The organism is Burkholderia sp. Bp8998 (assembly GCF_003854235.1).
Classification (GTDB): domain Bacteria; phylum Pseudomonadota; class Gammaproteobacteria; order Burkholderiales; family Burkholderiaceae; genus Burkholderia.
The window spans coordinates 110117-151088 of record NZ_QTQF01000017.1 but is presented as its reverse complement, the minus strand read 5'-3'; the positions used below and the strand labels follow the sequence as shown (position 1 = coordinate 151088).

Sequence of the window (40972 nt, the reverse complement as noted above, 5' to 3'; positions counted from 1 at the left end):
AGCGGGCGGACAACACCGCGCGCATCATCGACGTGAAATACCACCTGCTGCTGCCGTCGGTGTCGCACGTCGGCACGATCCTCGACAACTACCAGTGGGAGACGATCCTGCGCTGCGTGGCCGCACACCGGTCGTATCGCTGGGTGTACGACGTGCAGTACAAACCGATGAACATCGCGGACTACCTGATCCTGAACGGCCGCATGCCGCGCTCGCTGCGCTATTGCTACGGGCGCGTGGTGTCGAGCCTGAACCTGCTCGCGAAGGATTACGGCGTGACACACCCGTGTCACGACACGGCCACGAAGATTCTGCAGATGCTGTCCGATACCTCGGTCGAGCGGATCTTCAAGAGCGGCCTGCACGAGTTCCTGACCGACTTCATCGGCCGCAACAACAGCCTCGGGATCGATATCGCCCAGGCCTACAACTTCGACTGAGAGACTTGCCATGCGCCTCGCCATCCGACACATCTCGCGTTATCAGTTCGACGATCAAGCCACCCATGCGCTGCAACGGCTGCGGCTGCGCCCGCAATCGGGGCCCGGGCAGACGGTGCGTGCGTGGCAGGTCACGATCGACGGCGTCGAGCCGACGCTCTCCTATGCGGACGGGTTCGGCAACCGGATCGACCTCGTGCGCCACGACCGCGGCGCGAAGAACGAGGTCGTCGTGGTCGCGGCCGGCGTCGTCGAGACGCAGGACCGCGCCGGCATTCTCGGCAACCCGGAGGGCTATGCGCCGCCGTGGATCTTCGAACGCGAGACCGCGCTCACGAAGGCCGGCGACACCGTGCGCGAGCTCACGCAGGCGATGCCGATCGAGCCGCACAGCCTCGATGCGCTGCACTGGCTGATGACGGAAGTGCACGGCCGCATCGCGTACGCGCCGAACCTGGCCGACGCGCCGGTCGATGCCGAAACCGCGCTGCAAAGCGGCGAGGGCACGAGCCGCGACCACGCGCATGCGTTCATCGCGGCCGCGCGTGCGCTGAAGGTGCCCGCGCGCTACATCTCGGGCTACGTGCTCGCCGACAGCGCGATGCAGCGCATCGCCGACGCGAAGCAGAGCGCGAGCGACGACGAAGTCGAGGAAGCGCTCGCGCTGCAGACGGGCGAGGGCATGCAGCAGGTGCTCGGCGCATCGCATGCCGCGCAGTCGCAGGGCTTGCCGCAGGCGGCACTCGGCGCGCAGCCGCAGGCTGTCACGCTGATGCAGCAGCCGGCCGGGCATGCATGGGCCGAGGCCTATGTCGAAGGGCTCGGCTGGGTCGGCTTCGATCCGTTCATGAACCGGTGCCCGGACGAGCGCTACGTGCGCATCGCCGTCGGCCTCGACTATCGCGACGCGCAGCCCGTGACGGGGCTCGGCGCGAGCGCCGTCGGCATCGAGATCAGCGTCGTTCAGTCGCCGGAACTGGTCTGACGCATCCCTTCGCCGAATCCGCCGTGCCGTGCCGCCGCAGCGACGGCGACGCGGCGCGCGCGGCCGGCCCAACCCGAACCGAGCGGCTTTCCCATGCCCATCCACGTCGCGCTGCATCACACCACCCGCTACCGCTACGACCGGCCCGTCAATCTCGGCCCGCAGATCGTGCGGCTGCGGCCCGCGCCGCACTGCCGGACGCCGATCCTCGCGTATTCGATGACCGTCGAGCCCGCGCAGCACTTCATCAACTGGCAGCAGGACCCGTTCTCGAACTATCTCGGGCGGCTCGTGTTTCCGGAACGCACCGAACACTTCGAGATCACGATCGACCTGGTTGCCGAGATGTCGGTGTACAACCCGTTCGACTTCTTTCTGGAAGCCAGCGCGGAGCAATACCCGTTCAGCTATGACGATGCACTGAAGACCGAACTCGCGCCGTACCTCGCGTGCGATCCGCAGACGACCGCGGCGCCGCTGTTCCGCGCGTATCTCGACGGCGTCGACCGCACGCCGGCCGGCACCGTGAACTTCCTCGTCGCGCTGAACCAGCAACTGCAGCACGACATCGGCTATCTCGTGCGGATGGAGCCGGGCGTGCAGACGCCCGAGCAGACGCTCGAGCTCGCGTCCGGGTCGTGCCGCGACAGCGCGTGGCTGCTCGTGCAGCTGTGCCGGCATCTCGGCATCGCCGCGCGCTTCGTGTCCGGCTACCTGATCCAGCTCACGCCCGACGTGAAGGCGCTCGACGGCCCGAGCGGCACGTCGGTCGACTTCACCGACCTGCACGCATGGTGCGAGGTCTACCTGCCGGGCGCGGGCTGGATCGGCTTCGATCCGACCTCGGGCCTGCTCGCCGGCGAAGGGCACATCCCGCTCGCATGCACGCCGCAGCCGACCAGCGCCGCGCCGGTCGAAGGGCTGATCGACGAATGCGAGGTGTCGTTCGAGCACGAGATGGTGGTGACGCGCGTGTACGAATCGCCGCGCGTGACAAAACCGTATAGCGAGTCGCAATGGGATGCCGTGCGCACGCTCGGCACGCAGGTCGACGGCGCGCTGGCGGCCGGCGACGTGCGGCTGACGCAGGGCGGCGAGCCGACCTTCGTGTCGATCGACGATCGCGACGGCGCCGAGTGGAACACCGATGCGCTCGGCCCGACCAAGCGCGGCTATGCGACCGAACTCGTGCAGCGGCTGCGCGCCGAATACGGCGAAGGCGGCTTCCTGCATTTCGGGCAGGGCAAGTGGTATCCGGGCGAGCAGTTGCCGCGCTGGGCGCTATCGATCTTCTGGCGCGCCGATGGCCAGCCCGTGTGGCACGATCCGTCGCTGTTCGCCGACGAGCGCGAGCCGTCCGCGTGCACGACCGAAGACGCGAAGCGCTTCATCGACGCGCTGGCCGCGCGCCTCGGCCTGACCGACGAATTCGTGCGGCCCGGCTACGAGGATGTCTGGTACTACCTGTGGCGCGAGCGCCGGCTGCCCGTCAACGTCGATCCGTTCGATTCGCGTCTCGACGACGAGCTCGAACGCGCGCGGCTGCGCAAGGTGTTCGACCAGCAGCTCGACAGCGTGGTCGGCTACGTGCTGCCGATCAAGCGCGCGGATGATGCGTCGGGCCGCGATCGGCCGGGCCTCGACGGTCCGCGATGGCAGACCGGCCCGTGGTTCTTCCGCGACGAGCGGATGTACCTCGTGCCCGGCGATTCGCCGATGGGCTATCGGCTGCCGCTGGATTCCCTGCCGTGGGTCTCCGGCGCCGACTATCCGTTTCTGGTCGAACGCGATCCGTTCGCGCCGCGCGACGCGCTGCCGGACGCGGTCACGCTCCGTGCGCGTCATGCGGGCACGGCCGACGCGCCGCGTTATCTGGCCGGCGCGCATCGCGAAGCACCCGTGCAAACGCTCATGCAGTGGCGCAGCGACGGCACCGCCGCGGGCGGGCGGCACGCGCATCCGACGGGCGAGCAGGACCCGCAGCGTCGCCCCGAGCGCTTCGAATCGGCTGCGTGGATCACGCGTACCGCGCTGTGCGCCGAAGTGCGCAACGGCGTCCTGTACCTGTTCATGCCGCCGCTCGCCGCGCTCGAGGATTATCTCGACCTGCTCGCCGCGATCGAGCTGACCGCGCACGCGCTCGGGGTAAAGCTCGTGCTCGAGGGCTATCCGCCGCCGCGCGACGCACGGCTCAAGCTGCTGCAGGTCACGCCCGACCCCGGCGTGATCGAGGTGAACATCCACCCGGCCCGGAGCTTCGACGAACTCGTCGGCCAGACCGAATTCCTGTACGACGCGGCGTGGCAGTCGCGGCTGTCCAGCGAGAAGTTCATGGTCGACGGCCGGCACGTCGGCACGGGCGGCGGCAACCACTTCGTGCTTGGCGGCGCGACGCCGGCGGACAGCCCGTTCCTGCGCCGCCCGGACCTGCTCGCGAGCCTGATCGCGTACTGGCACAACCATCCGTCGCTGTCGTACCTGTTCTCTGGCCTGTTCATCGGTCCGACGAGCCAGGCGCCGCGCGTCGACGAGGCGCGCAACGACCAGGTCTACGAGCTCGACATCGCATTCGCGGAAATCCAGCGCAACAAGTTGCTGTACGGGCAGGACATGCCGCCGTGGCTCGTCGACCGCGTGCTGCGCAACCTGCTGATCGACGTGACCGGCAACACGCACCGCAGCGAATTCTGCATCGACAAGCTGTATTCGCCGGATTCGTCGACCGGGCGGCTCGGCCTGCTCGAACTGCGCGCGTTCGAGATGCCGCCGCATGCGCGGATGAGCATCGTGCAGCAACTGCTGCTGCGCGCGCTGGTCGCCCGCTTCTGGGCCGCGCCGTACACGACGCCGCTCACGCGCTGGGGCACCGCGCTGCACGATCGCTTCATGCTGCCCGCGTTCCTGAAGATGGATTTCGACGACGTGCTGGCCGAGCTGCGCGACGCCGGTTTCGCGTTCGATTCCGCGTGGTTCGCGCCGCACTTCGAATTCCGCTTCCCGCTGTTCGGCCAGATCGCGGTGAACGGGATGCAGCTGTCGCTGCGCAGTGCGCTCGAGCCGTGGCACGTGATGGGCGAGGAGGGCGCGCCCGGCGGCACGGTGCGCTACGTCGATTCGTCGGTCGAACGGCTCGAAGTGCGCGTAACCGGGCTGAACGACAACCGCTACGTCGTGACCGTCAATGGCCGCGCGCTGCCGCTGCAGCCGACCGGCACCGTCGGCGAGTACGTCGCGGGCGTGCGCTACAAGGCGTGGGCGCCGCCGTCGGCGCTGCATCCGACCATCGGCGTGCATGCGCCGCTCACGTTCGACATCGTCGATACGTGGCTGCAGCGCTCGCTCGGCGGCTGCCGGTATCACGTCGCGCATCCGGGCGGGCGCAACTATGCGACGTTCCCGGTGAACGCGTACGAGGCCGAGAGCCGCCGGCTCGCACGCTTCGTTGCGATGGGGCACACGCCGGGGCAGATGACGGTGGCAGCCGCCGCGCCGAGCCGTGAATTCCCGTTCACGCTCGACCTGCGACGGCCCTGATCGTCGGATGAAAGGACGGACGACGATGCGCGGTTCGCGACCTCCCGGCACGCCGCCCGGAGTGCTAGGATGCGGGCAGACTGCGGCCACCCGCCGCGACCGCCGTGCCGGGCCGCCGGTGCGGCGGCGCGCGGGCGTGGCCGCCCCCTGACGACGGACCGATACTGACCGTGCCGCCCATTCACCCCGACGATCTCGCCGACGCCGACGCGATGCCCACGCTCTTCGATACCGGCGCGCAGCCGGATGCCGCGGAACTGGCCGCCGCGCTCGCGGCGCCGGCCGCGGCAGGCCGCTACGACGAACTGCGCGGCAGCGCCGCCGGCCTCACCGCGCCGCTGCTCGCACCCGCATGGCGCAGCTTCTTCACGTCGATCGGCAGCGACGGCGTGGCCGACCTCGATCGCCGCGCCGACGCGCTGCAGCGACGCATGCGCGAGAACGGCCTGTTCTACCAGCTCCATGAACAACGCGCGGGCGACGGCGCGGCCGGCCCGTGGTCGCTCGACCTGCTGCCGCTGATCGTCACGCCCGAGGACTGGGTCGCGATCGAGCGCGGCGTGCTGCAGCGCGTGCGGCTGCTGAACGCGACGATGGCCGACCTGTACGGCCCGCAGACGATCCTGCAGCGCGGGCTGCTGCCGCCCGCGCTCGTGACCGGCCACCCGGGCTACCTGCGCGCGATGCGCGGCGCACGCGTGCCGGGCGACACGTGGCTGCACGTCGTCGCGTTCGACCTCGCGCGCGGCCCCGACGGCCAATGGCGGATCGTTGCGCAGCACACGCAGGGCGCGGCCGGCCTCGGCTATCTGCTCGAGAACCGGCTGATCGTGTCGCGGCTCTTTCCGCGCGGCTTCCGCGGGCTGCGTGTGCAGCGGCTCGCATCCGCGTACCGGTCGCTGCTGCAGAGCATGCAGGCGCTCAGCCCCGCCCGCAAGAATTCGCGGATCGTGCTGCTGACGCCGGGGCCGCACAGCGCGACGTATTTCGAGCATGCATACCTCGCGCGCTACCTCGGCCTCACGCTCGTCGAGGGCGGCGACCTGACCGCGCGCGACAACCGCGTGTTCCTCAAGACGCTGCGCGGGCTCGAACCCGTGCACGGGATCCTGCGGCGCGTCGACGACGCGTGGCTCGATCCGCTCGAACTGCGGCCCGATTCGATGCTCGGCGTGCCGGGGCTGCTGCAGGCCGTGCGCGCGGGCAACGTGCTGCTCGCGAATGCACCGGGCTCGGGCTTCCTCGAATCGCCGGGCGTGCTCGGGTTCATGCCGCGGCTCGCGGAGGAACTGCTCGGCGAAACGCTGACGCTGCCCGCCGTGCATTCGTGGTGGTGCGGCGAGGCGGCCGCGTGCGACGACGCGCTGCCGCAGCTTGCACGCTGCATCGTGAAGCCGTCGTATCCGCCCGACGTGCAGGCGGACGGCGCGGCCGACCCGGTGATCGGCGCGCGGCTCACGCCGGCGCAGCTGGCCGAGTGGCGCGCGCGGATCCTGGCCCGGCCCGAGCATTACACGGTGCAGGCCGACCTGCCGCTGTCGCAGGCGCCCACCTGGCCGGGGCACGACGCGCCCGACGGGTCCGGCGGCGCGCGCATCGTGCCGAAGCCGCTGCTGCTGCGCGTGTTCGCGCTCGCCGACGGCGCGCAACGCTGGCGGCTCCTGCCGGGCGGCCTGTCGCGGGTCGGCACGCGCGACACGCTGTTCAACGCGCCGATGCCGCGCGGCGGCAGCACCGTCGATACGTGGGTGATGACCGAAGGCATCGTCGATTCGACGACGCTGCTGCAGACCCGTCTCGGCCCTGACGATCTGGTCGAGCGCCCGCGCGCGATCGCGAGCCGCGCGGCCGAGAACCTGTTCTGGCTCGGCCGCTATACCGAGCGCGCGACCAACCTGATGCGTCTCGCGCGCGCCGCGCTGGAGCGGCTGCGCGGCGAGGACGACGTCGACAGTCCCGCGCATCTGGAGCTGATCGACACGCTGTGCCGCGACACGGGGCTGATCGCGCCCGACGGGCCGAACGCCGTCGATGCGCCGCGCGCGTTCCAGCACGCGCTCGCGACCTCGCTGACGCGCGGCGCGGACCGCACGTCGGGCATCGCGTCCTGCCTGTTCGGGATGCGCGGCGCCGCCGCCGCGATCCGCGAGCGGCTGTCGAGCGATCAGTGGCGGCTGATCGACGACGCGACGCAGCTGTTCGCCGATAGCGCGGACCATCCCGAAGCCGAGGAGCAGATCGGCAACGAGGCGCTGCAGTTGCTCGAGCGGCTGGGGCTGTTGCTCGGCGCGATCACCGGCGCGCAGACCGACAACATGACGCGCGACGACGGCTGGCGGCTGCTGTCGATCGGCCGGCAGATCGACCGGCTCGACTTCCTGTGCAGCGTGCTGAAGTTCGCGTTCGACGAGGGCGCCGTGCACCGGCAGGACGGCTTCGAACTCGTGCTGGAGCTGTTCGACAGCACGATCACGTTCCGCTCGCGGTTCCAGCGCGGCTTCGACGTCGCGCCGCTGCTGTCTCTCGTGCTGCTCGACACCGACAACCCGCGCTCGCTCGGCTGGGTCGTGCAGGCGCTGCGCGGCCGGCTGACGAAGGTCGAGCGCGGCGAAGGCTATGCGCTGTCCGAACTGGCCGAGACGGTTCCGGACGTGCCCGCCTGGTCGCTGCACGAACTGTGCGAAACCGGCGACGACGGCCGGCACGACAAGCTGCTCGATGCGCTCGACACGACCGTGAAGGCAGTGTGGGAACTGTCGAACCGGATCGGCGAGCGCTATTTCAGTCACGTTCGCGAGGCGGGCAGGACGCTATGGTGACGACGAAACACGCGGCGAAGACGCCGCCCGCGCCCGGTTCCGGCAGCGTGAAGGAGGCGCCGGCCACGGCTGCAACACCACGCGCCGCGCCGACGGCTGTCGCGGCCGGCCGCGTGCTGCGCGTCACGCACGACACCGAATATCGCTACGCGGCACGCGTCGAATCCGCACAGCACCAGGCGCGGCTGCAGCCGCTCGCGACGCCGCGCCAGCAGGTGCTGTCGTTCGCGCTCGACATCGAGCCTTCACCGGAAGCGGTCTGCACCGAGATCGACGCATTCGGCAACGCGCGCGCATCGTTCGCGCTGAACCAGCCTCACGATGCGCTGCTCGTGCGCAGCCGCAGCACGGTGCGCGTGAGCCCGCCCGTCTGGTCGCAGGGGGCACGCGGCGCGCCGCCGCCCGCGATCGCGCATCCCGACGCCGAACACGCGACGGCATGGGAAGCCGTGCGCGACCGCCTGCGGTTTCGCGCGGGGCAGCCGTACGACGCGGCAAGCGAATTCGTGTTCGCGTCCCCGCATGTGGCGTGCGATCCCGAACTGGCCGCGTATGCGGCCGCCAGCTTCACGCCGCAGCGGCCGCTCGTGCAGGCCGCGTGGGAGCTGATGCGGCGGATACACGCCGACTTCGCGTATACGCCGAACAGCACCGACATCACGACGACCGCGCTCGATGCATTGCGATTGCGCAAGGGCGTCTGCCAGGATTTCGCGCACGTGATGATCGGCGCGCTGCGCTCGCTCGGGCTCGCCGCGCGCTACGTGAGCGGGTATCTGCTGACGCAGCCGCCGCCCGGGCAGCCGCGGCTGATCGGCGCGGATGCATCGCATGCATGGGTCGACGTGTACGACCCGGCATGGCCCGAAGACGGCGGCTGGCTGCAGCTCGATCCGACCAACGACCGCGCGCCGGGCGACGACTACGTGATGCTGTCGATCGGCCGCGACTATGCGGACGTGACGCCGCTGCGCGGCGTGATCCGCGGCGGCGGCGCGGATCAGGAACTGAAGGTCGGCGTGACGGTCGAGCCGCTGGACGATGCGTCGCGTCATCCGGCGTGATGGGCCTTGCGCACCGTTCGCCCGCCATTTAAGTCTTCGTTAATACTGCCCGCCTAGCATGGTGATGCCGGCGACCGGATCGGCCCCTGGTCCGGCGCCGGCGGCACGCACGGGTGCGTCGACGTCACGGCGCCGCGCCGTCGCGCGTCGCCATTTCCTTGCAACGGCGGCACACATGATCAAGACCTTCGACTACACGCTCGGCAACGAGACGATCGCGCTCTGCGCGAGCTTCGGCGCGGGCCCGGCATTCCGGCGCGTGCTCGTGAGTCGTGCGGATTCGATGGAGACGCTCGTGGTGCTCGATGCGCGCGGCCTGTCGGGCCTGCTGAAGGTCGTGACCGAGCAGCCGGAAGGATTGCTCGACGATGCGATTCGCAAGGTCGGCGACGAACAGCTCGTCGAGCGCGCGATCAGCGGCCGGACGATCGTCGAAGCCGCGCTTTGAGCGGGCGGCGCGTGCAGGCCGGCATGGCCGGCTGCAGCTCGCCGTGTGGGGTTGCGCAGTGTCGTACTGCTTACGCGGCGAACCGGTCCGTCGCGGCGAGCAGCGCCTTCAGGATGCCCGGTTCGTTGTACGCATGTCCGGCATCCGGCACGATCTCGAACGTCGCGTCGGGCCATGCCTTCGCGAGATCCCACGCGGTGCGTGCGGGCGTCGCGATGTCGTAGCGGCCTTGCACGATCACGCCCGGAATGCCGGCGAGGCGATGCGCGTCGCGCAGCAACTGGCCTTCGTCGACGAACCCGCGATTCACGAAGTAGTGGTTTTCGATTCGTGCGAACGCGAGCGCGTAGTGGCCGTCCGCGAAGTGCGCGGCCAGCGCCGGATCGGGCAGCAGCGTGATCGTGCGGCCTTCCCAGAGGCTCCATGCGCGCGCGGCTTCGAGCTTCGCGGCTTCGTCGTCGCCCGTCAGCCGGCGATGGTAGGCGGCCATCAGGTCGCCGCGCTCGGCTTCCGGAATCGGCGCGAGGAATTCCTCCCACAGGTCGGGGAAGAGCCACGATGCGCCTTCCTGGTAGTACCACAGCAACTCCGCGCGACGCATCGTGAAGATGCCGCGCACGACGAGCGCGCTCACGCGTTGCGGGTGCGTCTCCGCGTAGGCGAGGGCGAGCGCGCTGCCCCACGAGCCGCCGAACACGAGCCACTGTTGCGCGCCCACCATCTCGCGCAGCCGCTCGATGTCGGCCACCAGGTCCCAGGTCGTGTTGTGGTCGAGGCTCGCGTGCGGCGTCGAGCGCCCGCAGCCGCGCTGGTCGAACAGCAGGATGTCGTAACGCGCGGGATCGAACAGGCGGCGATGGTCGGGGCTGCAGCCCGCGCCCGGGCCGCCGTGCAGGAACACCGCGGGCTTGCCGGACGGGTTGCCGCAGCGCTCCCAGTAGATGCGGTGGCCGTCGCCGGTGTCGAGGTGGCCGTGGGCGTAGGGTTCGATCGGTGGGTACACAGGCAGGCTCCGGGTGAGGGTCGACGGGAGGGCGGACGACGCAGGGGCCGGTGTGCGGACGCAGTATCGGTAGCGCCGATATTGCGGTGCCGCAAAATTCGTTGTGTCTGCATCGGACCGGCCGCCGCCGGGCAAGGCTTGTCATTATGCCCATTCAATTCGCTCATTGCGTGCCGATCGGCACAGGCGGCGCAGGCCGGTGGTCCGGCGCCGCATGGGCACCGGAATTTTTTGAGCAATTTCATTCCGATATTTTTCAGACAAAATCCCGGCGGCATATCGGCGTACCGATCGCGGGCGCCGGCCTTCATACCGTTCCTCCACCGTGCCAACGGGAAACGAGCCGATGAACCATCGCGTCACGCAGTTGACCGGGTTGCGCGCCGTCGCGGTCACGATGGTCGTCGTCGGCCATGCGGAGCACGTGCTGCCGGGCGGCTATAACGGCTGGTTCGCGCCGCTGCGGCTGATCGCCGACGGCCGGCTCGGCGTGCTGATCTTCTTCGTCCTCAGCGGCTTCCTGATCACCAACGTGCTGCGCGCGGAACTCACGCGCACCGGCGGGATCGCGCTGACGTCGTTCTACGTGCGCCGTGCGCTGCGAATCTGGCCGGCCTGCTACGTGTATCTCGCGACCATCGGCGTGCTCGCCGTCGCCGGCTGGCTCGACGTCGATCGCCGTCAGTGGCTGTATGCGGCGCTGCATCTGTGGAACTACTCGGCGTGGTTCGGGCTGGCCGGCGACAACGCGCTGCATCCGGACGGCGCGTGGTATCTCGGCCATTTCTGGTCGCTCGCGCTCGAGGAGCAGTTTTACTGGTTCTGGCCGCTGCTGTTCGTGTACGGCGCGCGCCGTCGCGGCACGCGCTGGCTGGGCGCGTTGATCCTGGCCGTGCCGCTGGTGCGCGCGCTCACGTACTTCGTCGCGCCGGCGCTGCGCGGGCAGCTCGGGATGATGCTGCACACGGGCGTCGATCCGATCCTGATCGGCAGCTACGCGGCGCTCAACCGCGAACGGCTCGAAGCATGGATTCGCTCGTGGCGCGGCGAGACGCGCATCGTGACGGTGATCGTCTTCGTCGTGCTGTTCGGGATGCCGCTTGCCGAACATCGGCTCGGCGGGTTCTGGAATGCCACCTACGGCGTGACGCTCGAGGCCGCGCTGATCGCGATCGTGATCGTCGTGCTGAATTTTCGCGGCGAGTTCTGGTGTGCGCGGTGGCTGCGGGCGCGGCCGGTCGTGTTCGTCGGGACGATCTCGTTCAGCCTGTATCTGTGGCAGCAGCCGTTCGCGAATCCGGGTCTGGCGGTGCCGCACGCGTTTCCGCTCGGGATCGTGTGGGCGCTGATCGCCGCGACGGCGAGCTATTTCCTCGTCGAGAAGCCGTTCCTGCGGTTGAAGGATCGCTACACCGCGCGCGAGGCGCGACGCGTGTGCGACGACGCGCGGCGGATGCCGGTGCCGGGCGATGCGATCGGGGCGAAGGTGATGGAGTAGGCGAGGTGTGGCGTGATCCGTCCGCTACTTCACTTGAGCCGCTTCAGCGCCTCGGGCGAATACCAGAAGGTCCGGAACATATCAATCCCGTACGACTTGCCGTCGTATTTGACGACGGTGCGTGCGGTTCGCTGGCCCGTATCCGAGTAGTCGCCGTCCTTGCGTTGCGTCTTCGTGACGTGTGCCGTGATCGACAGGTCGGCGAAGCCGTGGCTCGATGATTTCTCGACCGCGATCGTCATCTTTGCGTCTTCGCTGCGGGCATCGCCGACGCCGGGGTCGCAGGCTTCGCCTTCGACGCTGACCCAGCCGTACAGGTTGGTGCCGAACACCGGTCGGATGCGATTGCCTTCGCGAACCCACAGCGTCAGCTCGTCGCTTGCGTTCGCGTCAGGGCAGCTTGGACCGCGCGCGCTGCTCGTGAACACGACGCCGAACGCGCGCGCCTCGGGCGACAGTTGGTATCGCGCGGTATCGATGCGATAGCTGTTCTCGCCGAACTCCGTCACCGCGTCCTCCTGGACCACCGACCGGTCGGCGGCCACGACCTTGCCGCCTTCGACGAGCGCGATGACCTGCAGCTTGTCACTTTCGTCCGGGTTCTTGCTCTTCGGCAGCGAATCGAACGCGACGGCCGCGATCGCCGTGCCCGGCGCGTCGGGCATGACCTTGCATGCCGACGCAACGACGAGCCGGTCCGCGTCGCGCGTGGCGATGCGTGCGCTCGCGATGCCGGCCCAGCGGGCGACGGCCGTGATGGTTGCGTCGTCGCAGGGCTGATTGTCGGCGGCCTGAACCGCCGGGGCGGCGGCGAGTATCAGCAGCGGGGCGAAGCGAAGGATTCTTATGGTCACGCTGGAAGGGGGGCGCAGGTTTCCGTGGAGGTCGCTTATCGAGCCGTGTGAGACACTCAGTCAGGATTTTCGAATGTCCGGTCGCGCGCCGACATGAGACGATCGCCGATTAAGCTTCGAGCTTGCCACCGACCATCGCCGAGCGCGAGCGATTTAGAGCCTTCGCGGCGGCTCACCTTGTGTACCTGGTCCGAGCGGCCGAGCAGTTCGAGTTCGTCGGCGGTCAGGCCGATGTGGATGCGCCCGCCGATCAGCGCGATAGTCGCGGGTTCCGCTCCCAAATCGCGGATCAAGGCCTCCACTTCGCGCGCAGTGTTGACGTTCTCCGGGTATGGCATGCCGTGGGCAATGATGGTCGACGATTCCAGCGCCACGAGTGGGCGGCCGGCGGCCCGTGCGGCGGCCACAGGCGCGCTGAAGTTCAACCAGAATTGGGCGAGGTCGGCAGCCATTTGGATCCTTTCAACGCTGCGATTCGATTCGAATGGTCACCAGACAATTCGAGTGTTAGGCAGGGCCGCCTTGAGCTCATCGACGTTCTTGGCCCTGGTGCCGTAGAGAACCAGCTCTCGGAGTCCTGTCAGGCCCTTCAGTACTTCGATGTCCTGGACCGGCGTGTTTGCGAGATAGAGCTCTTGCAGACCGGTCAAGTCCTTCAGCGCATCGATGTTTTGAACGTCGGTGCGAAAGAGATTCAGCGTTCGAAGGCCCGTCAGGTCTTTCAGCGCATCGATGTTCTCGACCCTGGTGTCGGCGAGATTGAGCCTTCGCAGGTCCGTCAGGCCCTTCAGCGCATCGATGCTCCTGACTTGCGTGCGCGCAAGCACGAGTGTTTCCAACTGGCGCAATCCCTTCATCGCATCGATGTTCTCGACGTTGGAGCCGTCGAGCACGAGCGTTTTCAGGGTGTGCATTCCCGTTAGCAAATCGAGGTTCCGAACTGGAGTATTGGCGAGATAGAGCGCCTGCAGATCGCCCAGCTTCTTCAACGCATCGAGGCGCTCGACTTGCGTCTCGTTGAGATCGAGCGTTTTCAACGCGGTCAGCTGGCTGAGCGGCTTGATGTTCCGGACATTCCTCGCGCCACCCAGCTTGAGTGTTTCCAGGTGAGGCAATTTCTCCAACGCGTCGAGGTCCCGAACCTGTGTGTCCCGGAGATCGAGTTCCCGCAGGTCGGTCAAGCCCTTCAGCGCATCGAGGTTCGAGACCCGGGTCTCCCACAGATTGAGCGATTGCAGGCCGGTCAGTCCTCGAAGCGCATCGATGTTCTGGACTTGGGTGCGGTGGACCACGAGTCGTTTCAGGGAACGCATGCCCTTGAGCGCGTCGATGCGCCAGACCGGAGTCCCCGTGAGGTCGAGCGATTGAAGGCCACCCAGTCCGTCAAGCGAGTCGACGTTATCGACTTCGGTGTCTGCCAGATTCAACTCGAGTCTGAGGCGGAGCTTGCTTAGATGCGGGAGCGCCGCGGCGAGCTGCGAGGTCGTCAATGCCGGCTTTGCCCGCAATGCCAGGCATCCCGACTCGGGTGTCGTAGCGGAATCGCCGCTGTCATTGCAGGCGCCCGCATAAAATCCCAGATCGATCAGCGCCCGTTCATCCAGTTTTTCCCGAAAAGGGCTCAACACCACCAACAGGCTCACAAGCAAAAGGCCGATGCCGCCGGCAATGGCCCATGGCCTGGCACGGCGCCAGACCGATGTGCGCAAGCCTTCAGAAGTGGGCTTTGTGCTTGAGGGTGGTGTTTCAGGCACGGCGGGCTCTGTTCGTCCAAGGTCGCTTCCTTTATACACGAAGCAAGGGAACAAAACGGCGCACCGGAATGTTCTCCGAGATGGATGGGTCGTACTTTCACACGCGCTTTCCAAAACGCTTTCGACCCCAAACTTTTGCCCCATCAATCAACTTATGACGGCACGCATCGAATCGCCACCTATCGCGCTCGACCGCGCGCAGGCGCCGTCGCATTACACACGCACGGCGATGGTCCTTCACTGGACCACCGCCGTTTTGATGATCGGTAACGCGACCCTTGGCTTGAGCGCGGACTCACTGTCCGATGGCTGGGTGCGTCCGGTAATCGACACGCACAAGTCGATCGGCATCACCGTGCTCGGCCTTGCGCTCATGCGCATCCTGTGGCGCGTTTCACACCGGCCGCCGCGGCTGCCGCGCGAGTTCCCGTCGTGGGAGCGCGTGGCCGCACACGTCGCGCACTTCCTGCTATACGAATTGATGATCGCGCTGCCGCTCTCGGGATGGGCGCACGACTCCGCATGGAAGGATACGCTCACGCATCCGATGCGGCTTTTCAACCTGTTCCCGTGGCCGCGCATCGGCTTCGTGATGAACCTCGATCCGTCCGTCAATGAACCGCTGCACACGGGCCTGGGCACGCTGCATACGTGGCTCGGTTATGCGCTGTATGCGTTGCTCGCGATGCACATCGGCGGCGCGCTCAAGCATCAATGGCTCGATCGTCAGTCGGTCTTCAAACGGATGGCGCCGTGATGGACGCCGATATCGTTATTGACGCCGTGCGCCAGCAGGCTGATTCACGGCGGCGTCACGGTGCTGTGGCTGCTGCTGTTCGCGCGAGCGTTCTTTCTCCACGGCGTCGTCGCATGGTCGCGCGGCATCATCTATGTCGTCTACGACACGCTGCTGCTGTTTTTCGTTACGGTCGCCAACAAAGGTCGATGAACAACCGTTGTACGGCGTAGTTCGGCCGCTCAATTGCCTTCGTTCGGACTGTTCTCGATGGCCGATTGTGGCCGAACTCGGCCGGCCACCGCCCAGCGCACGCGACCGGCGCAGATCGACCCTATCCGGCCAGTCGTTTCCCTTGTCGACAGTGGCCGTTTCGGGACCGACTTCGGTCGCCTGCGGAATTTATGCCGGGCGTTGAACTTCCTCAGCAAGCCAGTCGCGCAATGCGCAAACCTTAGGATGATCTCGACTGCCGATGCGATAGACGAGATCGTAGCCGCGTTCCGCCTTGAGCTTGAAATGGGCAAATGGTGCTACGAGCCGTCCCGCCGCGATGTCATCGGCGACCAGCACGCTCCGTCCTAGCGCGACACCTTCGCCCCGTATCGCTGCCTCGATGGCCATGCTGCCGTGGCTGTATGCTGGTCCCCGGCCGGTGCGGACCTTGTCGACCTGCGCAAGCGCGAACCACTGTTCCCAGTTCGCCAACATCCGGTCCTCGTGCAGCAGGGTACAACTGGACAAACTGTCGACGGACGGCAAACCATCCATCCTGGCCTGATACTCAGGGCTGCACACGGGCGTGACGGTTTCGTCCATGATCCGCTCTGCCAATGCGCGCGGATAGCGGCCACTGCCGTAGCGGATTGACACATCCACCTTGCCATCTTGCAGATCGACGTTTATGTCCGTCACGTCCAGATGAACATCGAGTTCGGGATGCAGTGCCTTGAAGCGATGCAGCCTGAGCGCGAGCCATTTGCTTGCGAACGAGACGCTGGTGCTGATCGTCATGCGCGCGACGCTATCCTGAGCACGAAGCCGCTCGGCTTCCCTGGTCAGCTCGCCCAGAAGGCGGGTCACAGCCAGCAGCAGTTCGGCGCCCGACTCCGTCAGCACGATCCGTCGCGTCAGTCGCTGGAACAAGGCGATCCCGAGATCGTCTTCGAGCGTCTTGATATGGCGACTGACGGCACCTTGCGTTACATGCAGTTCCTGCGCAGCGAGCGTCATGCTCAGCAGGCGTCCTGTCGCCTCGAAGGCGCGGAGGGTTTGCAACGGCGGTAGTCGGTCGAACATAAATGCTAATGCATGAGTTTAACTCATGCATTATATGACGATAAATGGTTTGTCAATCGTCTTTGCGGACGCCAACATTTGGGACCGGTTTATTCTGCTCGCAGGCGCCCAGGGGGAAACATGCAGTTCCATACATGGCTCGTCTTCTTTGTGACCTCCATTGGAATGTCACTGGCGCCGGGCCCAAACGGGCTGCTCGCGCTGACGCACGGCGCGATGTACGGTAGCCGAAAGACGCTCTTTACCATTTCAGGCGCCGTGGCGGGTTTCATCGCTGTTATTGCACTCTGTATGTTCGGCATCGGCGCGCTGATCAAGGCTTCTGTCATCTGGCTCACCGCCCTCAAGCTGGTTGGTGGAGCCTATCTCGTCTGGCTGGGCGTCCAGGTGTGGCGGTCGCCCGCAATCGCCGTTGCGGCCACGCCAGCAGCCACGAGTGAGGCGCGACCATGGTCGCTCGTGCGGCAAGGGGCGCTGTCGTCTGCCACGAATCCCAAGGGGCTTTTGTTCTTCAGCGCGTTCCTGCCGCAATTCATCGATGCTCAGCGAAGCCTCGTGATCCAGTTCTCGATCGTGGCGGCCACATATGCGGTCACCGAATTTGCTGCCGAGTACGTCTTTGCAATCGCCGCTAACCGAATCCGTCCGTGGCTCGGTCGAGCTGGGCGGCGCTTCAATCGCGTCTGTGGCGGCATCTTCGTTGCGATTGGTACCGTGTTACCGCTCCATGTGTAAATCCGCGCAGGTCGGCTCCCGTCAGGAGTGCCGATCGAGCCATTCTTCGTTCCGAGTTCCAATGTCCAGCCAAAGCTCTTTATCTCCCACGGGAGCCGGAATCGTTCCGGATGCGTACACCCAAAGGACTGCCGGACTGACGCTGAGAAATCTCAGTGGCATGCTGCTGCTCGCAGTGATGTGGGGACTGTCCATTCCGGTGACGAAGCTGGGGCTTCAGACGTTGCCGCCGTTGACGCTGACAGCGTTCCGGTTTGCCGTGGCGGTGCCTCTACTGCTGGCCTTTACCGTGGGGCGCCATGCGCTGCCGTGGCGGGCAGTGCCCCGAGTAGTTGCGCTCGGCGTTCTCGGCATCGGTGTGGGGCAGGTTGCCCAGACCTTCGGCGTTGCCGGTACGTCGGCGTCCGTCGGCACGATCATTTCCGCAACCATTCCGGTATTCATCGTTTTCTTCGCAGCCGTACGGCTCAGGCAGCACGTCTCAGCCTTACAGCGAGTCGGCCTGCTCGCCGCATTCGCGGGCATTGCGCTCGTCGCGCTTGGGCATGGTCATGGTGCGGCGGCCACCGCGCCAACGACCCTGGCCGGAGCGGGATGGCTTCTGTTGTCCGCTGTCGCGATTGCGTTCTACTACGTCTGGAGCGTGGAACTGACCAGTGCGTACGGTACCGCCACGGTGGTGGCGTGGAGCACGATGTTCGGTTTCGTAGCCGTGCTGCCCTGGAGTATCAGTGAATTCAGGCACGTACCGATCTACATCACCGCGCAAGGCGTTGCGGCTGCCGTTTATCTAGGTGTCGTGGTGACCGTTGCAGGTCTATTCCTGTGGTTGAACCTCTTGCGCGTCGTTCCCGCGCGCGTCGCCGCGAGCGTTCAGTACCTACAGCCTTTGGTTGGCATCGTCGCGGCGTCCGCGATGTTTGGCGATACGCTCGGAGCGTCGTTCGTAGGGGGCGCGCTTCTCGTCCTGGCCGGACTCGTACTGACGATGAGCACGGGGAAGACACCTCGTTAGGCGGGGGGCAACCGAACGGCCGCAGGCTGGCACCGAAGCGACACCTCAGCATCGCGACGCGGCGAAAACAAATGTCCCAAACTGGCCGAACGCCGACATCGTGTTCCGTGTTTCCGATAGATTTTCGAAGAATAAAAAAGGCCCTTGCGGGCCTTACGTCGACGAAAGTGAGGGCGACAGCTTACCGCGTCAACGCCGTAAACCCCTCCAGCAGCCGGTCGACATCAGCCGCCCCAATCGCCCCCATCGTCGAGATCCGGAACAGTTCCTTCGACAGCCCGCCTTGCCCCGCATAGATCACGAAGCCACGCGCCTTCAACCCGTCGTGCAGCGTCTCGTACGTAACGCCCTGCGGCAGCCGATACGCGCGCAGCACGACCGACGACGCGCCTTCCGGCAACACGAGCGGCATCCCGCGCGCCGCGAGCCCGGCTTGCGCCTGATCCGCGAGCGCCTTGTAATGCGCATGCCGCGCGCGCCAGCCGCCGGCCTCATCGAACTCACGCAGCGCCTCGACGAGCGCATAGTAAGCATGCACGGAAGGCGTAAACGGCGTATTCCGCTGATCCTGCAGCTTCGCAAGCCGACCAAGGTCGAGGTAGTACGTGCGGCTCGCAGCCTTCGCGAGCGCGCCGCGGCGCACGATCACGAACGCCGCGCCCGGCACGCCGTGCAGGCACTTGTTCGCGGTCGCGGCGACCGCGTCGATCACGCCGCCGGCGAAGTCGATCGCTTCGGCGCCGAAGCTGCTGACGCCATCGACAAGCATCTTCACACCGCGTGCACGGCACACGTCCGCGATCGCACCGAGGTCGTTCAGCCGCCCGGTCGTCGTTTCATGATGAATCACCGCGACGTGCGAATAGCCGCCCGCATCGAGCTCCGCACCGATCTGCGCGAGATCCGGCGCCTGCATCCATTCATGCTTCAGCACGTCGTGCGCGATTCCGTACTGCGTCGCGATCTGCGTGATGCGCTCGCCGTACACGCCGTTCTCGATCACGAGCAGCTTGCCGTCCTGCGGCACGAGCGCCGCGATCATGCTTTCGACGGCGGCGGTGCCCGAGCCCGTCATCAGCACGGCGGCCCATTCGGCCGGATCGAGTTCGTATGCGGCGACGAGGCGCGCACGCGCCTCATCCTGCAGATCGAAGAATTCGCTTTCGCGATGGCACAGGTCGGGTTGCAGCAGGCTGCGGCGCACGCGTTCGGTGAGCGTGACCGGGCCGGGATTCAGCAGCAGCATCAATGAGCTCCTTCGGCGTGGACTTCAGCCTGCGCGGCGCCGATATGCCGCATCAGGCGGGTCTTGACCTCGACCGGTGTGACGGTCGGGCGGGGCAGCCCGTCGGGCACGCCGGTACGGATCGCGATCCGCACGAAGCGCGTGCCGTCGGCCGGATGCGATGCGTCGAGCGTCGCATCGAGCACGTCGAGCGTGTCGCCTTCGACGGCCGACGCATAGCCGCACGCGGCCGCGACGCCGGCGAACGACACATGCCGCGACACGGTCGCCTGGCCGCCCGTCGATTCGTGCGCGCCGTTGTCGAGCAGCACGTGCGTGAGATTGGACGGACCGTAGGTGCCGAGCGTCGCGAACACGCCCATGCGCATCAGCGCGGCGCCGTCGCCGTCGACGGCCACCACGCGCAGGTCGGGGCGCGCGAGCGCGAGACCCAGCGCGAGCGGTGTCACGCAGCCCATCGAGCCGACCATGTACAGCTGGTTCGGGCGGTCGTCGATCGCATAGAGCTCGCGGCCGCAGAAGCCGGTCGACGCGAGCACGACGGTCGAATCGACCGGCGTGTGCGCGATCACGCGCTGCAGCGCGTCGTGACGGGTCGGCCACGCGGCGGGCGCTTCGGCGCGTGCCGCAGACTGCGCGGCGACATGCGCACGCGGCGCTGCCGCCGGGTTTGCCTTCAGCTCATACGGCGCGACGCTGCCTTTCTGCATCACGAGCGCGTACGGGCGGCCCGTCGCGTCCATGTGCGCGATCGCGCGGTCGAGTGCCGGGCCGACCTGTTCGGGGTCGGTCGGGAACGTCTCCCACGGGATCTCCATCGTGTCGAGCATCGCCGGCGTGATGGGCCCCATCAGCGCATGCTGCGGCTCGTCGGGCACGCCGGGCTGGCCGCGCCACGTGACGATCAGCAGCTGCGGCAGCCGGAACGTCCAGGTCAGCGACGTGAGCGGGCTCACCGCGTTGCCGAGCCCCGAGTTCTGCATCATCGCGATCCCGCGCTTGCCGCCGAGCGTGGCGCCGGCGATCAGCGCGACCGCGTCGCCCTCGTTCGCGGCCGACAGGTAGTGCAGCGTCGGGTCCTGCAGCACGTAGTTGATGAACGGCGTCAGGTACGAGCAGGGCACGCCCGCGTACCAGTCGAAGCCGCGTTCGCGCGCGGCCTCGACGAACTGGGCCGCTTCGATCATCGTGCGCTCCCGTTGCCGGCGCCCGGCTCGGACAGCGGCGTCTGGCCGTGCGCGAAATCGCCCGCGCGGCGGAAGTCTTCCAGATCGTTGACGCCGCGCCAGTGGCCGTGCACGTACTGCACCTCGATCTTCTCGCCGGCGGCGATCAGCTCGTTGAGCAGCGACGGGATGTCGAGCGTGTCGAAATCGGGGCGTGCCTGCAGCGTCGCGAGCATCGCCTTCAGGCGGTCGACGCCTGCGCCGCGCACGTTCAGCAGGCCGATCCAGCGGCCGTGCGGCGTGCCTGCGGCGACGTCGCTCGATACGCGTTGCAGATAGGTTTTCTGGCCGAACAGGCCGCGATCGTCCGCAGCCGAGCAGAGCGCGAAATCGCGCACGCTCTGGTTGGTCTCCGTGAGCGACGAATCGACGACGACGCTGAACTCGGCCTCGCTCTCCGCGAGGTCGCGCAGGATGTAGCTGCGGAACAGCAGGTCGCCGTACGAGATCACGGTGTCGCCGGTCAGGCGCCCGGCCGCGCACGCGAGCGACGCGAGTTCGCCCGTCTGCGCATGGCGCTCGTTGACCACGAGCTTGATGCCCGACGTGTCGATCGCGTCGGCGCGATAGCCGCCGACCACGGTGATGTCGTTCACGCCATGCTTCTTGAAGCCGTCGACGAGCCAGCGCAGCAGCGGCTTGCCGGCGACCGGCAGCATGACCTTGGGCTTGTCTTCGGTGACGGCCTCGAGCCCCTTGCCGCGGCTTGCGGCGAGCACGATCGCGGCGTTCGACGCGCGCGACGACGACGACAGGTAGATGCGCTCGGCCGCCGAGTATTCGTCGGCGTCCTGCAGGCGGAAGATCTCGTTGACCGATGCGACGCGGTCCTCGACGTTGATCAGCGTTTCGTTCTCGTGGATCTCGCGCGCGACGGCCTGCATTGCCGACGCCGATGCGCGGATCAGGTGGTTCGCCCAGATCACGGTGCTGATGCCGGCCTGGCGGAACACGTCGGTCGGCGTGCTGTAGTACTTGGTCGGCACGATCACGAGCGGCGCGCGGCCGCTCCATTCGCGGGCGAACTGCAGGATCTCGTCGGGGCGCGACAGCTTGCTGTGGATCAGGATCGCGTCGGCGCCGGCTTCCGCATACGCGTTCGCGCGGCGCAGCGCCTCGTCCATCCCCCAGCCCGCGATCAGCGCCTCGACGCGCGCGACGATCGAGAAGTCGGGATCGCTCTGCGAATCCTTGCCAGCCTTGATCTTGCCGCAGAACTCGTCGATCTCGGCGAGCGGCTGGCGTTCGCCGTCGATGAAGCTGTTCGTCTTCGGGAACTGCTTGTCCTCGATGCACACGCCGGCGATGCCGCGCTGCTCGAGTTTCTTCACGAGGCGGCGCACGTTGTTGAAGTTGCCGTAGCCGGTGTCGCCGTCGAGCAGGATCGGCAGGTCGCTCGCGTCGGCCATGAACTCGAGCACGTCGACGACTTGCGTCCAGCTCGCCTCGTTGTTGTCGCGCACGCCGAACTGCGCGGAGATCGCGAGGCCCGATGCCCAGATCCCCTTGAAGCCGGCTTCGCGAACGATGCGCGCGGACAGGCCGTTGTGCGCTTCCATCAGGAATTCGAGGTCGCTGCTGACGAGCATGCGGCGCAGGCGTGCGCTGCGCGATTCGGAGAAGTTGGGTTCGCGTGCGTTCATCGCGCGGCTCCTGCGGTGGTGCGTTGAATCAGGGGGAGAATCTCTTGCGTGGCGCGCGCGACGTCGTTCGGGAAATCGATCTCGATCCACGGCGAACCCGTGACGTCGGCGACGTCGAACGAATGGCCGCCTTCGAGCAGCAGGTCGCGCACGGCTTCCTCGTGCGGCATGTTCGCGCGGCCGCTGTCGACGTAGCCCGCGACGATCGTCGCGAGACGGCGCGCGGTGCCTTCGGTGAAGCGGAAGAAGCCGACCGACTCGCCGATCGTGTCGTACTCGAGGTCGACCGCGAGCTGCTTGCGCAGCTCGACCGGCACGCCGTTCTTCAGGCACAGCTTGACGGGTTCGTCGCCGGCCTCGAAGTCGCGATCGATCAGCAGGCGGTCGACCGACTTGTCGGCATCGGCGACCAGCGCGTGCAGGATGTTCTCGTCGTACAGCACGTCCGCGTCCATCAGCAGCACGTCGCCGCCGCGCGTCATCGCATCGGCGACGGTGTGCACGGTCAGCACGCTGCCGAGGTCGTAGCGCTCGTTCAGCACGATCTCGGCGGTGCGGCCGAGGCGCTTCAGTTCCTGCTCGACCTTCTCGGACTGGAAGCCGAGCCCGAGCACGATTTCATCGACGCCGGCGGCGTCGAGCACGCGCAGATGGCGCTCGAGCAGCGACACGTCGTCGAAGCGCAGCAGGCACTTCGGGAATTGCGCCTCGGGCGGTTGTTGCAGGCGCAAGCCGAGGCCTGCCGCAAGAATGATGGCTCGCATGGGTTCTCCAACCAAAAAGCCGGCGGATCTGAACGATCAGTCGGCGAGCGGCTGCGGCGCACGGCGCCGCTGCCAGTTTCTTTCACTGAAATGCAGATAGAGCAGGCCGGGCAGGCCGAGCGCGAGTTCGCGCGCGCGCTTCGCGAGCGACAGCGCGAGCGCCGCGTCGGGCGGCAGGCCGACCAGCGGGGCGAGCAGCAGGTAACCGCCTTCCTGGGCACCGAGCGAGCCGGGGATCGCGAACGCCGCACCGCGAATCGCCTGGCCGACGCTCTCGAGCAGCAGCGCGTCGAGCCAGCTGACGGGGTGCCCGAGGAAGTGCAGCGCGAGCCACACTTCGGCGGTGCCGACGATCCAGCCGACGAGGCTCGATGCGAAGGTCTTCGCGACCTTCGCGCGATCGCGGTACAGCGCGCCGACCGCGTCGTCGATCGCGTCCGCGCGGGTCGCCAGCGACGACCAGTCGCGCGGGCCGAGCAGCTTCGACGCGAGACGCAGCCCGCGGCCGAACAGCCCGCGCCGCTGCGCCGCGTAGAACGCGACGGCGAGGGCGCCGAGCACGCCGGTGGCGATCAGCGCCGGCGTGCGCAGGTGAGCGACCGACTCGTGCGTCGCATAAAGGCTGAACGTGGCGATGCCGATCAGCGCGAATGCCATCTGCGCGAGCGCCTGCATCGTCGTGCTGACGGTGACGGCTGCGGCCGCATCGGCCATCCGCGTGCCGCGCTGCGCGAGGTGGCGCACCATCAGCACCGGGCCGCCGATCTGCCCGGCGGGCAGCAGGCTGTTCACCGATTCGCCGACCCAGCGCGCGCGCAGCGCGTTGCCGAGTTCGGCGCCCGGCTGGCCGCGGCGGAACATCACCGAGATCGCCAGCGCGTCGATCACGAGCGGCACGACGTGGAATGCCGCGACGAGCGCGAGGCCCCAGCCGGCCGCGAGGAACGTCGACGCGACCGCGCCGACGCCCTGCCACGCGAGCAGGGCGACGAACAGTGCCGTTCCGAGGGACAGCAGGATCAGGCCGGCGCGTGTCATGACCCGGTCGACCGTCGTGTGGCCAGCTGCTTGAACACCTGGCGGAAGCCGAAATATGCGATCGCGTCCTTCATGTTCGAGATGAAGCGCTTCCACGGCCGCATGCCGGGGTTGGTCACGTATTCGAACGTCAGCGACACGCGCGTCTCGTTCTGGCCGAGCGGGGTGATGCGATGGCGCAGCTTGTCGCCGTCGAACAGCACGATGCCGCCGTCGGCGATCTGCACGGAGCCCGGTTCGTCGGGCACGTCCGGGTTGCGCGTGTGCAGCTCGTAGTCGAGCCGGCACGACGATTCGTCGATCACGCCGATCAGCAGCGTGTAGCGGCGCCCATCGTAGTACGACGTGTCGTAGTGCCAGCCGATGTGGTCGCCCGGCTTCGTGTAGTAATACAGCGCGTACGCATGCGGATCGTTGTCCGGCGACACCATCAGCTTGTCGCCCGTGATCTTCTCGAGGAAGCCGATCAGCGCCTTCGAGCGGTACAGCTCGGCGATGTACGGCGCCTGCTCGTCGATCGTGTGCCGGCTCACGCTGCCGCCCTGCTTGTGGCCGGGCAGGTAATTGCGGTTCAGGCCGGGCTGCATCGCGCGGGCGGCGGCCGCGAGTTTCGCGTGCGCGTCGGCCGGCAGGAATGCATCCAGATACAGGAACGACCCCTGGCGCGTGTAGTCGTCGCGCAGGTGGTCGAGGTCGAGACGGCCGACGCTGTCGGCCACGGTGCGATCGGGATCGGCCGCTGCCGCGCGCGCAGGCGCGGGGCGTGCCGGGCTCAGCACGGAGTCGTCGCGCGTGCTAGGAGTCATTTGGAAACCTGGATTTCGGTGGAGTTCTGCGGGAGGCTGCCGCGACGCACGATGCGCCACCAGTCGATCACGACCCACGCGGCGAACAGCGGGGCGCCGATCGACGCCGCGAGCAGGAACGGCTGGACGCCGTCGGCGAGCGTCACGATCGGCAGCAGGTAGAGCACGTCTTCCGTTTCGAAGCCGCCGGCGAACGCCTGCTTGGTGCCGGACTTGCCGGCGAACGATTCGATCCGCATGCGCAGGAAGAAGATCAGCGCGACGGCCGCGCCGGCCACCGCGCCGAGCAGTACCGGCGATGCGGTCATCTGGCCGCCCTGGGCGACGATGCCGAGGCCCATGCTGACGAACAGCGCGACCGTCACGAGCGCGTCGGCCGCGAGGTCGTAAAAGTGACCGATCTTGCTGGACTTGCCGCTGATGCGCGCGAGTTCGCCGTCGGTGTGGTCGACGAAGTTCGACAGCACGATCAGGAATGCACCCGCGTTGCTCCAGCCGAAGCCGCCTTGCGCGAGGCACCAGGCACCGGCGAGGCCGATCAGCAGACGAAGGGTAGTGAGGTGATTCGGGGTGACCGGCGTGTCGATCAGCGGCCGGACAAGCGAGCGCGCGAGCCGCGCATCCCAGGTGCGTGGCAGAGGCGGTTCGGAACGTGTGGCGGTTTTTCTTTGGTCCATCGGCGAAATATATACGGAATTGTAATTTGTTGCTTTTTATTCGATCAATGTCCTGACATACGGGAGTGTTACCGCGCATTCCGGACATCGGCCGGTTGCAAACCGGATGCGCGAAACGGCGTTCGCGCAGGCGGGCCTCACCTGATCCAGTGTGGTTCGCATCACGCGTCTGTCAAGGGCGGACGGGCCTTGCGCGCGGGCCTGGCCGCGATTCGCGCATGTCGACGGATTGACGTGCATCAGGCCCGAAACGGATTGACGTGCATCAGGCCCGAAAACGCGGTGCCGGCTGACAATCGGTCGCGGCGATCGCCGATCGGCCATTGCATGCGGATTCCCTGCGTTTACGCCGTCAATCCGGAAAGGTATCGGTTGATTGATGTTCAGCTGTTCGTAATCTTCGAGCCGAAAAATGGCAACCAGCTTTCGCATGCCTTTCGACTGCATTCGGCGTCCGAGCCGCGCGCTGTCATGAAACGGCCGTTCGATACCCGGTGCATTCAGCAAGTATCTTTTGCATCCGGCGGACATTTCGCGGCGATGGCCTCTGCGATACTCGGACCGTGCCCGTGGTGCCGGGCCGCCCCTCGCGGCCCCAAGGGCTTCGCGTCGCTCAGGAGACACCCCCCGCGACGTCAACGACAGACCCAAGCATTAGATAACCCGCCATGTCTTCTTCACGCATCCTCGCTCCCGCCCTGCGTTCGCTCGTCCGCACCGCCGACGAAGCCGCCGCGCTGATCCGTCCCGGCATGACCGTCGCGATGAGCGGCTTTACCGGCTCCGGCTATCCGAAGGCCGTGCCGGCCGCGCTCGCCGCCCACATCGACGCCGCCCACGCGCGCGGCGAGGATTTCCGGATCAACGTGCTGACGGGCGCATCGACCGCGCCGGAACTCGACGGCGCGCTCGCCCGCACCAACGGCATCTCGATGCGCCTGCCGTACCAGTCCGACCCGACGCTGCGCGACAAGATCAACAACGGCGAAGTCGACTACCAGGACGTCCACCTCAGCCACGTCGCGCAATACGCATGGTTCGGGCTGTACGGCGACCTCGACGTCGCGATCGTCGAAGTCGCGGGCATTCGCGAGGACGGGCTGCTGATCCCGTCCGCATCGATCGGCAACAACAAGACGTGGCTCGAGCTGGCGAAGCACGTGATTCTCGAAGTCAACTCGCGCCAGCCGCTCGGCCTCGACGGGATGCACGACGTCTATTACGGCACCGCGCTGCCGCCGCACCGCAAGCCGATTCCGCTGACGAAAAGCGACGACCGGATCGGCGAGCCGTACCTGCGCTGCCCGGCCGACAAGATCGTCGCGATCGTCGAGACCGACGCGCCGGACCGCAGCAACGCGTTCTCCGCACCCGACGCCACGTCGAAGCAGATCGCGCTGCAACTGATCGACTTCCTGCGCCACGAAGTGAAGCGCGGCCGCCTGCCGGAAAACCTGCTGCCGCTGCAGTCGGGCGTCGGCAACATCACGAACGCGGTGCTCGCGGAACTGAGCTCGGCCGGCTTCTCGAACCTGACCGCGTATACCGAGGTGATCCAGGACGGCATGCTCGACCTGCTCGACGACGGCACGCTGAGCTTCGCGTCGGCCACGGCGCTGTCGCTGAGCCCGGCCGCCGTGCAGCGCTTCGCCGACGAGATCGCGACGTTCCGCGAAAAGATCCTGCTGCGCCCGCAGGAGATCAGCAACCATCCGGAACTCGTGCGCCGCCTCGGCTGCATCGCGATGAACGGGATGATCGAGGCCGACATCTACGGCAACGTGAACTCGACGCACGTGATGGGCACGAAGATCCAGAACGGCATCGGCGGCTCGGGCGACTTCGCGCGCAACGGCTACCTGTCGTGCTTCATGTCGGCCAGCACCGCGAAGGGCGGCGCGATCTCGCGGATCGTGCCGATGGCGAGCCACGTCGACCATACCGAGCACGACGTCGCGGTGGTCGTCACCGAGCAGGGGCTCGCGGACCTGCGCGGCCTGTCGCCGAAGCAGCGCGCGCGCAAGATCATCGCGAACTGCGCGCATCCCGACTACCGGCCGATGCTCGAGGACTACTTCGAGCGCGCGTCGCGCGAGAGCTTCGGCAAGCACACGCCGCACCTGCTCGCCGAGGCGCTGTCGTGGCACGAGCGCTACGTGCGCACCGGGACGATGAAGGCCTGACGTTGCAGCCCGCGACGGGCGTGCACCCGTCGTATCCGTCAATCCATCGCCGCGTGCGCGACGTCGACGCCCGCCGTTTTCTGCGGCGGGCGGATCAGCAGCAACAGCGGGATCATCAGCAGCGTCGCGACGAACATCAGCTTGAAGTCGTTCAGGTACGCGATCATCGCGGCCTGCTGGTTGATCGTGCGGTCGAGCAGCGCGATGTCGAGGTGGCTGCCGGCCATTGCCTGCACGGCCCGGTCGAACGGCGTGATGTGGGTCGCGAGGTCGGCATGCGCGACCTGCGTGTTGCGCGTCATCAGCGTCTGCACGATCGAGATGCCGATACTGCTGCCGATGTTGCGCATCAGGCTGTAGGTGGCCGTGCCGTCCGCGCGCAGCTCGGGCTGTAGCGTCGAGAACGACAGCGCGCTCAGCGGCACGAACACGAGCCCCAGCCCGAAGCCCTGGACCACCCCGGGCCACACGATGTCCGCCTCGGACAGCACGATCGTGTACTGCATCATCTGCCACAGCGCGAGCGCCGAAATCGCCAGCCCGGCGAGCAGCAGCGCCCGCGCGTCCACGTACTTCAGCAATCGTCCGACGAACAGCATCGCGATCATCGTGCCCGCGCCGCTCGGCGCGGTGACGAGGCCCGTCGTCGCGACGGGATAGCCCATCAGGTTCTGCAGCATCGGCGGCAGCAGCGCGCGCGTCGCGTACAGCACCGCGCCGACGACGAAGATGAACAGCGTGCCGGTCGCGAAGTTCGGGTCGCGCAGCAACTCCGACTTGAAGAAGGACGCCTTGCCGACGGTCGCCGTATGCACGAGGAAGAACGCGAAGCTCAGGGCCGCGACGAGCGCCTCGATGCGGATTTCGTACGAACCGAACCAGTCGAGCTGCTCGCCGCGATCGAGCATCGCCTGGAACGCGCCGATCGCGAGTGCGAGCGTCGCGAAGCCGAACGCGTCGAATTTCACGTGCGGGCGCGGCGCGCGCGCGGGCAGGAAGGTCAGCACGCCGGCCAGGGCGAACGCGCCGATCGGCACGTTGATGAAGAACACCCAGCGCCAGTTGTAGCTGTCGGTGAGCCAGCCGCCGAGGGTCGGGCCGAGGATCGGGCCGACCATCACGCCCATCCCCCAGATCGCCATCGCCTGGCCCTGTTTCTCGCGCGGGTTGATGTCGAGCAGGATCGACTGCGACAGCGGCACCAGCGCGGCGCCGAACACGCCCTGCAGCAGCCGAGCGCCGACGATCTGCACGAGCGACTCGGACAGCCCGCACAGCGCGGACGCGATCGTGAAACCCGCGATCGAGATCGTCAGCAGCCGTTTCATGCTGAGCCGGTCGGACAGCCAGCCGGTCAGCGGCGTCGCGATCGCCGCGGCGACGATGTAGGAGGTCAGCACCCAGGTGATCTCGTCCTGCGACGCGGACAGCGTGCCCTGCATGTGCGGCAGCGCGACGTTCGCGATCGTGCTGTCGAGCGTCTGGATCAGCGTCGCGAGCATGATCGACAGGGTCAGCATCGGCCGATTGAGGGCGGGCGGCGAGGCGGGGGCGTCGGCGGCGGGATTCAAGCGGGTGTCTCCGTGGGGCGGTCGCCGTGGGCGGCGATCCGGTATCACTCGAATTATAAGCACGCTTATTATAGTCGTGCTCATCGCCTGGCCCGGGCCGCAAGTCATTCGCGGCCTGCCCCTATAATCGCCGCATGGACAAGACTTACGAGAACCGGATCGGCTACCTGATTTCCGACGTGGCCCGCCTGCAGGGACGCCTGTTCGACCGGCGCGCGAAGCGCATCGGACTGACGCGCGCGCAAAGCCGCGTGCTCGCGTACCTGACGTGGAAGGGTGAGATGAATCAGGCGCGGCTCGCGGAATGGCTCGAGATCACGCCGATCTCGCTGACGCGGCTGCTCGACCGGATGGAAAGCTGCGGGTGGATCGAACGCATCGCGAACGACGACGATCGCCGCGCGTTCGTGATCCGGCTGACCGACAAGTCGCGCGACATCTTTCCGCAGATGCTGGAAGTGGGCGACACCGTCACCGACGACGGGCTGCGCGGCTTCACGCGCGACGAGCGCGACACGCTCGTGCGCCTGCTCGGGCGGGTGCGCCACAACCTGATCGAAAGCGGCGGCGAATGATGCGGGCGCCGGTTCGCCGCAGCAGCGCCCACAGGTCCATCGAGCGTGCGGCGAGGCGGCCGCACCGCGGCGGCTAGCGCCCCGGGCGCATCATCCCGCGTAATACACGCGGCACTCCATTTCGCGTCCGCGCACGACGCGCTTGCCGACGAGCGAGCCGAGCGTTTCCGTGACGACCGTCCGCTGGTACTCGCATTGCAGCGCATCGTAGAAGTAGAGCGCGACCCAGTCCGCGGTGCGGGTGGACTCCTGCGGGCGCACGGGATACGGGCACAGCGCGGTGAAATGCCAGCCGCCTTTCGTCATGTGCATGACGGGCGGCTGAACGCTCAGGTCTGCGTTCAGGCGACGCGACACGAGCGTGGGCAGGGTGCCGGCCGCGGCCTTGCTGCGGTACAGGCGGTCGATATAAAGCAGCAGCTCGACGGGCGGTTCCGTGCCGAGATCGGCGTCGCGCACATGGCCTTGCCAGCGCCGGCGCCGGCTCAGCACGTCGTCGAGCGCCGCGCGGATGCCGGCCGCGCGACGCGGGCCGACGCCCGCGATCGCTTCGAGCTGGCCGCTGCGGGCCGCGCGTTCGAGATCCTCGAGCGTATCGATGTGCAACTGATCGTGAATCCGCAGCGCGAGCGCGTGGCCGATGCCCGGCACGGCCTCGAAGGCGGACGCGCGCTCCGCGTCGCCGCGCAGCCGGTCGAGCAGGCGCCAGCGTCCGGTCACCAGCAGTTCGGCGATCGCCTGCGCGACGCCGGTACCGACCTCCGGCAGTACGCCGAGCGCATCGACACCGCCCGCGTCGAACCGGGTGCGGATGGCGTCGTCGAGCGATTCGATCGTGTCGGCCGACGCGCGGTAGGCGGCAACCCGATAGGGATTCGCCCCCTGGTCGGCAAGCAACTGCGCGGCTTCGCGCAGGCACGCCGCGATTTGCCGGTTTTCCTCGTGTGTTTGGCCAATGGTCGTTTGCATGTGCGAGCCCGGAAATGTGCAAACGGAACGGACACGGCGTGCAATGCGCCGGTCCACCTTTTATTTCATCACATTGTCATGGCAAGCGACGAGCAAAACTTGACGTGCGTCAATGGCAAACGTTGCACAGGTGGAACCGGGCCGCGCGCGTTCGTGCCGGGCTGCAGCACGAACGCGCGACCGGTTACGCTTCGAGGAACGACTGCGCGCCCTCGGCCTCCGCGGCCGTGCGCAGCGTGGCGAGCGCGCGCTTCTCGATCTGCCGCACGCGTTCGCGCGACATGCCCGCGTCCTGCGCGATCGCGTCATAGGTGTCGGGCTCGGCGCCGCCGAGGCCGAAGCGCCGGCGCAACACGTTGGCCTCGGCCGGCGTGACCGAGCGCAGCAGCGACGTCACGCATTCGCGCATGCGCGTGTCCGCCAGCCGCTCGAACGGGCTTGCCGACGCCTGGTCCTCGATCAGGTCGACGAGGCCGGTGTCCGCGTCGGGCAGCGGCGTGTCGAGCGACAGCGGCTCGGCAGGGAGCGCGAGCACCGCGCGCAGCTTGTCCTCGGCGAGCCCGGTTTCCGCCGCGAGCTCGGCCGGCGTCGCGCGCCGGCCCGTGCGCTGGTGGAGGCGCCGCGCATGCCGCTGCACGCGCTGGTGCTGGTCGCTGACGTGCACGGGCACGCGGATCGTGCGCGAGCGGTCGGCCACCGCGCGCGCGACCGCCTGCCGGATCCACCAGGTCGCGTAGGTCGAGAACTTGAAGCCGCGCCGGTATTCGAACTTCTCGATCGCGCGCATCAGGCCGAGGCAGCCATCCTGCACGAGGTCGGGCAGGTCGACGCCGCGGTTCATGTACTTGCGCGCGACCGACAGCACGAGCCGCAGGTTCGCCTCGAGCATCGCGCGCGTACCGTCGCGCACCTTCTGCTGGCCGTCGCTCAGCGCCGCGCCGAGCGCACGCCGTGCGACCGTGTCGAAGCACGCGGCATCGGTGCCCGCGGTGGCGTCCGTCGCGGCATCGACCGGCGCGGCGGCGAGCGCGCGCACGACGCGGCTTGCGTCGTCGACGGCCGGTGCAACCCACGCAAGCGAACCGAGCAGCGTGGCCAGGCGGTTGCGGGCGTCACGGTACTCGGCCGAACGGCAGCCCGGTGCGTACAATGCGCCGCGCACGGCCGCCACCGCGGCCTGCAGCACGTCGTCGCGCGCAGCGGCCGGGGTGTCGCCTTCGCCGTCGTCGACCTCATCGCCTTCGCTGGCGGCCGCGCCGGTTGCACCCGTTGCACCATGGCGCGCGAGCAGCGCCTCGACGGCCGCCGGACAGCCGGCGAGCGCATGGAGGATCTGGTGGCGGCCCGTTTCGATCTCGCGGGCCAGCACGATTTCGTCCTCGCGCTTGAGCAGCGGCACCGCATGGATGCGCCGCATGTAGAGCGCGAGCGGATCGGTCGATGCGCCGGTGCCGCGGGCGAGATCGCCGAGCAGCGCGCGGCCCTCGTCGAGCGCGTCGCGATCGACGTCGACCGGCGCCGCGCTCGCGAACGGCACCGGCGCGGCCGGCTCGTCGAGCACGGCGATGCCGATGTCCGCGAGCGCGGCGCGCACGACGTCCAGCGCGTCGGGGCTGTCGCTTTCCGGCGGCAGCGCGTCGACGAGGTCGGCGTGCGTCAGATAACCCTGTTCGCCGGCAAGGGCCAGCAGCTGGATGATCGGATCGAGGGGCGTGTCCGCCCGAAGCGTGGGGCGTGGCGTAGTCATGTCGATGGCGGCGTGAGCCGCGTTCCTGTCTGAGCGGGTCGAAGTCCGCGGGTTTCGGAGGCCGCCGGGGGCCGCGAACGCCCGTCCGCGCCGGCCAGCCTGACTCGATATTCAAGTTGAGGGCGATTGCGCCAACTTCAACGCCGGCGCAGTTGAAGCGCGAGCATGCGGCATACCTGCGCGGTCCGACCCCTGCATTCGATCCGGGGAAACAAAAAGTAACCGATCAAACCCGCAGAAATATGCAGGGGACGTAAGCTAGAGTCAGGCGCGCGCCACGCGGCGCCGCGCGGATTCCTGCGGAGCATGAGATGAACCCGATTCCCGCCGCGAGGCCTGCCGGCATGGCGCTGGCCATGCTCGCGCTGAGCGGCTGCTATTACACGGGCCCGTACGGCTATGCACCGTATTACGCACCCGTGCCTGCCACGGTGTCGCAGCGCGAGATCCCGGTGGCGCCCGCAAACGCCGGGCCGGCCGTCCCGTCGACATCCGTAGCGCCGGCCGTGCCGCCGCCGGCGGACGATTACGCGTACGTGCCGGCTCCGGTGTATGCCGCGCCGGCCTATGTGCCTTACCCGGCCTACTATCCCGCATATTACCCGGGCTGGTACGGGCCGCCCGTCACGATCGGCCTCGGTTTCTGGGGACATTGGGGCGGCGGCTACCGGGGCGGGTACTGGCACCGTCCGTGGGGCGGCGGCCACTGGGGAGGCGGACATTGGGGCGGGGGCCATCGACACTGACCGACGCGCGGCGGCACCGCGCGGGAGAGCAACATGAGCAATACGATCATCCGAAGTCTGTGCGTCGTCCTGTTCGGCATCGCCGCGGTACCGGGCATCGCCGACGCGCAAAGCAGCGCCTACACGAACTCCGGGGCCGAAATCTATGCGGGGCCGGCACCCGATTATCCGGTCGTCGCGCAGGTGCCGCCCGGCACCGCACTCGACGTGTTCGGCTGCCTGAGCGACTACTCGTGGTGCGATGTCGCGCTGCCGGGCGTGCGTGGCTGGATCGACGCGGAGCAACTCGACTATCCGTACCAGGGCAATTACGTGCCGTTGCTGGAGTACGGCGCGATCATCGGCGTGCCGGTGACCGGGTTCGCGATCGGCGCGTACTGGGATCGCTACTACCGCCACCGGCCGTGGTTTCACGATCGCGACCGCTGGGAGCATCGTGCCGAGCCGCGCGTCGGACCCGGCGGGAGGCCGCCGGCCTACGGGCGACCGCAGCCGGGCGGGCCGGTTCAGCGCGCGCCGGGCGGTGAGCCGCCCGAGCGGCATGATGCCCGGCCGTCGGCCACGCGCGGCGGCTGGAACGGCCCGAATCGCGCGCCGGCACCACAGGTCGCCCCGGCACCCGCGCCCATGCCGGGCGCGGGCGGCAATGCGCGGCCGCCGGCGGCTGTCGCGCGTCCGGCTCCCGAGCAGGGCGGCGCGGTGACCCGAATGATGCCGCCGCAGGCGAATCCGGGCGGCGGCGGGTACGGTGCGCGGCAGCAAGGTGGCGGAAACGACGGGGGAGGCCGCGGCGGTGGCGGCGGCGGTGACCGTCGCAGCGACGAGTATCGTCGCTGAGCGCGCGACAATCCGGCCTCCCGTCGACGAAAAAAAGCCGCTCCGGAGAGCGGCTTTTCGATCGGACGGGCCGCTCGCGCGGCCCGTCGCCCGGCGTCAATCGTCGAGCAGCGACAGGTCGCGCACGGCACCCTTGTCGGCCGACATCACCAGCTTCGCATAGGCCTTCAGCGCCGCGGACACCTTGCGCGGGCGCGATTGCGCCGGCTTCCAGCCCTTCGCGTTCTGCTCTTCGCGGCGACGCGCGAGTTCCTCGTCCGATACCAGCACGTCGATCGTGCGGTTCGGGATGTCGATGCGGATCTTGTCGCCGTCGCGCACGAGGCCGATCGCGCCGCCCGCCGCCGCTTCCGGCGAGCAGTGACCGATCGACAGGCCCGACGTGCCGCCCGAGAAGCGGCCGTCCGTCAGCAGCGCGCATGCCTTGCCGAGGCCCTTCGACTTGATGTAGCTCGTCGGGTACAGCATCTCCTGCATGCCGGGGCCGCCCTTCGGGCCTTCGTAGCGCACGATCACCACGTCGCCGGCCTTGACCTTGTCGTTCAGGATGTTCTCGACTGCTTCGTCCTGCGATTCGGTCACGTGGGCCGAGCCCTCGAACACGAGAATGCTTTCGTCGACGCCGGCCGTCTTCACCACGCAGCCGTCGAGCGCGATGTTGCCGGTCAGCACCGCGAGGCCGCCTTCCTTCGAGAACGCATGCTCGTACGAGCGGATGCAGCCTTCGGCGCGGTCGAGGTCGAGGCTCGGCCAGCGCGTGTCCTGGCTGAACGCGACCTGCGTCGGGATGCCGGCCGGGCCGGCCAGGTAGAACGTGCGGACCGCCGCGTCTTCCGTGCGGACGATGTCCCACTGGTCGAGCGCATCCTTCAGCGTCGGCGCGTGCACGGTCGGCACGTCGGTGTGCAGCTTGCCGGCGCGGTCGAGCTCGCCGAGGATCGCCATGATGCCGCCCGCGCGGTGCACGTCCTCGATGTGGTACTTGTTCGTGTTCGGCGCGACCTTGCACAGCTGCGGCACGATGCGCGACAGGCGATCGATGTCCTTCATCGTGAAGTCGATGCCGGCTTCCTGCGCGATCGCCAGCAGGTGCAGGATCGTGTTGGTCGAACCGCCCATCGCGATGTCGAGCGTCATCGCGTTCTCGAACGCCTTGAAGCCGACCGAGCGCGGCAGCACGCGCATGTCGTCCTGCTCGTAGTGCTGGCGGGTCAGCTCGACGATGCGGCGGCCGGCGCGCTTGAACAGCTGCTCGCGATCGGCGTGCGTGGCCACCACCGTGCCGTTGCCGGGCAGCGACAGGCCGAGCGCCTCGGTCAGGCAGTTCATCGAGTTCGCGGTGAACATGCCCGAGCACGAACCGCAGGTCGGGCACGCCGAGCGTTCGACTTCGGCGACGTCGGCGTCCGAATACGACTGGTCGGCCGCGATCACCATCGCGTCGACGAGGTCGAGCTTCTTCAGTTCGACGGTCTTGGTGACCGGGTTCGCGAGACGCGTCTTGCCGGCTTCCATCGGGCCGCCCGACACGAAGATCACCGGAATGTTGAGGCGCATCGCGGCCATCAGCATCCCCGGCGTGATCTTGTCGCAGTTCGAGATGCACACCATCGCGTCCGCGCAGTGCGCGTTCACCATGTATTCGACTGAGTCGGCGATGATGTCGCGGCTCGGCAGCGAATAGAGCATGCCGTCATGACCCATCGCGATGCCGTCGTCGACGGCGATCGTGTTGAATTCCTTCGCGACGCCGCCGGCGGCCTCGATCTCGCGCGCGACGAGCTGGCCGAGATCCTTCAGGTGCACGTGCCCGGGCACGAACTGCGTGAACGAGTTGACGACCGCGATGATCGGCTTCGAGAAATCGTCGTCTTTCATGCCGGTGGCGCGCCACAGCGAGCGCGCACCTGCCATGTTGCGGCCGGCGGTGGAGGTTTTGGAACGGTATGTGGGCATGGTGATGGCTGAAGAAATATCGCGGAAAAGGGTGGAGGCACGGGAATAAAGGCCTCTCGCGCGCCCGTGCGAACAACCTCTTGAGCTGCGCCCTGGGCAAACCCGGCGATTATCCCACAGCCGCCGGGCGTGCGGCGCCCGCGGGAGCGGGCGACCGGCGCGGGCGGTGCGCCGCGCAGGGGGCGCGGAGGACATCGTCGGCCGAACCGGGCAGCGGCTTCATCGCCCGTCCTGCCGGCGATGAAGCCGCTGCTCCGGGGGCGCGCGTCAGTCGAGCAGCGTCAGGATTTCGTCGTACAGCGCCCTCGGAATCCGCACGCCGTGCGCGATGCTGCGCGCGCGGGCGTCGAAGCGCCGTTGCGACGGCAGCCGCGCGCCTTGCCCGGTGATCGACGCGAACATCCGCTCGCCGCGCGCGAGGCCCGCGTCGAGATCGTCACCGAGGAACACCTTCGGGTCGAACGCGATCACGAGTTCGCCATGGCATGGTGTCGCGCCGATGCCGTCGTCGAAGTCCATCGATTCCTGGCTCGTCATGTCGCCGATCAGCGCGCCGCCGAGCAGTTCGACCATCGCCGCGAGCGCCGAGCCCTTGTGGCCGCCGAAGGTGCGCATCGCACCCTGCAGCGCGGCCTTCGGATCGGTGGTCGGCTGGCCGTCGGCATCGATCGCCCAATGCGGCGGAATCGCCTTGCCCTGTTTTGCGTGCAGCTCGATGTCGCCGCGCGCGATCGCGCTGGTCGCGAAGTCGAACACGAACGGCACGCCGTCCGGGCGCGGCCACGCGAACGCGATCGGGTTCGTGCCGAACACCGGTTCGCGGCCGCCTTCCGGCGCGACCCAGCTGTGGCTCGGGTTCATCGCGATGCCGACCAGCCCCTCGGCGGCAATCGCCTCGACCTCGGGCCACAGCGCCGAGAAGTGGTAGCAGTGGTTGATCGCCATCGCGGCGATCCCGTGCTGCTTCGCCATCTCGACGAGCACCGGCAGGCCGGTCTCGAAACTCAACAGCGAGAAGCCGCGATGCGCGTCGACCGCGACGATCGACGACGACAGCCGGCGCAGCGTCGGCACCGCCTGCGGATCGACCTTGCCCTTCCTCAGCGAGCGCACGCACACGAGCAGCCGGTATACGCCGTGCGAATGGCACTCGTCGCGCTGGCCCTGCGTGATCACGTTGGCGATCGCCCGCGCATGCGCATCGGACATCCCGTGGTGCGTCAGCACCCGCAGCGCGAGCGCGTGCACCTCATCGAGCGACAGGACGACGTCGGCGAGCGGCTCAGACATCGCGCGCTTCCCGCGGCGCGGGCACGCCGTCGATGCGTTGTGGCACGTTCAGCGGGTTGCCGGTGCGGATGGCGTCGGGCAGCAGCGCGTCCGGCACGTCCTGGTATGACACGGGGCGCAGGAAACGCTCGATCGCGCGGGCGCCGACCGACGTCGTGCGCGTGTCGGACGTGGCCGGGAACGGGCCGCCGTGCACCATCGCATGACCGACCTCGACGCCCGTGCCGAAGCCGTTGACAAGAATGCGGCCGGCCTTGCGCTCGAGCGTCGGGCGCAGCGCCGCGAACAGCGCGGCGTCGCCGTCGGCGAGATGCGCGGCGATCGTCAGCTGGCCTTCGAGCGACTTCAGCACGCGGTGCAGCGTGTCGGCGTCCGGGCAGCGCACGATCAGCGACGCGGGGCCGAATACTTCGTCACGCAGTTCGGGGTGGGCGATGAACGCGTCCGCCGACGTCGCGAACAGCGCCGCGCGCGCCTGGTAGCGGCTACCTTCCACACCTTGCGCCAGCCGCTCGACCGCGTCGTGCGCGCGCAGGGCGGCCACGCCTTGCGCATAGCTCGCGTGGATGTGCGGCGTCAGCATCGTCTGCGCGGCGGTCGCCTGCACGGCGGTGGCCGCCGCGGCTTCGAACGCACGCAGCGCGGGGCCGTCGACCGCGAGCACGAGGCCGGGGTTCGTGCAGAACTGGCCGGCGCCGAGGGCGAGCGATGCGACGAACTGCGGCGCGATCGTGTCGTGGCGCGCGTCGAGCGCGGCCGGGAACAGCAGCACCGGGTTGATCGAGCTCATTTCCGCATAGACCGGAATCGGCTCGTGGCGCGCGGCCGCGATGTTCATCAGCGCGACGCCGCCGCGGCGCGAGCCGGTGAAACCGACGGCCTTGATGCGCGCATCCGCGACGAGCGCCTGGCCGATGTCGCGCGATGCGTCGAACAGCAGCGAGAACACGCCGGCCGGCAGCCCGCATTCGCGCACGGCCTGCTGGATCGCGCGGCCGACGAGCTCGGACGTGCCCGGGTGGGCCGAGTGCGCCTTGACGATCACCGGGCAACCGGCCGCGAGTGCCGAGGCGGTATCGCCGCCCGCGACCGAGAACGCGAGCGGGAAGTTCGACGCGCCGAACACGGCGACCGGCCCGATCGCGACGTTGCGCAGGCGCAAGTCGACGCGCGGCAGCGGCTTGCGGTCCGGGCGGGCCGGATCGATGCGCGCGTCGACGTAAGCGCCGTCGCGTACCAGCGACGCGAACAGTGCGAGCTGGCCGACCGTGCGGCCGCGCTCGCCTTCGACGCGCGCGCGCGGCAGGCCGGTCTCGGTGACGCAACGTTCGATCAGGTCGTCGCCGAGCGCCATGAGGTTGCGGCCGATCGCATCGAGAAACGCGGCGCGCTGCTCGGGGCGCGTTTCGCGGTACGTGTCGAATGCTTCGTCGGCGAGCGCGCAGGCTGTCTCCAGGTCGTGCAGGCTCGCGCCGCCGAACGCGGGTTCGAGCGGTTCGCCGGTTGCGGCGGCGAGCGCGTGAAGGGTGCCGTTCTGTCCGGCGATGGCCGACTGGCCGATCAGGAGCTGACCTGTGAGTTGCATGGTTCTTCCTCGGAAAATACGGGGGCCGGGCGTGGTGCGCCCGGCCGGAGTGGAAAGGGGAAAGCGGGTGCGTCAGTCTTCGTCGTCTTCGAGTTGCAGCTTGTCGGAACGGATGCCGGTGTTGGCGCCCCAGTAGAAGATGACGAGCGCGACGGCCGCGACGACGACCGTGTCGTACGGATGCGCGAGCTGGCCCGTGCCGCCGAAGCCGCCGAAGTACGACAGCACGATCATGGCCGCGTAGAACGCGATCAGCCACGCGGACGAGCGCACCTGCTCGGCGAGGCTCAGGTGCGCGGTCGGCACCCAGCGGCGGCACGCGAGATAGATGACGAACATCACGATCTGCAGGCCGAGCAGCCAGGACACCGTGCCCCAGCCCGACCAGTAGACGATCAGCGCGGCGATCACGAACGACGCGGGGCCGGTGATGCCGAACGCCACCGCGCGGAACGGCCGCGGCAGGCCGGGCGCGGTGCGGCGCAGCGCGGCGACCGACACGGGCGCGACCGCATAGCTCAGCACGAGCGCGGCCGACACGATGTTGATCAGCGCTTCCCACGACGGGAACGGCATCGTCCAGAAGATCGCGAGGCCGAACGTGAGCCACAGGCCCGCGCGCGGGATGCCCGATGCCTCGTCGACGCGCGTGAACACCTTGAAGAACGTGCCCGTCTTCGCCCAGCCGTACACGACGCGCGGCGTCGCGTTCATGTAGATGTTGCCGCAGCCGCTCGGCGAGATCATCGCGTCGGCCACCACCATCACCGCAAGCCAGCCCACGCCGAGCGCGAGCGCGATGTCGCGGTACGGCAGCGAGAAGGCCTTGCTCACGTCGTGCCAGCCGGTGGCGAGCATGTCGGTCGGGATGCTGCCGATGAACGCGAGCTGCAGCAGCACGTAGATCAGCGTGGACAGCAGGATCGACAGGATCAGCGCGATCGGGATCGTGCGCTGCGGATTGCGCACTTCGCTCGCGACCGACACGATCGGCGTGAGGCCGAGGTACGCGAAGATGATGCCGCCGGCCGACACGGCCATCTCGATGCCCGGCATGCCGAACGGCGCGAAGCCGTGCGCGGTCAGGTTGGCGGGCTTGAAGAACGTGAACAGCACGGCGATCACCGACAGCGGCACGATGAACTTGAAGATGCTGATGATGTTGTTCGCCTTCGCGAACGTCTTCACGCTCGAGTAGTTCAGGTAAAAGAAGAAGCACAGCAGCGCGGCCTGCACGAGCCAGCCGAGCGTCGTCGGGTCGCTCGATCCGGCTTTCGTGAGGCCGGGGAACCACGCGGCCGCGTACTGGCGCGCGGCGACCACTTCGATCGCGATCAGGCTCGAGAACGCGATCAGCGTGATGAAGCCCATCAGGTAGCCGAGCAGCGGGCCGTGCGAGAACACCGGGTAGCGGACCACGCCGCCCGCGCGCGGCAGCGCGGCGCCCAACTCGCAGTAGACGATGCCGAGCAGCAGCACCGCGAAGCCGCCGAGCAGCCACGAGAAGATGCCGGCCGGGCCGGCGATCGTCGATACGTGGCTCGCGGCGAACAGCCACCCCGAACCGAAGATGGCCCCGAGACCGATGAACGTCAGGTCGGTCAGCGACAGCTGCTTCTTGAACTTGCCGTGACCGCCGTCGGCGGGCACGGAACGGGAAAGCGGGACGGACGGGTGTGTGTTGCCTTGGCCTGGCATGGGTTTGTCTCCTGGGGAAATATCGGGGCAGGTGTGGCTTGCGCTGCGCTCCGGCGGAGCAACTGCGCACACCTGCCGGCCGGCGTGCGACCGGTTCGACCGACCGGGGCAGGCCGGCGGCCGCTCGTGCGCGGCGCGGGCTGGCGCCGCGGCGAACGGCCCGCGCGGACCATGCCGGACCGGAAGTGGCGATGCGACGGCGGGAAGCCGTTGCACCGCCGGGGGAACGCT

At 68.0% G+C, this 40972-nt stretch carries 33 protein-coding genes and 2 pseudogenes; 15 read left to right on the top strand and 20 right to left on the bottom strand.

The window, feature by feature from the left end:
• The 6 genes from DIE06_RS18740 to DIE06_RS18715 form a co-directional block, all read left to right on the top strand.
• On the top strand, positions 1–440 hold a 440-nt coding region (locus DIE06_RS18740), incomplete at its 5' end, for an alpha-E domain-containing protein (RefSeq protein WP_148094365.1).
• Between the two features lie 10 nt (positions 441–450).
• A complete protein-coding gene (locus DIE06_RS18735; protein ID WP_124662639.1) occupies positions 451–1425 on the top strand; it encodes a transglutaminase family protein in 975 nt (324 codons plus the stop codon).
• A 93-nt stretch (positions 1426–1518) separates the two neighbouring features.
• The gene (locus DIE06_RS18730; RefSeq protein ID WP_124662638.1) at positions 1519–4959 is read left to right on the top strand and encodes a DUF2126 domain-containing protein; all 3441 of its coding nucleotides are present in this window, start codon (positions 1519–1521) and stop codon (positions 4957–4959) included.
• A gap of 212 nt (positions 4960–5171) precedes the next feature.
• Positions 5172–7778 carry a circularly permuted type 2 ATP-grasp protein gene (locus DIE06_RS18725; RefSeq protein ID WP_124662641.1) on the top strand — a complete coding sequence of 869 codons (2607 nt, stop codon included), beginning with the start codon at positions 5172–5174 and terminating at the stop codon, positions 7776–7778.
• A complete protein-coding gene (locus DIE06_RS18720) occupies positions 7772–8842 on the top strand; it encodes a transglutaminase family protein (RefSeq protein WP_124662637.1) in 1071 nt (356 codons plus the stop codon). The genes DIE06_RS18725 and DIE06_RS18720 overlap by 7 nt, the downstream gene beginning before the upstream one ends.
• A 175-nt stretch (positions 8843–9017) precedes the next feature.
• Positions 9018–9290: a hypothetical protein gene (locus DIE06_RS18715; RefSeq protein ID WP_124662636.1), complete on the top strand. Its 273-nt coding sequence runs from the start codon at positions 9018–9020 to the stop codon at positions 9288–9290.
• Positions 9291–9360: 70 nt separating this feature from the next.
• On the opposite strand, the gene pip is transcribed toward DIE06_RS18715, so the two are convergent.
• Positions 9361–10293 carry a prolyl aminopeptidase gene (gene pip, locus DIE06_RS18710; protein ID WP_124662635.1) on the bottom strand — a complete coding sequence of 311 codons (933 nt, stop codon included), beginning with the start codon at positions 10291–10293 and terminating at the stop codon, positions 9361–9363.
• A 346-nt stretch (positions 10294–10639) separates the two neighbouring features.
• Here pip and DIE06_RS18705 point away from each other — a divergent pair, with 346 nt between their 5' ends.
• On the top strand, positions 10640–11791 hold the full coding sequence (locus DIE06_RS18705; RefSeq protein ID WP_124662634.1) for an acyltransferase: 1152 nt from the start codon (positions 10640–10642) through the stop codon (positions 11789–11791).
• Between the two features lie 29 nt (positions 11792–11820).
• On the opposite strand, the gene DIE06_RS18700 is transcribed toward DIE06_RS18705, so the two are convergent.
• From DIE06_RS18700 to DIE06_RS18690, 3 genes and pseudogenes are all read right to left on the bottom strand, one after another.
• On the bottom strand, positions 11821–12639 hold the full coding sequence (locus tag DIE06_RS18700; RefSeq protein ID WP_124662640.1) for a multidrug ABC transporter ATPase: 819 nt from the start codon (positions 12637–12639) through the stop codon (positions 11821–11823).
• A gap of 143 nt (positions 12640–12782) precedes the next feature.
• Positions 12783–13097, bottom strand: a pseudogene (locus DIE06_RS18695) (pseudouridine-5'-phosphate glycosidase); the annotation flags it as partial.
• Between the two features lie 36 nt (positions 13098–13133).
• Complete coding sequence (locus DIE06_RS18690) at positions 13134–14288, bottom strand: leucine-rich repeat domain-containing protein (protein WP_260433647.1); 1155 nt, start codon at positions 14286–14288, stop codon at positions 13134–13136.
• Between the two features lie 265 nt (positions 14289–14553).
• Here DIE06_RS18690 and DIE06_RS18685 point away from each other — a divergent pair, with 265 nt between their 5' ends.
• A complete protein-coding gene (locus tag DIE06_RS18685) occupies positions 14554–15156 on the top strand; it encodes a cytochrome b (protein ID WP_124662632.1) in 603 nt (200 codons plus the stop codon).
• A gap of 9 nt (positions 15157–15165) precedes the next feature.
• A pseudogene (locus tag DIE06_RS38330) lies at positions 15166–15327 on the top strand (glycosyltransferase family 2 protein); the annotation flags it as partial.
• A 210-nt stretch (positions 15328–15537) separates the two neighbouring features.
• Here the strand turns inward: DIE06_RS38330 and gcvA are convergent.
• Positions 15538–16434, bottom strand: coding sequence for a transcriptional regulator GcvA (gcvA, locus tag DIE06_RS18680; protein ID WP_124662631.1), 897 nt, complete (start codon positions 16432–16434; stop codon positions 15538–15540).
• Between the two features lie 120 nt (positions 16435–16554).
• On the opposite strand from gcvA, the gene DIE06_RS18675 reads away from it, so the two are divergent.
• Together DIE06_RS18675 and DIE06_RS18670 are read left to right on the top strand one after the other, a co-directional pair.
• The gene (locus DIE06_RS18675) at positions 16555–17169 is read left to right on the top strand and encodes a LysE family translocator (protein WP_124662630.1); all 615 of its coding nucleotides are present in this window, start codon (positions 16555–16557) and stop codon (positions 17167–17169) included.
• A gap of 160 nt (positions 17170–17329) precedes the next feature.
• Entirely contained in the window at positions 17330–18184 is an 855-nt protein-coding gene (locus tag DIE06_RS18670) for a DMT family transporter (RefSeq protein WP_124662629.1), read from the top strand.
• Between the two features lie 181 nt (positions 18185–18365).
• Here DIE06_RS18670 and DIE06_RS18665 read toward each other — a convergent pair whose 3' ends face one another.
• The 8 genes from DIE06_RS18665 to DIE06_RS18630 are packed head-to-tail and all read right to left on the bottom strand — an operon-like array spanning position 18366 to position 26091.
• Positions 18366–19430: a 2-aminoethylphosphonate aminotransferase gene (locus DIE06_RS18665; protein WP_124662628.1), complete on the bottom strand. Its 1065-nt coding sequence runs from the start codon at positions 19428–19430 to the stop codon at positions 18366–18368.
• Positions 19430–20617 carry a phosphonopyruvate decarboxylase gene (gene aepY, locus DIE06_RS18660; RefSeq protein ID WP_124662627.1) on the bottom strand — a complete coding sequence of 396 codons (1188 nt, stop codon included), beginning with the start codon at positions 20615–20617 and terminating at the stop codon, positions 19430–19432. The genes DIE06_RS18665 and aepY overlap by 1 nt, the downstream gene beginning before the upstream one ends.
• Positions 20614–22299, bottom strand: a complete 1686-nt coding sequence (gene aepX / locus DIE06_RS18655) for a phosphoenolpyruvate mutase (RefSeq protein ID WP_124662626.1) — start codon at positions 22297–22299, stop codon at positions 20614–20616. Before aepX ends, aepY begins: the two co-directional genes overlap by 4 nt.
• Entirely contained in the window at positions 22296–23063 is a 768-nt protein-coding gene (locus DIE06_RS18650) for an NTP transferase domain-containing protein (RefSeq protein ID WP_124662625.1), read from the bottom strand. Before DIE06_RS18650 ends, aepX begins: the two co-directional genes overlap by 4 nt.
• A gap of 36 nt (positions 23064–23099) precedes the next feature.
• Positions 23100–24101, bottom strand: a complete 1002-nt coding sequence (locus DIE06_RS18645) for an HpnL family protein (RefSeq protein WP_124662624.1) — start codon at positions 24099–24101, stop codon at positions 23100–23102.
• The gene (locus tag DIE06_RS18640) at positions 24098–24907 is read right to left on the bottom strand and encodes a 2OG-Fe(II) oxygenase (protein ID WP_124662623.1); all 810 of its coding nucleotides are present in this window, start codon (positions 24905–24907) and stop codon (positions 24098–24100) included. The genes DIE06_RS18645 and DIE06_RS18640 overlap by 4 nt, the downstream gene beginning before the upstream one ends.
• Positions 24904–25584, bottom strand: a complete 681-nt coding sequence (locus DIE06_RS18635) for a CDP-alcohol phosphatidyltransferase family protein (RefSeq protein WP_124662622.1) — start codon at positions 25582–25584, stop codon at positions 24904–24906. The genes DIE06_RS18640 and DIE06_RS18635 overlap by 4 nt, the downstream gene beginning before the upstream one ends.
• Before the next feature lie 36 nt (positions 25585–25620).
• Entirely contained in the window at positions 25621–26091 is a 471-nt protein-coding gene (locus tag DIE06_RS18630) for a hypothetical protein (RefSeq protein ID WP_124662621.1), read from the bottom strand.
• A gap of 161 nt (positions 26092–26252) precedes the next feature.
• On the opposite strand from DIE06_RS18630, the gene DIE06_RS18625 reads away from it, so the two are divergent.
• Positions 26253–27767, top strand: a complete 1515-nt coding sequence (locus DIE06_RS18625) for an acetyl-CoA hydrolase/transferase family protein (RefSeq protein WP_124662620.1) — start codon at positions 26253–26255, stop codon at positions 27765–27767.
• A gap of 38 nt (positions 27768–27805) precedes the next feature.
• Here the strand turns inward: DIE06_RS18625 and DIE06_RS18620 are convergent, their stop codons facing one another.
• Positions 27806–29338 (bottom strand): DHA2 family efflux MFS transporter permease subunit, encoded by a 1533-nt coding sequence (locus DIE06_RS18620; RefSeq protein ID WP_124662619.1) that lies wholly within the window; start codon positions 29336–29338, stop codon positions 27806–27808.
• 134 nt (positions 29339–29472) lie between these two features.
• Here DIE06_RS18620 and DIE06_RS18615 point away from each other — a divergent pair, with 134 nt between their 5' ends.
• Positions 29473–29913 carry a MarR family winged helix-turn-helix transcriptional regulator gene (locus DIE06_RS18615; protein WP_124662618.1) on the top strand — a complete coding sequence of 147 codons (441 nt, stop codon included), beginning with the start codon at positions 29473–29475 and terminating at the stop codon, positions 29911–29913.
• 90 nt (positions 29914–30003) lie between these two features.
• On the opposite strand, the gene DIE06_RS18610 is transcribed toward DIE06_RS18615, so the two are convergent.
• On the bottom strand, positions 30004–30882 hold the full coding sequence (locus DIE06_RS18610; RefSeq protein ID WP_124662617.1) for a helix-hairpin-helix domain-containing protein: 879 nt from the start codon (positions 30880–30882) through the stop codon (positions 30004–30006).
• Between the two features lie 184 nt (positions 30883–31066).
• Positions 31067–32629 (bottom strand): sigma-70 family RNA polymerase sigma factor, encoded by a 1563-nt coding sequence (locus DIE06_RS18605; RefSeq protein ID WP_124662616.1) that lies wholly within the window; start codon positions 32627–32629, stop codon positions 31067–31069.
• A gap of 311 nt (positions 32630–32940) precedes the next feature.
• Between DIE06_RS18605 and DIE06_RS18600 the strand changes: the two genes are divergently transcribed.
• Both DIE06_RS18600 and DIE06_RS18595 read left to right on the top strand, forming a co-directional pair.
• Complete coding sequence (locus DIE06_RS18600) at positions 32941–33375, top strand: hypothetical protein (RefSeq protein ID WP_124662615.1); 435 nt, start codon at positions 32941–32943, stop codon at positions 33373–33375.
• A gap of 33 nt (positions 33376–33408) precedes the next feature.
• Entirely contained in the window at positions 33409–34212 is an 804-nt protein-coding gene (locus DIE06_RS18595) for an SH3 domain-containing protein (RefSeq protein ID WP_124662614.1), read from the top strand.
• Positions 34213–34308: 96 nt separating this feature from the next.
• On the opposite strand, the gene ilvD is transcribed toward DIE06_RS18595, so the two are convergent.
• The 4 genes from ilvD to DIE06_RS18575 form a co-directional block, all read right to left on the bottom strand.
• Positions 34309–36168: a dihydroxy-acid dehydratase gene (gene ilvD, locus DIE06_RS18590; protein WP_124662613.1), complete on the bottom strand. Its 1860-nt coding sequence runs from the start codon at positions 36166–36168 to the stop codon at positions 34309–34311.
• A 267-nt stretch (positions 36169–36435) separates the two neighbouring features.
• The gene (locus tag DIE06_RS18585) at positions 36436–37458 is read right to left on the bottom strand and encodes an Ldh family oxidoreductase (RefSeq protein WP_124662612.1); all 1023 of its coding nucleotides are present in this window, start codon (positions 37456–37458) and stop codon (positions 36436–36438) included.
• Entirely contained in the window at positions 37451–39043 is a 1593-nt protein-coding gene (locus DIE06_RS18580; protein ID WP_124662611.1) for an aldehyde dehydrogenase (NADP(+)), read from the bottom strand. The genes DIE06_RS18585 and DIE06_RS18580 overlap by 8 nt, the downstream gene beginning before the upstream one ends.
• A 72-nt stretch (positions 39044–39115) precedes the next feature.
• The gene (locus DIE06_RS18575) at positions 39116–40741 is read right to left on the bottom strand and encodes an APC family permease (protein ID WP_124662610.1); all 1626 of its coding nucleotides are present in this window, start codon (positions 40739–40741) and stop codon (positions 39116–39118) included.
• Positions 40742–40972 lie beyond the last annotated feature (231 nt).

Coding starts and splice junctions, on each gene's coding strand:
- DIE06_RS18635 (WP_124662622.1), bottom strand. CDS start 25,584: ATGGACCAAAGAAAAACCGCCACACGTTCCGAACCGCCTCTGCCACGC.
- ilvD (WP_124662613.1), bottom strand. CDS start 36,168: ATGCCCACATACCGTTCCAAAACCTCCACCGCCGGCCGCAACATGGCA.
- DIE06_RS18685 (WP_124662632.1), top strand. CDS start 14,554: ATGACGGCACGCATCGAATCGCCACCTATCGCGCTCGACCGCGCGCAG.
- DIE06_RS18615 (WP_124662618.1), top strand. CDS start 29,473: ATGGACAAGACTTACGAGAACCGGATCGGCTACCTGATTTCCGACGTG.
- aepY (WP_124662627.1), bottom strand. CDS start 20,617: ATGATCGAAGCGGCCCAGTTCGTCGAGGCCGCGCGCGAACGCGGCTTC.
- DIE06_RS18725 (WP_124662641.1), top strand. CDS start 5,172: ATGCCCACGCTCTTCGATACCGGCGCGCAGCCGGATGCCGCGGAACTG.
- DIE06_RS18705 (WP_124662634.1), top strand. CDS start 10,640: ATGAACCATCGCGTCACGCAGTTGACCGGGTTGCGCGCCGTCGCGGTC.
- DIE06_RS18670 (WP_124662629.1), top strand. CDS start 17,330: ATGCTGCTGCTCGCAGTGATGTGGGGACTGTCCATTCCGGTGACGAAG.
- DIE06_RS18575 (WP_124662610.1), bottom strand. CDS start 40,741: ATGCCAGGCCAAGGCAACACACACCCGTCCGTCCCGCTTTCCCGTTCC.
- DIE06_RS18730 (WP_124662638.1), top strand. CDS start 1,519: ATGCCCATCCACGTCGCGCTGCATCACACCACCCGCTACCGCTACGAC.
- aepX (WP_124662626.1), bottom strand. CDS start 22,299: ATGAACGCACGCGAACCCAACTTCTCCGAATCGCGCAGCGCACGCCTG.
- DIE06_RS18625 (WP_124662620.1), top strand. CDS start 26,253: ATGTCTTCTTCACGCATCCTCGCTCCCGCCCTGCGTTCGCTCGTCCGC.
- DIE06_RS18640 (WP_124662623.1), bottom strand. CDS start 24,907: ATGACTCCTAGCACGCGCGACGACTCCGTGCTGAGCCCGGCACGCCCC.
- DIE06_RS18580 (WP_124662611.1), bottom strand. CDS start 39,043: ATGCAACTCACAGGTCAGCTCCTGATCGGCCAGTCGGCCATCGCCGGA.
- DIE06_RS18645 (WP_124662624.1), bottom strand. CDS start 24,101: ATGACACGCGCCGGCCTGATCCTGCTGTCCCTCGGAACGGCACTGTTC.
- DIE06_RS18650 (WP_124662625.1), bottom strand. CDS start 23,063: ATGCGAGCCATCATTCTTGCGGCAGGCCTCGGCTTGCGCCTGCAACAA.
- DIE06_RS18595 (WP_124662614.1), top strand. CDS start 33,409: ATGAGCAATACGATCATCCGAAGTCTGTGCGTCGTCCTGTTCGGCATC.
- DIE06_RS18675 (WP_124662630.1), top strand. CDS start 16,555: ATGCAGTTCCATACATGGCTCGTCTTCTTTGTGACCTCCATTGGAATG.
- DIE06_RS18610 (WP_124662617.1), bottom strand. CDS start 30,882: ATGCAAACGACCATTGGCCAAACACACGAGGAAAACCGGCAAATCGCG.
- DIE06_RS18735 (WP_124662639.1), top strand. CDS start 451: ATGCGCCTCGCCATCCGACACATCTCGCGTTATCAGTTCGACGATCAA.
- DIE06_RS18665 (WP_124662628.1), bottom strand. CDS start 19,430: ATGCTGCTGCTGAATCCCGGCCCGGTCACGCTCACCGAACGCGTGCGC.
- gcvA (WP_124662631.1), bottom strand. CDS start 16,434: ATGTTCGACCGACTACCGCCGTTGCAAACCCTCCGCGCCTTCGAGGCG.
- DIE06_RS18585 (WP_124662612.1), bottom strand. CDS start 37,458: ATGTCTGAGCCGCTCGCCGACGTCGTCCTGTCGCTCGATGAGGTGCAC.
- DIE06_RS18715 (WP_124662636.1), top strand. CDS start 9,018: ATGATCAAGACCTTCGACTACACGCTCGGCAACGAGACGATCGCGCTC.
- DIE06_RS18605 (WP_124662616.1), bottom strand. CDS start 32,629: ATGACTACGCCACGCCCCACGCTTCGGGCGGACACGCCCCTCGATCCG.
- DIE06_RS18720 (WP_124662637.1), top strand. CDS start 7,772: ATGGTGACGACGAAACACGCGGCGAAGACGCCGCCCGCGCCCGGTTCC.
- DIE06_RS18600 (WP_124662615.1), top strand. CDS start 32,941: ATGAACCCGATTCCCGCCGCGAGGCCTGCCGGCATGGCGCTGGCCATG.